Source organism: Streptomyces sp. NPDC051976 (assembly GCF_040680795.1).
Lineage (GTDB): Bacteria > Actinomycetota > Actinomycetes > Streptomycetales > Streptomycetaceae > Actinacidiphila.
In genome coordinates this window covers 1-57,671 of sequence record NZ_JBFAXL010000014.1, presented here as the reverse complement: position 1 = coordinate 57,671, position 57,671 = coordinate 1, and the positions used below count along the sequence as shown (strand labels likewise).

Genomic DNA, 57,671 nt, shown 5'->3' with positions numbered 1-57,671 from the left:
GTGACCAGCTCCAGCAGCTCCACCGTGCCCAGGCCCTGCCGGGCGCCCTCGGCGGCGGGCGCGGCCGCCAGCACCGGGTGGAAGGAGCCCCTGGCCACCGCCCGCTCCAGATCCTCGATCAGCGTCTTGACGTCGAGCTCCTCGCCCCCGAGGTAGCGGTCCATCAAGGTCTCGTCCTCGCTCTCGGCGATGATCCCCTCGATCAGCCGGTTGCGGGCGTCCTCGACCAGCGGCCGCAGATCGCCGTCCGGGGCGCCGTCGACCCGCTCGCCCGACCCGTAGTCGTACACGCGCTGCGACAGCAGCCCCGCCAGGCCCGTCACCGGCGCGTGGCCGTCGGGACCGGTGGGGCCGTGCACCGGCAGATAGAGCGGCAGCACGCTGTCGGGGGAGTCCCCGCCCAGCTCCGCCGCGCACTGCGCCGCCATCTCCTCGAAGCCGGCCCGCGCCGACTCCAGATGCGTCACCACCACCGCCCGGGGCATGCCGACCGCCGCGCACTCCTCCCAGACCATGCGGGTCGCGCCACCGATGCCCTCGCCGTCCTGGGCGGCCGAGACGACGAAAAGGGCCGCGTCCGCCGCGCGCAGACCGGCCCTCAGCTCACCGACGAAGTCGGCGTATCCCGGAGTGTCCAGAAGATTGACCTTGATCCCTCCCCACTCCACCGGGACGAGGGACAGCTGTACGGATCGCTGTTGTCGTTGTTCGATCTCGTCGTGGTCGGAGACCGAGCCGCCGTCCTCCACCCGGCCCGCCCGGTTCACCGCTCCGGTGGCCAGCGCGAGCGCCTCCACCAATGTCGTCTTGCCTGCTCCGCAGTGGCCGACCAGCACCACATTGCGCACCTTCTCGGGGCGGCCGGCCGTCGGTGCCCTTCCGGCGGCTCCTGGCTGTGCGTCTTTTCTGTCCGCTGCACCACCCACGTGTTCTCGCCTCCCGGTCCGTAACTTCATGGGGGACCGCGTCCACTGAGGGGACGCGTCTGAGGGGCGCCACGGGAGACCGCACAGGCGGCCTCGACGACGCCCGCGGTCTCTCGACCTTCCCACGACGGTCACGCTGCGTCCATACGTCGTACGTCCGCGGGCCCCGCGCGGGCCCCGCGCGGGCCCCCCGCGGGGCGGCCCGGGCGGTGCCTGCGGCGTCGGGTACGCGGCGGCTGGCTACGATGGGCCATCCGGCTGCCGTACCGGCCGCCGTACCTCCATCCTCCGACCTGTCGGGAAGGCCATGCTGAACAAGTACGCGCGTGCGTTCTTCACGCGTGTTCTCACGCCGTTCGCCTCGTTCCTCCTGCGCAGAGGGGTCAGCCCGGACGCGGTGACGCTGCTCGGAACCGCGGGTGTCATGGCGGGCGCGCTGGTGTTCTACCCCAGGGGCGAGTTCTTCTGGGGCACCGTCGTCATCACCCTGTTCGTCTTCTCGGACCTGGTGGACGGCAACATGGCCCGCCAGGCCGGGGTCTCCAGCCGCTGGGGCGCCTTCCTCGACTCCACCCTCGACCGGGTGGCGGACGCGGGGATCTTCGGCGGCCTCGCCATGTGGTACGCGGGCAAGGGCGACGACCTGGTGCTCTGCGCGGTGACGATCTTCTGCCTGGCCAGCGGCCAGGTGGTGTCCTACACCAAGGCGCGCGGCGAGGCGATCGGCCTGCCGGTCAACGTCAACGGCCTGGTCGAGCGGGCCGAGCGGCTGGTGATCACCCTGACGCTGTGCGGCTTCTCCGGACTCCACAAGTTCGGCGTGCCCGGCATCCAGTACCTGCTGCCGATCGCCCTGTGGGTGGTCGCCGCGGGCAGCCTGGTGACGCTGGTGCAGCGGGTGGTCACGGTGCGCCGCGAGTCCGCCGAGGCCGACGCCGCGGCGGCCGCCACCCCGCCCGCCACGGCCGGCCACGGGAGCGGCGCGTGAAGGAACGCCTCACCGACGGCCTGTACGGGCTCGCCTGGAGCGCGGTCAAGCGGCTCCCGGAACCGGCCGCCCGGGGCCTGGGCCGCACCCTCGCGGACGTGGTGTGGCGGCAGCGCGGCAAGGGCGTACGCCGCCTGGAGGCGAACCTCGCACGGGTGGTGCCGGACGCGGACGAGGCCCGGCTGCGCGAGCTCTCCCGGGCCGGGATGCGCTCCTACCTGCGCTACTGGATGGAGTCCTTCCGGCTGCCCGCCTGGAGCAGGGACCGGGTCCGCGGCGGCTTCGACCCCAAGGACGTGCACTACCTGGTCGACGGGCTGGCCGCCGGGCGCGGGGTGATCCTGGCCCTGCCGCACATGGGCAACTACGACCTGGCGGGCGCCTGGGTCACCACCAAGCTGGAGACGCCGTTCACCACGGTCGCCGAGCGGCTCAAGCCGGAGACCCTCTACGACCGCTTCGTCGCCTACCGCGAGGGCCTGGGCATGGAGGTGCTGCCGCACACCGGCGGCTCCGCCTTCGGCACCCTCGCCCGGCGGCTGCGCGCCGGCGGCCTGGTCTGCCTGGTCGCCGACCGCGACCTGTCCGCCTCCGGCGTCGAGGTCACCTTCTTCGGCGAGCGCACCCGGATGCCCGCGGGCCCGGCGATACTCGCCCAGCAGACCGGCGCCCTGCTGCTGCCGGTCACCCTCTGGTACGACGACTCACCCGTGATGCGCGGCCGGGTGCACCCGCCCGTCGAGGTCCCCGCGACCGGCGACCGCGCGTCGAAGACCGCGACCATGATCCAGGAACTCGCCGACGCGTACGCCTCGGGCATCGCCGAGCACCCCGAGGACTGGCACATGCTCCAGCGGCTGTGGCTGGCCGACCTGGAACCGCGCCCGAACACCGCCGCGCCGGACCCCTCCACACCGGACTCCTCCACACCGGCCGCGGCCGACCCCGTACCACCCGATCGACCGGACAGCTCCGGAACGGAGAACACGTGAGGATCGGGATCGTCTGCCCGTACTCCTGGGACGTCCCCGGCGGCGTCCAGTTCCACATCCGCGACCTCGCCGAGCATCTGATCGCGCTCGGCCACGAGGTCTCCGTGCTCGCCCCCGCCGACGACGAGACCCCGCTGCCGGCGTACGTGGTCTCCGCGGGCCGCGCCGTGCCCGTGCCGTACAACGGCTCGGTGGCCCGGCTCAACTTCGGCTTCCTGTCCGCCGCCCGGGTCCGCCGCTGGCTGCACGACGGCAACTTCGACGTCATCCACATCCACGAGCCCGCCTCGCCGTCGCTCGGCCTGCTCGCCTGCTGGGCGGCGCAGGGGCCGATCGTGGCCACCTTCCACACCTCCAACCCCCGGTCGCGGGCGATGATCGCCGCGTACCCGATCCTGCAGCCCGCGCTGGAGAAGATCCGCGCCCGGATCGCGGTCAGCGAGTACGCCCGCCGCACCCTCGTCGAGCACCTCGGCGGGGACGCGGTCGTCATCCCCAACGGCGTCGACGTCGACTTCTTCGCGCGCGCCGAGCCGAAGAAGGAGTGGCAGGGCGGCACGCTCGGCTTCATCGGGCGGATCGACGAGCCCCGCAAGGGACTTCCGGTGCTGATGCGGGCGCTGCCGAGGATCCTCGAGCAGCGGCCCGACACCCGGCTGCTGGTCGCGGGCCGCGGCGACGAGGAGGAGGCGGTCGCCTCGCTGCCCGCCGCGATGCGCGAGCGGGTGGAGTTCCTCGGCATGGTCACCGACGAGGACAAGGCGCGGCTGCTGCGCAGCGTCGACGTGTACGTGGCGCCCAACACCGGCGGCGAGTCCTTCGGGATCATCCTGGTCGAGGCGATGTCGGCGGGCGCGGCGGTGCTCGCCAGCGACCTCGACGCCTTCGTGCAGGTCCTCGACCAGGGCGCCGCGGGCGAGATCTTCGCCAACGAGGACGCCGACGCGCTCGCCGACGCGGCGCTGCGGCTGCTCGGCGACCCGGAGCGCCGCGCCGAGCTGCGCGCGCGCGGCAGCGCCCATGTCCGCCGCTTCGACTGGTCGGCGGTCGGCGCCGACATCCTGTCCGTCTACGAGACGGTCGCCGACGGCGCCGCGCACGTGGCGACCGACGAACGCACCGGCCTGCGCGCCCGCTTCGGCCTCGCCAGGGAGTAGCACCTGGCGGGCGGCCCCTCCGGGCGCGGGTAGCCTTGCCGACCGTGACCACCACCTTCATCTGGGTCGCGGTGGCTGTCGTCGCCATCGGGCTCTACCTGAGCTGGACCGCCGGGCGTCTCGACCGGCTGCACGCGCGGATCGACGCGGCGCGGGCGGCACTTGACGCGCAGTTGCTGCGACGTGCCTCCGTGGCGCAGGAGTTGGCGACCGCCGGAGTACTCGACCCGGCCGCCTCCATCGTGCTCTACGAGTCGGCGCACGCGGCCCGGCAGGCCGAGCCCGACCAGCGGGAGGTCGCCGAGAGCGAGCTGAGCCAGGCGCTGCGGGTGGTGTTCTCCGAGCCCGGCGCCGTCGCCGAGGTCAAGGAAGCGCCCGGCGGCGAAGAGGCGATCAGGGAGCTGACCCAGGGGGTGCGCCGGGTGCCGATGGCCAGGCGCTTCCACAACGACGCGGTGCGCGCCGCGCGGGCGGTGCGCACCCACCGGGTGGTGCGCTGGTTCCGGCTCGCGGGACACGCGCCGTTCCCGCTCGCCTTCGAGATGGACGACGAGCCCCCGGCGCCGCTGACCGCCGACGGCGCGGGCGGCCACTGACGCGGGACGCGGGGAGCCACCGACGCGGAATTGGCCCTTTCCGGGCCGCCGTACCCGGCCGGATCATGGCAGAAAGCCACCTTTCCGTCATCCGTCTGGAGTGAGGTCTCACCGTGTCCACCACCACCTCCGCCGCAACCCCCGAGACCGGCACCGCGCGCGTCAAGCGCGGTATGGCCGAGCAGCTCAAGGGCGGCGTGATCATGGATGTCGTCACCCCGGAGCAGGCGAAGATCGCCGAGGACGCGGGCGCCGTGGCCGTCATGGCCCTGGAGCGGGTCCCCGCCGACATCCGCAAGGACGGCGGCGTGGCCCGCATGTCCGACCCGGACATGATCGACGGCATCATCAGCGCGGTCTCCATCCCGGTCATGGCCAAGTCCCGGATCGGCCACTTCGTCGAGGCCCAGGTCCTGCAGGCGCTCGGCGTCGACTACATCGACGAGTCCGAGGTCCTCACCCCGGCCGACGAGGCCAACCACTCCGACAAGTGGGCCTTCACCACCCCCTTCGTCTGCGGCGCCACCAACCTCGGCGAGGCCCTGCGCCGGATCGCCGAGGGCGCGGCCATGATCCGCTCCAAGGGCGAGGCCGGCACCGGCAACGTCGTCGAGGCGGTCCGCCACCTGCGCCAGATCAAGGGCGAGATCGGCCGGCTGCGCTCGCTGGACAACAACGAGCTGTACGCCGCCGCCAAGGAGCTGCGCGCCCCGTACGAGCTGGTCAAGGAGGTCGCCGAGCTGGGCAAGCTGCCCGTCGTGCTGTTCTCCGCCGGTGGTGTCGCCACCCCCGCCGACGCCGCGCTGATGCGCCAGCTCGGGGCCGAGGGCGTCTTCGTCGGCTCCGGCATCTTCAAGTCCGGCGACCCGGCCAAGCGCGCCGCGGCCATCGTCCGCGCCACCACCTTCTTCGACGACCCGAAGGTCATCGCGGACGCCTCCCGCAACCTGGGCGAGGCGATGGTCGGCATCAACTGCGACACGCTGCCGGAGTCCGAGCGCTACGCGAACCGTGGCTGGTAGTCACCCATGACCACTCCCACCATCGGCGTCCTGGCACTCCAGGGCGACGTCCGGGAGCACCTGACGGCACTGGCCGCGGCGGGCGCCGCGGCCAGGCCCGTCCGGCGCCCCGAGGAACTGGCCGAGATCGACGGCCTGGTCATACCCGGCGGCGAGTCCACCACCATCTCCAAGCTGGCGGTGCTCTTCGGCCTGATGGAGCCGCTGCGCGAGGCGATCGGCGGCGGCCTGCCGGTCTACGGCACCTGCGCCGGGCTGATCATGGTCGCCGACAAGATCCTCGACCCCCGCTCGGGGCAGGAGACCTTCGGCGGCATCGACATGATCGTCCGCCGTAACGCCTTCGGGCGGCAGAACGAGTCCTTCGAGGCGGCCGTCGAGGTCAGCGGCGTCGAGGGCGGCCCGGTCGAGGGCGTCTTCATCCGCGCCCCGTGGGTGGAGTCGGTCGGCGCCGAGGTCGAGGTGCTGGCCGAGCACGGCGGCCATATCGTCGCGGTGCGGCAGGCAAACGTGCTGGCGACGTCGTTCCATCCCGAGTTGACCGGCGACCACCGGGTGCATGAACTCTTCGTGGCCGCCGTGCGCTCCGCGACCTGAACGGATCCCGGTAGGATCGGCTGCGCGACGAAAGACAGCATTTGGTGACGCGAAGGAGACAGTCGGATGTCCGGCCACTCTAAATGGGCTACGACCAAGCACAAGAAGGCCGTGATCGATGCCAAGCGCGGCAAGCTCTTCGCGAAGCTGATCAAGAACATCGAGGTCGCGGCGCGCACCGGCGGCGCTGACCCGGACGGCAACCCCACCCTCTTCGACGCCATCCAGAAGGCCAAGAAGAGCTCGGTGCCGAACAAGAACATCGACAGCGCGGTGAAGCGCGGCGCCGGCCTCGAGGCCGGCGGTGCCGACTACCAGACGATCATGTACGAGGGCTACGGCCCGAACGGCGTCGCGGTGCTCATCGAGTGCCTCACCGACAACCGCAACCGCGCCGCCTCCGACGTCCGGGTCGCCATGACCCGCAACGGCGGCTCGATGGCCGACCCGGGCTCGGTGTCGTACCTGTTCAACCGCAAGGGCGTGGTGATCGTCCCCAAGGGCGAGCTGGGCGAGGACGACGTCCTGGGCGCGGTCCTGGACGCGGGCGCCGAGGAGGTCAACGACCTCGGTGAGTCCTACGAGGTGATCAGCGAGGCCACCGACCTGGTGCCGGTCCGCAAGGCGCTCCAGGAGGCGGGCATCGACTACGACTCGGCCGACGCCAACTTCCTGCCGACCATGCAGGTCGAACTGGACGAGGACGGCGCCCGCCGGATCTTCAAGCTGATCGACGCGCTGGAGGACAGCGACGACGTCCAGAACGTCTTCGCCAACTTCGACGTCTCGGACGAGGTCATGGAGAAGGTCGACGCCTGACGGCTCGTCACGGAGGGGCCGGCGGGGACACACCCCGTCGGCCCCTCCGTCGTTTGTCAGTGCGAACCGATAGCCTGCGGGAACGTGCCGGACGACGGCGCGGATCCGGCGGAAGGGGGGGGCATGGTGCGAGTGCTGGGCGTGGACCCGGGACTGACCCGGTGCGGCATCGGCGTGGTGGACGGCGTCCCCGGCCGCCCCCTGACGATGGTCGGCGTCGGTGTCGTCCGCACCCCGGCCGACGCGGAGATCGGCGCCCGGCTGGTGCTGATCGAGCGCGGCATCGAGGAGTGGCTGGACGCGCACCGCCCCGAAGCCGTCGCCGTGGAGCGGGTCTTCAGCCAGCACAACGTCCGCACGGTCATGGGCACCGCCCAGGCCAGCGCGGTGGCGATCCTGTGCGCCTCCCGGCGCGGGCTGCCGGTCCATCTGCACACCCCGAGCGAGGTCAAGGCCGCGGTCACCGGCAGCGGCCGGGCCGACAAGGCCCAGGTCGGCGCGATGGTCACCCGGCTGCTGCGGCTCGACGCACCCCCGAAACCGGCCGACGCCGCCGACGCTCTGGCGCTGGCCATCTGTCACATCTGGCGCGGCGCCGCCACCAACCGGCTCCAGCAGGCCATCGCCGCCCACCGACCGTCCCGAGCACAGGAGTCCGCCACGTGATCGCCTTCGTCAGCGGCCCGGTCGCCGCCCTCGCCCCGGACACCGCGGTCATCGAGGTCGGCGGCGTGGGCATGGCCGTGAGCTGCGCGCCCAACACCCTTGCCACGCTGCGGATCGGCCAGCCCGCCAAGCTCGCCACCTCCCTGGTGGTCCGCGAGGACTCGCTGACCCTCTACGGCTTCTGCGACGACGACGAGCGGCAGGTCTTCGAACTGCTCCAGACCGTCAGCGGCGTCGGCCCCCGGCTCGCCCAGACGATGCTCGCCGTCCACACCCCCGACGCGCTGCGGCTCGCGGTGGCCTCGGGCGACGAGAAGGCGCTGACCGCGGTGCCCGGGATCGGGAAGAAGGGCGCGCAGCGGCTGCTGCTCGAACTCAAGGACCGGCTCGGCGAACCGCTGGGACCCGGCGCGGGCCAGGGGATCGGCAGCCCGGTCGGCAATTCCTGGAACGCCCAGCTGCACGCCGCGCTGCTCGGCCTCGGCTACGCCACCCGCGAGGCCGACGAGGCGGTCGCCGCCGTCACCCCGCAGGCGGAGGCCGCCGCCGAGCCGAACGTGGGCGTGCTGCTGCGCGCGGCCCTGCAGACCCTCAACCGCACCCGCTGACCGGGAAGACCTTTCATGAACTGGGACGACGCCACCTCGCAGGCACCCGAGCGGCTGGTCGGCTCCGCCGCCGACAGCGAGGAGCAGGCGATCGAGGCCGCGCTCCGGCCCAAGGACCTCGGCGAGTTCGTCGGGCAGGAGCGGGTGCGCGAGCAGCTCGGCCTGGTCCTGCAGGCCGCCAGGCAGCGCGGCGGGACCGCCGACCATGTACTGCTCTCGGGTGCCCCGGGCCTCGGCAAGACCACTCTTTCGATGATCATCGCCGCCGAGATGGGAGTCCCGATCCGGATCACCTCGGGCCCCGCCATCCAGCACGCCGGCGACCTGGCCGCGATCCTCTCCTCGCTCCAGGAGGGCGAGGTGCTCTTCCTCGACGAGATCCACCGGATGTCGCGGCCCGCCGAGGAGATGCTCTACATGGCGATGGAGGACTACCGGGTCGACGTGATCGTCGGCAAGGGCCCCGGCGCCACCGCCATCCCGCTGGAACTGCCGCCCTTCACCCTGGTCGGCGCCACCACCAGGGCCGGACTGCTGCCGCCGCCGCTGCGCGACCGCTTCGGCTTCACCGGGCACATGGAGTTCTACGCCCCCGCCGAGCTGGAGCGGGTGATCCGCCGCTCGGCCGGACTGCTGGACGTCCAGGTCGACCCGGCGGGGGCCGCCGAGATCGCCGGGCGCTCCCGCGGCACGCCCCGTATCGCCAACCGGCTGCTGCGCAGGGTCCGCGACTACGCCCAGGTCAGGGCGGACGGCGTGGTCACCCAGGAGACCGCCGCGCGGGCGCTGGAGGTCTACGAGGTCGACGCCCGCGGTCTCGACCGGCTCGACCGCGCGGTGCTGCAGGCACTGCTGAAGCTCTTCGGCGGTGGCCCGGTCGGGCTGTCGACGCTCGCGGTGGCCGTCGGCGAGGAGCGGGAGACCGTCGAGGAGGTGGCCGAACCCTTCCTGGTCCGCGAGGGACTGCTGGCCCGTACCCCGCGGGGACGGGTGGCCACCCCGGCGGCCTGGGTGCACCTGGGACTCGTACCACCGCAGAACTCACCGGGACCGGGACAGACCGGTCTGTTCGGCCCCTGACGTCACAGGGGAATCGCCTTTTCAGGAACCTCAGTGCCATGCTTGGCGTTGTTCCAGCGGCGAGCCAGCGCTTAGACTCCGCCGACGCCCTTCCTCCGGAGCGGCACACATATCCCGAAACCCAGGCCAACCCCCCACGGGAAGGCCGTGCGAAGGAACGTCCAGACCGTGAGTATCGTCACTATTCTCCCCCTCATCCTGATTGTCGGCGTCATGTTCATGATGACGCGCTCGGCGAAGAACAAGCAGCGCCAGGCATCGGAGATGCGCAATCAGATGGAGCCCGGCTCCGGCGTCCGCACCATCGGCGGCATGTACGCCGTGGTGAAGGAAGTGAATGAGGAGACGGTCCTCCTGGAACTCACGGACGGTGTGCACGCCCACTTCGCCAAGAACGCCATCGGCGCGGTCCTGGCCGAAGAGGAGTTCAACCGGATCGTGCACGGGATCGAGCCGGAGGAGATCGCCGAGGACTCCGACGACGCGGCTACCGGGGACGCCGTGGCGGCGGAGCACTCCGAGGAGGCGGCCGCGGGCCGTATCGACCTCAGCAAGGACGACGACGCGGACGGGTCCGGCGACGCCGCGACCGCCGACGCGGCGAAGGACAGCACCGAGGACGCTCCGGGGCCTGACAGCTCCAGCTCCAAGTAGCACCGGGTCCGGCTCACACACCACTTCGTGGCCACCCCAGGACCGAGTTGATCCGGGGGGCGCGGTAGGACAGGGAGAAACAAGAAGGTGGCAGCACCCAAGAAGGGCCGCAGGTCCTCGGGGAGTCAGGGTTACCCCGGGCGCGCACTGGCCGTGATCCTCATCGCCCTGGTGGCGCTGACCGGAGGGATCTTCCTCTCCGGCCACAAGACTCCCCGGTTGGGCATCGACCTCGCCGGCGGTGTCAGCATCACCTTGACCGCCAATCCCGACAAGGGGCACCCGGTCACCAAGGCGAACATGAACACCGCCAAGGACATCATCAACCGGCGCGTCAACGGCCTCGGTGTCTCCGAGGCCGAGGTGCAGACCCAGGGCTCGAAGAACATCATCGTCAACATCCCCAAGGGCACCAACGCGGACCAGGCGGAGCGGCAGGTCGGTACGACCGCGCAGCTCGCCTTCCGCCAGGTGCTCTTGGTGACGAGCGGTGAGCCCGCCAAGCCCACGGCCAGCCCGTCGGCGACTCCTTCGGGTACCGCGACGCCGAAGCCGTCCGGCAGCGCCTCGCCGAAGTCCACCTCGAAGTCCACCGGGACCCCCTCGTCCACCCCGAAGGGCCGCGCGGTCAGCTCCGCGCTGACCTCGGGTGTGAACAAGGCGCCCACCCCGGTCCCCACCGCCACCCCGAGCGCGCCCGCCACCGGCTCCACGCCGTCGGGCAGCACCGGTGACGTGTCCGTCCCGGCCGACCTGCAGGCCAAGCTCGCCGCCCTGGACTGCACCGACCCGGTCCAGCGCGCCAGGGCCAGCGAGCACGCCCTGCCCACCGACAAGGTCGTGGCCTGCGGACAGCAGGGCGGGCAGTGGCTCAAGTACGCGCTCGGCCCGACGCTGATCGACGGCAAGAAGGTCTCCGGCGCCAGCTCCCGGTTCGACTCCCAGCAGGGCAACGGCTGGGTCGTCGACCTGAACTTCAACTCCTCGGGCGCCAAGGCCTTCACCTCGGTCACCAGCAACCTGGCGAGCCAGCAGAACCCGAACAACCAGTTCGCGATCGACCTCGACGGCAACGTGGTGTCCGCCCCGTCGGTGTCCTACGCCCTCACCGGCGGCAGCGCCCAGATCTCCGGCAGCTTCACCCAGCAGTCCGCCGACGACCTGGCGAACGTCCTGAAGTACGGCTCGCTGCCGCTGGCCTTCACCATCTCCGACAAGACCACCGTCTCGGCCGCCCTCGGCGGCGAGCAGCTGCGCGGCGGTCTGATCGCCGGCGCCGTCGGCCTGGCGCTGGTCGTGCTCTACCTGGTCGCCTACTACCGCGGCCTGGCCGCGGTGGCGATCCTCAGCCTCCTGGTGTCGGCGGCGCTGACCTACACGATCATGTGCCTGCTCGGTGAGGCCATCGGCTTCGCGCTGAACCTGCCGGCGGTCTGCGGTGCCATCGTGGCCATCGGTATCACCGCCGACTCGTTCATCGTGTTCTTCGAACGCATCAGGGACGAGCTACGGGAAGGCCGGTCCCTTCAGCCGGCCGTGGCCCGTGGCTGGCCCCGCGCCCGGCGCACCATCATGGTGTCCGACTTCGTGTCCTTCCTGGCCGCCGCGGTGCTGTTCGTGGTGACCGTCGGCAAGGTCCAGGGCTTCGCGTTCACCCTCGGTCTGACCACCGTGCTCGACGTGGTGGTGGTCTTCCTGTTCACCAAGCCGCTCATGACGATCCTGGCCCGCAGGCCCTTCTTCGCGCAGGGCCACAAGTGGTCCGGCCTCGACCCGAAGGCACTCGGAGTGAAATCGCCGCTGCGCCGCGTCCGCCGTACGTCCAGCACCGAGACGAAGGAGGCCTGATGTCCAAGTTCAGCAATCTCGGGCACCGGCTGCACCGCGGTGAGATCGCGTACGACTTCGTCGGCAAGCGCAAGCTCTGGTACGGCGTCTCGCTCCTGATCACGGTCGCCGCGATCGTGGGCCTGGCGGTCAACGGCCTCAAGCTCGGCATCGAGTTCTCCGGCGGCGCGGTCTTCACCACGCCCAAGACGTCGATCTCGGTCTCGGCCGCGCACGACAAGATCGCCGGCGACACCGCGGGCCATGACGCGACGATCCAGAAGCTGGGCAACGGCAGCCTGCGCATCCAGGTCAGCGACATCTCCACCGATGTCTCCAAGCAGGTCCAGAAGAACATCGGCAAGGACCTGGGGATCGCCTCCACGAAGATCGACGCCGAGATCGTCGGCCCGAGCTGGGGCAAGGAGATCTCCCAGAAGGCCCTGGAAGGTCTGATCATCTTCCTGGTGCTGGTGGTCGCCTACCTGGCCATCGCCTTCGAGTGGCGCATGGCCGTGGCCGCGCTGGTCGCCCTGCTGCACGACCTCACGATCACCACCGGCGTCTACGCCATCGTCGGCTTCGAGGTCACTCCGGGTACGGTCATCGGTCTGCTGACGATCCTCGGTTACTCGCTCTACGACACCGTCGTGGTCTTCGACGGTCTCAAGGAAGCCAGCAAGGACATCACCAAGAAGAACAGGTTCACCTACAGCGAGGTCGCCAACCGCAGCCTCAACGCCACCCTGGTGCGGTCCATCAACACCACGGTCGTGGCACTGCTGCCGGTCGGCGCCCTGCTCTTCATCGGTGGCGGCATCCTCGGCGCGGGCATGCTCAACGACATCGCGCTCGCGCTGTTCGTCGGCCTCACCGCCGGCGCGTACTCCTCGATCTTCATCGCCACCCCGATCGTGGCGGACCTCAAGGAGCGCGAGCCGCAGATGAAGGCCCTGCGCAGGCGGGTGCTGGCCAAGCGCGCCGCCGACGCCAAGCGGGCCGCGGAGGCCGAAGCGCGCGGCGAGAGCCCCGAGGACGAGGCGGACGACGACTCCGCCGAGCCCGAGGACGCCGAGGCGGCCGCCGCCGTCGTCGGCCCGCGCGGCCAGGGCGCCAGGACCACCGGCGCCCGCCCGCAGTCCGGCAGCCGTGGCAGCCGCGGCCGCAACCGCCCCTCGGGCAAGCGGCGCTGACCACTGATCGCCGCCGCCCGGTCCTCGTGACCGGGCGGCGGCGATTTGCCGTTCCCGGCCGGTCCCTGGCGGGATGATGGGGGACGGCACCCGGCCCGGCCCGAGTCCGGCCCGGAACGCCTGCACGCACCCCACCGACCCAAGGGAAAACCAGCGCGATGACCCCGACGGAATCCTCCTCCGCCGAACTGCGGGACCTGCTGCTCGCCCGGATCCGCGATGTGCCGGACTACCCGAAGCCCGGTGTGGTCTTCAAGGACATCACCCCGCTGCTGGCCGACCCGGTCGCCTTCAACGCCCTCATCGACGCCCTGGCCGGGCTGTGCGCGCGGCACGGCGCCACCAAGGTGGTCGGCCTGGAGGCCCGCGGCTTCATCCTCGCCGCGCCCGCCGCCGCCCGCGCGGGGCTCGGCTTCGTCCCGGTCCGCAAGGCCGGGAAGCTGCCGGGGGAGACCCACGGGCAGGCGTACGAGCTGGAGTACGGCACCGCCGAGATCGAGATCCAGACCGACGCCTTCACCGCTGACGACCGCGTCCTGGTCATCGACGACGTCCTCGCCACCGGCGGCACCGCCGAGGCGGCGCTGGAGCTCATCCGCCGCAGCGGCGCCTCGGTGGCCGGTCTCGCCGTCCTCCTGGAGCTCGGCTTCCTCGGCGGCCGGGCCCGGCTCGCCCCGGCCCTCGGCGACACCCCGCTGGACACCCTCATCGCGCTCTAGGGCCTGTCGGCGGATCACGAACGGCCCCTTCGGCGCCTGGCACGCACGCCCACTGCGTTGCCGAAATGCCCAAATAGCTCCGCTATGAGGACACTCCGGCGCCTTGCGGTCGCACGCACCAGACGCCGCCTGGACCGCCCATGATCCGCCGACAGGCCCTAGCCGTCATGGGCGCTCCCACGGCCCCCAGAGGCCGTCAGAGCGCCCGTGGCGCCCCGCGGGCATCAGCAGACCCACCCGGCACCGTACGGCCGCACACGGGCCTCGTACGGCCGCGCAGCCGGGCGCCCGGCACCTCCGCGCGCCCGGCCGACGCCGCAGGTCGATACCATGGGACTTCTACCCCGCGTGAGGAGTGCTCTTGCCAGACGAGGCCCAGCCGCTCGACGCCGCAGACGGGTCCGAGCCGGCCGCCGGCGGGACGGACTCCGCCGCCGACAGCCAGGCAGTCGCGCCCAAGCCGACGACCCCCGCGGCCGTCCGGCCCGTACGCACGCCGGGAAGCGTCACCCCGACCCGCCCCGGTGCGTCCTCCAGCCGCGTCCGCGCCCGCCTCGCCCGGCTCGGTGTGCAGCGCTCCAGCCCGTACAACCCCGTGCTCGAACCCCTGCTGCGGGTCGTACGGGGCAACGACCCCAAGGGCGACAGCGCGCAGCTGCGCCAGATCGAGCGGGCCTACCAGGTCGCCGAGCGCTGGCACCGCGGCCAGAAGCGCAAGAGCGGCGACCCGTACATCACCCACCCGCTCGCCGTCACGACCATCCTCGCCGAGCTGGGCATGGACCCGGCCACCCTGATGGCGGGGCTGCTGCACGACACCGTCGAGGACACCGAGTACGGCCTGGACACCCTGCGCCGCGACTTCGGCGACCAGGTGGCGCTGCTCGTCGACGGCGTCACCAAGCTCGACAAGGTGAAGTTCGGCGAGGCCGCGCAGGCCGAGACCGTGCGCAAGATGGTCGTCGCGATGGCCAAGGACCCCCGGGTCCTGGTCATCAAGCTCGCCGACCGGCTGCACAACATGCGCACCATGCGCTACCTCAAGCGCGAGAAGCAGGAGAAGAAGGCCCGCGAGACGCTGGAGATCTACGCCCCGCTGGCGCACCGGCTGGGCATGAACACCATCAAGTGGGAGCTGGAGGACCTCGCCTTCGCGATCCTCTACCCCAAGATGTACGACGAGATCGTCCGCCTGGTCGCCGAACGCGCCCCCAAGCGCGACGAGTACCTGGCCGTGGTCACCGACCAGGTCCAGCAGGATCTGCGCGCCGCCCGGATCAAGGCGACCGTCACCGGCAGGCCCAAGCACTACTACAGCGTCTACCAGAAGATGATCGTCCGCGGCCGGGACTTCGCGGAGATCTACGACCTGGTCGGCATCAGGGTGCTGGTCGACACCGTCCGCGACTGCTACGCGGCGCTCGGCACCATCCACGCGCGATGGAACCCGGTCCCCGGCCGGTTCAAGGACTACATCGCGATGCCGAAGTTCAACATGTACCAGTCGCTGCACACCACGGTGATCGGCCCCAGCGGCAAGCCCGTCGAACTGCAGATCCGCACCTTCGACATGCACCGCCGCGCCGAGTACGGCATCGCCGCGCACTGGAAGTACAAGCAGGAGGCGGTGGCGGGCGCGTCCAAGGTGCGCACCGACAGCCCGCGCTCCGACAAGAAGGACGACGCGGTCAACGACATGGCGTGGCTGCGCCAGTTGCTCGACTGGCAGAAGGAGACCGAGGACCCCGGCGAGTTCCTGGAGTCGCTGCGCTTCGACCTCTCGCAGAGCGAGGTCTTCGTCTTCACGCCGAAGGGCGACGTGATAGCGCTGCCTGCCGGTGCCACACCGGTGGACTTCGCGTACGCGGTGCACACCGAGGTCGGCCACCGGACGATAGGCGCCAGGGTCAACGGCCGTCTGGTGCCGCTGGAGTCGACCCTCGACAACGGCGACCTGGTGGAGGTCTTCACCTCCAAGGCGGCGGGCGCGGGCCCGTCGCGCGACTGGCTGGGCTTCGTCAAGTCACCGCGCGCCAGGAACAAGATCCGCGCCTGGTTCTCCAAGGAACGCCGCGAGGAGGCCGTCGAGCAGGGCAAGGAAGCCATCGCCCGGGCGATGCGCAAGCAGAACCTGCCGATCCAGCGGGTGCTCACCGGCGACTCCCTGGTCACCCTCGCGCACGAGATGCGCTACCCCGACATCTCCGCGCTCTACGCGGCGATCGGCGAGGGCCACATCACCGCGCAGTCCGTCGTCCAGAAGCTGGTCGACGCGCTCGGCGGCGAGGAGGGCGCGACCGAGGACATCGCGGAGATCACCACTCCGACGCAGGGCCGCAGCAAGCGCCGCGCCAACGCCGACCCCGGTGTGGTCGTCAAGGGCACCAGCGATGTCTGGGTGAAGCTGTCGCGCTGCTGCACCCCGGTGCCCGGCGATCCGATCATCGGTTTCGTCACCCGCGGCAACGGCGTCTCGGTGCACCGCGCCGACTGCGTCAACGTGGACTCGCTCTCGCAGCAACCCGAGCGGATGATCGAGGTCGAGTGGGCGCCCACCCAGTCCTCGGTCTTCCTGGTCGCCATCCAGGTCGAGGCGCTCGACCGCTCCCGGCTGCTGTCCGACGTCACCAGGGTGCTGTCCGACCAGCACGTGAACATCCTGTCCGCGGCCGTCCAGACCTCCCGCGACCGGGTCGCCACCTCCCGGTTCACCTTCGAGATGGGCGACCCCAAGCATCTGGGTCACGTCCTGAAGGCGGTCCGCGGCGTGGAGGGCGTCTACGACGTGTACCGGGTGACCTCGGGCCGCCAGCGGTAGCGCCCGCAACCGTGCAAGAGCGGCGGGCGGGCCTGGATCTCTCCGGGCCCGCCCGCCGCTCCGTTGCCTGCTGCTTGTCTGCGGCTAGCCGCCGAACTCCTGCAGCCCCTTGAGCGCCTGGTCGAGCAGCGCCTGGCGGCCCTCCAGCTCACCGGCGAGCTTGTCGGCCTTCGCGGTGTTGCCCGCGGCCCTGGCGGCGTCGATCTGCGCGCGCAGCTTGTCGACGGCGGCCTGGAGCTGGCCGGTCAGCCCGGCGGCGCGGGCCCGCGTCTCGGGGTTCGTACGGTTCCACTCGGCGTCCTCCTGCGCCTGGAGCGCCCGCTCCACCGTGTGGATTCGCGCCTCGATACGGGGACGGGCGTCGCGCGGCACATGCCCGATCGCCTCCCACCGCTCGTTGATGGACCGGAACGCGGCACGCGCCGCCTTCAGATCCGTCACCGGGAGCAGCTTCTCGGCCTCGACGACCAGCTCCTCCTTGAGCGCGAGGTTGTCGCGCTGCTCGGTGTCCCGCTCGGCGAACACCTCGGAGCGGGCGGCGAAGAAGACGTCCTGGGCGCCGCGGAAGCGGTTCCACAGGTCGTCCTCGGCCTCGCGCTGGGCGCGGCCTGCCGCCTTCCACTCCGTCATCAGCTCGCGGTAGCGGGCCGCCGTCGGCCCCCAGTCCGTCGAACCGGACAGCGACTGCGCCTCGGTGACCAGCTTCTCCTTGGTGCGCCTGGCCTCCTCGCGCTGCGCGTCGAGCGACGCGAAGTGCGCCTTGCGGCGCTTGGAGAACACCGAGCGGGCGTGGCTGAACCGGTGCCACAGCTCGTCGTCCGCCTTGCGGTCGAGCCGGGGCAGGCCCTTCCAGATGTCGACCAGGGCGCGCAGCCGCTCACCCGCGGTACGCCACTGCTCGCTCTCCGCGAGCTGCTCGGCCTCGGCGACCAGCTGCTCCTTGGCCGTCCTGGCCTCTTCGCTCTGCTTGGCCTTCGCCGCCTTGCGCTCCTCGCGGCGGGAGTCCACCAGCTCGACCAGCGCGTCCAGCCGGACGCCCAGCGCCGCCAGGTCGCCCACCGCGTGCGCCTCGGTCACCGCGGTGCGCAGGTGCTCGATCGCCGTCAGGGCGTCCTTGGGCGCGAGATCGGTGGTCCGCACGCGTCGTTCGAGGAGGCCGATCTCCACCACGAGTCCCTCGTACTTGCGCTCGAAGTAGGCCAGCGCCTCCTCCGGAGAACCCGCCTGCCACGAACCGACCTCCTTCTCACCGTCGGCCGTACGCACGTACACGGTCCCCGTCTCATCGACGCGGCCCCACGGGTCGCTGCTCACAGCGCCTCCTCCATGTGATGCCTGGCCGGCTCACGGCCGGCGGGCATCTTCCACAGTATTTCTCCGGCCGGGCTGCGCGCCCGTCACGGTCCAACGCCAACATAGGCGACCAGCGCCCCGGCTGTCCGCATCCGATGCGGCACCAATCAGGATTTGCTGACCGTCGCCTTGTTGATCACCACGGTCGCGTTCGGGGCCCCGTCGCCCTGCCCGCTGGACTCGCCGGCGCCCGCGATCTTGGTGAGCACCTTGAGGCCGTCAGGTGAGATCGTGCCGAACGGCGTGTAACTGGGAGCCAGCGGGCTGTCCTTGTAGACCAGGAAGAACTGGCTGCCGCCGGTGTGCGGCTGGCCGGTGTTGGCCATCGCCACGGTGCCGGCCGGGTAGGTCACCGTGCCCTGCGCGCCGGCCTTGCCGAGCGACGTCAGGTTCTCGTCGGCGATGGTGTAGCCGGGACCGCCGTTGCCCTGGCCGGTCGGGTCGCCGCACTGCAGCACATAGATACCGGCGGTGGTCAGCCGGTGGCACTTGGTGTGGTCGAAGAAGCCCTTGCCCGCCAGGAAGTTGAAGGAGTTCACCGTCTCCGGTGCCTTCGCCGCGTCCAGCGCGATCGGGATCGCGCCGCAGGTCGTCTGCAGGGTGAAGGTGTACTTGGCGCTCTTGTCGATGGTCTGCGCCGGCTCCTTCTTCCACTGCTCGGAGCCCGGGCTGCCCGCGGCGGGCTTCGCGCACGGGTCCGGCCCCTTGGGCTTGGCGCTGGCCGAGGCGGAGGCGGACGGGCTGGCGGGGTTGTTCGACGCGTCGGTCTTCTTCTTGTCGCTGCTGAACGCGCCGGCCGCGGCCGCGATGCCACCGCCGATCACGACGACGGCCAGGACGGCGGCGATCGCCGAGTTGCGGGTGCGCGACTTGCGCCGCTGCTCCACCCGGCGCTCCTGCTGCCGCTCGAACTTCTCCCGGGCGAGCTGCCGCCGCCGCTGATCCTTGGTGACCACTTCGCCGTCTCCCGGTCGTCTGGTGTGTGCCGTAGGTGCTGTGTGTTTACTGTGTTTCCGCTGTACATCCGCGTGCCGCACGCGAATACACGTGCGGCAGATCTTCGCGTCCCCGGGCGCCCGCAGTCCAGTCCGCGACCGGGTCGATGCGGGCACGATACGAGTTCGCGACCGTACGGCCGTCGCCGGTAGGCTCTTGAGCTGCGGACGCCGCCCGATCGGACGCCGGGGCACGTCCCACGCGAGGTCCGAAGAGACTTTCGACGACGACAGAAGGACGAACGTGCTGATTGCCGGGTTCCCGGCCGGGGCCTGGGGGACCAACTGCTACGTGGTCGCCCCCGCCGCCGGCGAGGAGTGCGTGATCATCGACCCGGGCCAGGACGCGACCCGGGGCGTCGAGGAGACGCTCGCCAAGCACCGGCTCAAGCCCGTCGCCGTCATCCTCAGCCACGGCCACCTCGACCACACCGCGTCGGTGATGCCGATCTGCGGCGCGCGGAACGTGCCCGCGTGGATCCACCCCGAGGACCGCTACATGCTCACCGAGCCGGAGAAGGGTCTCGGCTTCTCCGTGGGCGAGCAGATCATGGGAACGCTGACCATCGGGGAACCGGACGACCTCAGGGAGCTGTCCGACGGCTTGCCGCTGGAGATCGCGGGGATGGAGTTCGATGTCGCGCACGCGCCGGGCCATACCAGGGGGTCGGTGACGTTCCGGCTGCCCGAGAAGGCCGACATCCCGTCGGTGCTCTTCTCCGGTGACCTGCTCTTCGCCGGCTCCGTCGGACGTACCGACCTGCCCGGTGGCTCCACCGCCGAGCTGTTCGAGTCGCTGGCCCGCGTATGCCTGCCGCTCGACGACTCGACCGTGGTGCTGTCGGGACACGGCCCCCAGACGACCATCGGCCGCGAGCGCGCCGCCAACCCGTACCTGGTGAAGGCGGCCGGCGGCTCAGGAGCCGCACCACAGGCTCCACGACGAGGAATGTGACGGATTCAGTGAGTTCCGCTGTGACCCCCTTCCAGGCCCCCAAGGGCACCTACGATCTGCTGCCGCCCGACTCCGCGGTGTTCCTCGCCGTGCGCGAGGCGATCGCCGCCCCCGCCCGCCGCGCGGGCTACGGCTATGTCGAGACCCCCGGCTTCGAGAACGTCGAGCTGTTCTCCCGCGGTGTCGGCGAGTCCACGGACATCGTCACCAAAGAGATGTTCACCCTCACCACCAAGGGCGGCAGCCAGCTGGCGCTGCGTCCCGAGGGCACGGCGTCCGTGCTGCGCGCGGCCCTGCAGGCCAATCTGCACAAGACCGGGAATCTGCCGGTCAAGCTCTGGTACTCGGGCTCGTACTACCGCTACGAGCGTCCGCAGGCGGGCCGCTACCGGCACTTCTCGCAGGTCGGGGCCGAGGCGATCGGCGCCGAGGACCCGCTGCTCGACGCCGAGTTGATCATCCTGGCCGTCGACGCCTACCGCTCGCTGGGCCTGACCGGCTTCCGGCTGCTGCTGAACTCGCTCGGCGACAGCGAGTGCCGCCCGGCCTACCGGACCGCGCTGCAGGACTTCCTGCGCGGGCTCGACCTGGACGACGACACCCGCAAGCGGATCGAGATCAACCCGCTGCGGGTGCTGGACGACAAGCGCGAGGCGGTGCAGAAGCAGCTCAGCGGGGCGCCGCTGATCGCCGACCACCTGTGCGAGGCGTGCAAGGCGTACCACGAGCAGGTGCGCGAGCTGCTGACGGCGGCCGGGGTGGCGTACGAGGACGACCCCAAGCTGGTGCGCGGGCTCGACTACTACACGCGCACCACCTTCGAGTTCGTGCACGACGGGCTCGGCTCGCAGTCCGCGATCGGCGGCGGCGGGCGGTACGACGGCCTGTCCGAGATGATCGGCGGCCCGGCGCTCCCGTCCATCGGCTGGGCGCTCGGCGTGGACCGCACGGTGCTGGCGCTGCGCGCGGAGGGCGTCGAGCTGCCGCTGCCGCCGGCCACCGACGTCTACGCGGTGCCGCTCGGCGAGGAGGCGCGGCGGACGCTGTTCACCACCGTCACCGCGCTGCGCAGGGCCGGGCTCGCCGCGGACTTCGCCTTCGGCGGCAAGGGCATGAAGAACGCGATGAAGTCCGCGAACCGCTCCGGCGCCAGGTTCGCGCTGGTCGCGGGGGAGCGGGACCTCGCCGAGGGTGTCGTGCAGATGAAGGACCTGGAGAGCGGCGAGCAGCGGCCGGTCGCCCTCGACGAGATCGTGGCGGTGCTCACCGAACGGCTGGCGTGACCGAGGCCGTGACCACGGCTGTCGCCGACCGCGGTGGCGAGGTGTGAAACGGGGGGCGTACGGAGAGGATCCGTACGCCCCCCGTCCGTGTACGAGGCCCGCAGGGCCGGTCTCGTCCACAGTGCGCTGGTGCACAATGAGGATGCCCGGCAACCCCCACCGACCCAGAGAACGGCCATCATGACGACTTCCGCGCTGGACGAGAGCCGAACCGACAGCGACGACGACGAGCGCCCGACCGCGGTCCTCATCGGAGCGGGACGCGCGTACACCTGGCTCCTGGTGATCTGCGCCGCGCTCGGCACCCTGGCGTCGTTCGTGATCACCGATGACAAGTTCAAGCTGCTGGAGGACCCGGGCTTCAAGCCGGCGTGCAGCCTGAACCCGATCATCTCGTGCAGCAACATCATGCAGAGCGACCAGGCCCACGCGTTCGGCTTCCCGAACCCGATGATCGGCTTGATGGCGTACCCGGTGGTGATGTGCCTGGCGATCGGCATGATCGCCGGCGCCCGCTACCGCCCCTGGTTCTGGCTGGGCCTCCAGGCGGGCACCCTGTTCGGCGTCGGATTCGTCACCTGGCTCCAGTACCAGTCGCTGTACTCGATCGGCTCGCTCTGCCTGTGGTGCAGCCTGGCCTGGGTCGTCACCATCCTGATGTTCTGGTACACCGCCGTGCACAACATGAAGCACGGCGTCATCAAGGTCCCCGCGGGCGCGCGCGCTCTGGTGCTGGAGTTCCACTGGGTGGTGCCGGTGCTGTGGTTCGGCATCCTCGCCACCCTGATCCTGGCCCGCTGGTGGGCCTACTGGAAGACGCTCATCTGAGGCTGCCGCGACCGGTGGCGGACCGGGTTGTCAGCGCCACGGCTTAGGCTGCACGCGTGGAGCCAGACCTGTTCACCGCCGCAGCAGAGGACCGTCAGGAGCGGGACCCGGGCAGCAGCCCGCTCGCCGTACGGATGCGTCCCCGTACTCTCGACGAGGTCGTGGGCCAGCAGCATCTGCTGCGTCCGGGCGCGCCGCTGCGGCGGCTGGTGGGGGAGGGCGGCGGCGGGCCGGCCGGACCGTCGTCGGTGATCCTGTGGGGGCCGCCCGGCACCGGCAAGACCACGTTGGCGTATGTGGTGAGCAAGGCGACCAACAAGCGGTTCGTGGAGCTGTCGGCGATCACCGCGGGCGTCAAGGAGGTCCGCGCGGTCATCGAGAGCGCCAAGCGCCAGGCGGGCGGCTACCAGCGCGAGACCGTGCTCTTCCTGGACGAGATCCACCGCTTCAGCAAGGCGCAGCAGGACTCGCTGCTGCCCGCGGTGGAGAACCGCTGGGTCACCCTCATCGCCGCCACCACCGAGAACCCCTACTTCTCGATCATCTCGCCGCTGCTGTCGCGCTCGCTGCTGCTCACCCTGGAGCCGCTCACCGACGACGACCTGCGCGGTGTGCTGCGCCGCGCGGTCGGCGACGAGCGGGGCCTCGCCGGGGCGGTGACGCTGCCGGAGGACTCCGAGGCGCATCTGCTGCGGATCGCCGGGGGCGACGCCCGGCGGGCGCTCACCGCGCTGGAGGCGGGCGCGGGTTCGGCCATCGCCAAGGGCGAGGACGCCCTCACCCTGGCCACCCTGGAGGAGTCCGTCGACCGGGCCGCGGTCAGCTACGACCGCGACGGCGACCAGCACTACGACGTGGCCAGCGCCCTGATCAAGTCCATCCGCGGCTCCGACGTGGACGCCGCGCTGCACTATCTGGCGCGGATGATCGACGCGGGCGAGGACCCGCGCTTCATCGCCCGCCGGCTGATGATCTCCGCCAGCGAGGACATCGGCCTGGCCGACCCCACCGCGCTGCCGACGGCGGTCGCCGCCGCGCAGGCCGTGGCGCTGATCGGCTTCCCCGAGGCCGCCCTCACCCTCAGCCACGCCACCATCGCCCTCGCCCTGGCGCCCAAGTCCAACTCCGCGACCACCGCGATCGGCGCCGCGCTCGCCGACGTCCGCGCGGGCAAGGCCGGACCCGTACCGCCGCACCTGCGGGACGGGCACTACAAGGGCGCCGCCAAGCTGGGCCACGCCCAGGGGTACGTCTATCCGCACGACGTGCCCGGGGGCATCGCCGCCCAGCAGTACGCCCCCGACGAGCTGCGCGGCCGCCGCTACTACGAGCCCACCCGGCACGGCGCGGAGGCGCGCTACGCCGACATCGTCCAGTGGGCCCGGGAGCGGCTGTCCGGCGCGGGGGAGTGAGCGGCGGGCGCCCGGACCGCCAGGACCCCGGGGACTATGACTCCCGGGCCGCCTCGAAGAGGGTCCGCATCGCCCGCCGCGCGCCGTCGAGCTCGGTGACCGGCTCGGGGAAGTCGAAGCGCGCGTCGAAGGTCGTGTCGTCGCCGCTGAAGCGGACCCGCAGGCCGAAGCGGTCGAGCGCGAGCGGGACGGCGGCGACGGCCCGGCGTGCCACGCCACCCTCGCAGGAGGTGCCGTCCGCACCGACCAGCGCGCACAGCAGGCCCACCTCGGCGCCGTGCGCCGCCGCCAGATGCTGCAGCAGCTCCGTCTCGTACCCGGCCAGCGGATCCGCCTCGGCGGCCGCGAACTCGTCGGGCTCCACCAGCGCCGTGCCCCACAGATCGTCCACCGAGACCTCGCCCGGCTCCAGCCGCAGCAGCGCCGTACCCGCCTCGAAGGCGCCGCCGGGCACCAGGGTGAGCCAGCCCGCCACCCAGGCGCGGCCGCGGATCCGGTGCGGCACGGCGACCGGTGCGACATCCGTGATCTCCAGCACAGCGGCGGCTTCGCCGTCCGGCGCGGCCTCGACCGCCCGCACCACGGCGGAGTCCCGCGCGAACAGCAGGAAGACGTCGCCGTGCGGGCCCACCGAGCGGCGCAGCGGCGTCATCGGCTCGCCGGGGGCCGGGCTCAGTCCAGGAATGACGAGCGCGGCCGACGAGTTATTCTCGACGAGAGTTCGCGCGCGTTCTGCTGCCGAGGGCAGCCGGGGCGCTTCTTCCACTTCGGGACGCGGCTGACCATGGGCCGGTACGCCGGACATGGGGTTCCCGGGTCGAATCATGCGATCTCCTCAGCTAAGGTAAGCCTTACCTAATTTACACGGAGGTTCGACGCACGTGAATCAGTCGCGTCCCAAGGTCAAGAAGTCCCGGGCGCTGGGCATCGCGCTCACCCCGAAGGCGGTCAAGTACTTCGAGGCACGCCCCTACCCGCCGGGTGAGCACGGTCGCGGTCGCAAGCAGAACAGCGACTACAAGACCCGGCTGCTGGAGAAGCAGCGGCTGCGCGCGCAGTACGACATCAGCGAGCGGCAGATGCAGCGCGCCTACGACCGCGCCAAGAAGGTGTCCGGCAAGCGGACCGGTGAGGCGCTGATCATCGAGCTCGAGCGCAGGCTCGACGCGCTGGTGCTCCGCTCCGGGCTGGCCCGCACCGTCTACCAGTCGCGCCAGATGGTCGTGCACGGCCACATCGAGGTCAACGGCCGCAAGGTCGACAAGCCGTCGTTCCGGGTCCGGCCCGACGACGTCGTGACCGTCCGCGAGCGGTCCCGCGAGAAGACGCCGTTCCTCGTGGCGCGCGAGGGTGGCTGGGCCGGCGAGGGCGAGACCCCTCGCTACCTCCAGGTCAACCTCCAAGCCCTCGCCTTCCGCCTCGACCGCGAGCCCAACCGCAACGAGATTCCCGTCATCTGTGACGAGCAGCTCGTAGTCGAGTACTACGCCCGCTGACGCGCGCGGAAGACCTGTGCCCCGAAGGGGCGCGGGGAACTGCGCGACCAGCCGTCGCGTGCCTGCACGTCACCACCGGCCCCAGAGGGGCAGATCGGTTGTCTTCGGACCACCGGCCCGGTGGGGGCTAGTCGCGCAGTTCCTCGCGCCCCTGGGGGGCGACGGCGCGGGTGCGCGGGGTCGGGAGGGAGCCCGGGGGAAGGGGGGCCGGGAGGGGCGCCCGGGGGCGGCCGGTGGTGGCGCGGTGGACCGCGGCGTCCAGGCCGAGCCGACTGCCGTCAACCAGCGCGGCGGCGTAGTCGACGTCACCCAGAGCCGCGCGCAAGCGCGCCTCGCAGAGCGTGTGCGGGGCGTTGAAGAAGCGCGAGCCGAAGAGCCGCAGCCCCACCGACTCCCAGAGCCGCCCCGCGGCACCCTGGAGGACCGCCGCCTCCTGCGGGGCGCCCTCGCCCTCGGTGATCAGGGCCAGGAGTTCCAGCGCCAGCACCGCCCCCACCAGGTCGTGGAAGGCGTGGTCGATGGCGAGCGCCTCCTCGGCCATCCGCCGGGCCCGGGCGGCGTCGCCCGACAGCCAGGCCGCGTACCCGAGCACATAGAGCGCGTACGCCAGCGTCCACCGCTCGCCGTGGTCCTGGCAGATCTGCCGCGCCTCCTCGGCCAGCGCCACCGCCTGCGGCAGATCCCCCTGGAACGCCACCGCCATCGCCAGCTCGACCTGCGCCATCAGGACGTTGCTGTTCAGCTCGCCGATCCGCCGGTAGCGGCCCAGCGCCTCGCTGATGAAGGTCTCGGCCCGCGGCATGTCGTCGGACACCAGCGCCAGGCACCCCAGCCGGTGCACCGCGTACGCCGCCGCGACGTCGTTGCCGGTGGCCTCCGCCTCGGCGCGGCACTCCTGGAGCACCCCGAGCGCGGCGACCGAGTCGCCCTGCAGCAGCGACACATAGCCGTACACCCACATCGCCTTGGCGCGCGCCTCCGACGGGCCGGGTGCCACGTCGAGCGCGCGCTCCAGCCAGTGCCGGCCCTCGGCCAGCCGCCCGCAGCCCGCCCAGCAGAACCACAGGGTGCCCGCCAGGTACTGGCCGATGGCCGGGTCCTCCGGCGGTCGGCCCGCGGCGCCGTCCAGGCTGAACTCCAGTGCCCGCCGCAGATTCGGCATGTCCGCCTCCACCCGGGCGGCCACCTCCGCCTGCCGGGCGCTGAACCAGTCCAGCTCGCACCAGGTGGCCAGCCCCAGGTACCAGTCGCGGTGCCGCCGCCGCATCCGCGCGTCGTCGCCCAGCGCGGTCAGCCACCCGGCACCGTACTCGCGCACCGTGTCCAGCATCCGGTAGCGCACCAGGCCGTCGCCGCCCGTCTCGCAGCTGAGCACCGACTGCGACACCAGCGCCTCGACGGTCTCGGTGATCTCGTCCTCGGGCAGATCGGGGCAGGCGCAGACGTACTCCACCGCCTCCAGGTCGAACCGCCCGGCGAAGACGGACAGCCGCGCCCACAGCAGCCGCTCCCGCGGGGTGCACAGCTCGTGGCTCCAGCCGATCGCGGTACGCAGCGCCCGATGCCGGGCGGGCGCGCTGGGATCGCCGCCGGTCAGCAGCCGGAACCGGTCGTCCAGCCGGTCCAGCACCTGCTCGACGGAGAGCGCCCGCAGCCGTACCGCGGCCAGCTCCAGCGCCAGCGGCAGACCGTCGAGGCGGGCGCACAACTCGACCACGGGACCGCTGTTGGCGCCCGTCACGGCGAACCCGGGCAGCACCGCCGCCGCGCGCCGCGCGAACAGCCGTACCGCGTCGCCGTCCGCGTCCGGCGCCGGGAGCGGCTCCACCGGCAGCAGATGCTCGCCGGTGACACCCAGCGAGCGACGGCCCGCCGCCAGCACCCGCACCGCGGGCGCCCGCCGCAGCAGCGCGGCGGTCAGCTCCGCGACCTGCGGGCACAGTTCGTCGTACCCGTCGAGCACCAGCAGCGCCTCGCGGTCCGCGAGATGCTCGGTCAGCGCCACCAGCGGCTCGCGCGCGGTGTTGTCCGGCACCCGCAGCGCCGCGGCCACCGTGTGGCCCAGCAGCGAGGCGTCCCGCAGCCCCGACAGCTCCACCAGCCAGACCCCGTCGGGGAAACGGTCCTGCGCCTGCCGGGCGGCGTGCAGCGCGAGCCGGGACTTCCCCACACCGCCGACCCCGGTCAGCGTGGTGAGCCGCGAGCGCGACAACATCGCCGACAGCTCGGTGAGTTCGGACGTCCTGCCGACGAAGGCGTTCAGCTCCGCCGGGAGGTTACCCACGGTCTCCATGGTGTACGGAGCGTACTTGAGAGTGTGCGGAACGTACAATCCCACCACCCGAGAGCCCCTCCGGCCCCGCGTTTCCGCCCCGCCCGCGCCCCGGCGCCACGCAGCTAATGCGGTACGGACGCCCAGGCCGCTCGCGATAAGGTCGGTACTCAGTCGACAGGTGATTTCGAGGGGGCGCGGCAAGGTGTCCGGTGGAGAAGTGGCGGCCATGATCGTGGCGGTCTTCTGGGCGATCCTGGTGTCGTTCCTGGCCGTCGCGCTGGTCCGGCTGGCCCAGACACTCAGGCGGACCACGCAGTTGGTGGCCGGGATCACCGAGCAGGCCGTACCGCTGCTCGGCGAGGCGTCCGACGCGCTGCGCACCGCGCACACCCAGCTCGACCGGGTCGACACCATCACCGCGGACGTGGCGGAGGTGACGGCCAACGCCTCCGCGCTGTCGTCCACCGTGGCCTCGGCGTTCGGCGGCCCGCTGGTCAAGGTCGCGGCCTTCGGGTACGGGGTGCGGCGCGCGGTCGGCCTGCGGGCCGGCGGCCCCGTCCGCCCCGCGCCCGGCACCGTGACGGCAGGCAAGGTGCTGCCCGCCGCCCGGCGCGGCGGCCGACGCAACCGCTCGAAGGACTGAGGCCCCATGTTCCGCCGTATGTTCTGGTTCCTGACCGGTGCCGCCACCGGAGTCTGGGCGACCACCAAGGTCAACCGCGTGCTGCGCAGGCTGACCCCGGAGAGCCTGGCCGCCACCGCCGCGGACCGCGCGCTGGAGACCGGCGCCCGGCTGCGGGTGTTCGCCCAGGACGTGCGGGCGGGCATGAACGAGCGCGAGACCGAACTGCACGACGCCCTGGGGCTGACGGCCCCGGAACCAGAACTCCCGGCACAGCGCCGGGGCATTGCGTACAACCGGAAGGACGATCACTGATGGAGTCGGCAGAAATCCGCCGCCGCTGGCTGCGCTTCTTCGAGGAGCGCGGGCACACCGTCGTGCCGTCGGCGTCCCTCATCGCCGACGACCCCACCCTGCTGCTGGTCCCCGCGGGCATGGTGCCGTTCAAGCCGTACTTCCTCGGTGAGGTCAAGCCGCCGTTCGCCCGCGCCACCAGCGTCCAGAAGTGCGTCCGCACCCCGGACATCGAAGAGGTCGGCAAGACCACCCGGCACGGCACCTTCTTCCAGATGTGCGGCAACTTCTCCTTCGGCGACTACTTCAAGGAAGGCGCCATCAAGTACGCCTGGGAGCTGCTCACCAGCTCCGTGGCGGACGGCGGCTACGGCCTGGAGCCGGAGAAGCTCTGGATCACCGTCTACGAGCAGGACGACGAGGCCGAGCAGATCTGGCGCGACGTCATCGGCGTGCCCGCCGAGCGCATCCAGCGCCTCGGCATGGGCCCCAACTTCTGGTCGATGGGCGTCCCCGGCCCCTGCGGCCCGTGCTCCGAGATCAACTACGACCGCGGCCCCGACTTCGGCGTCGAGGGCGGCCCCGCCGTCAACGACGAGCGGTACGTGGAGATCTGGAACCTCGTCTTCATGCAGTACGAGCGCGGCGCCGGCGAGGGCAAGGAGAGCTTCCCGATCCTCGGCGACCTGCCGTCGCAGAACATCGACACCGGTCTCGGCCTCGAACGCCTCGCCATGATCCTGCAGGGCGTGCGGAACATGTACGAGACCGACACCCTGCGCGTCATCATGGACCGCGCCACCGAGCTGACCGGCGTCCAGTACGGCGCCGCCCAGCACACCGACGTCTCGCTGCGCGTGGTCGCCGACCACATGCGCACCTCCGTGATGCTCATCGGTGACGGCGTCACCCCCGGCAACGAAGGCCGCGGCTATGTGCTGCGCCGCATCATGCGCCGCGCCATCCGTAACATGAGGCTGATGGGCGCCACCGAGCCGGTGGTCGCCGAGCTGATGGACGTCGTCATCAAGACGATGGGCGAGCAGTACCCGGAGCTGGTCACCGACCGCAAGCGGATCGAGTCCGTGGCGCTCGCCGAGGAGGCCCGCTTCCTCAAGACGCTCAGGGCCGGCACCAACACCCTGGACACCGCCGTCACCGAGACCAAGTCGGCGGGCGGCACCGTCCTCTCCGGCGAGAAGGCGTTCCTGCTCCACGACACCTGGGGCTTCCCGATCGACCTCACCCTGGAGATGGCCTCGGAGCAGGGCCTGACCGTGGACGAGGACGGCTTCCGCCGCCTGATGAAGGAGCAGCGGGACCGGGCCAAGGCCGACGCCAAGGCCAAGAAGACCGGGCACGCCGACCTGTCCGCGTACCGCGAGGTCGCCGACCGCTCCGGCAGCACCGAGTTCACCGGCTACACCCAGAACCACAACGAGGCCACCGTCGTGGGCCTGCTCGTCGACGGCGTCCCCTCGCCCGCCGCCACCGAGGGCGACGAGGTCGAACTGGTCCTGGACCGTACGCCGTTCTACGCCGAGGGCGGCGGCCAGCTCGCCGACACCGGCCGGATCCGGCTGGACTCCGGCGCCGTCGTCGAGGTGCGCGACGTGCAGCAGCCGGTGCCCGGCGTCAGCGTGCACAAGGGCGTCGTCCAGGTCGGCGAGGTCACCGTCGGCTCCGGCGCGCTGGCCCAGATCGACCTGGTGCGCCGCCGGGCCATCGCCCGCGCCCACAGCGCCACCCACCTCACCCACCAGGCGCTGCGCGACGCTCTCGGCCCGACCGCCGCACAGGCCGGTTCCGAGAACTCGCCCGGCCGCTTCCGCTTCGACTTCGGCTCGCCCGCCGCCGTCCCCGGCACGGTGCTCACCGACGTCGAGCAGAAGATCAACGAGGTGCTGGCCCGCGAACTCGACGTCACCGCCGAGGTGCTGCCGATCGCCGAGGCCAAACGCCAGGGCGCCATCGCCGAGTTCGGTGAGAAGTACGGCGAGCACGTACGCGTCGTCACCATCGGCGACTTCTCCAAGGAGCTGTGCGGCGGCACCCATGTGCACAACACCTCGCAGCTCGGCCTGGTGAAGCTGCTCGGCGAGTCCTCGATCGGCTCCGGCGTGCGCCGCGTCGAGGCCCTGGTCGGCGTGGACGCCTACAACTTCCTCGCCCGCGAGCACACGGTCGTCGCCCAGCTCACCGAACTGGTCAAGGGCCGCCCCGAGGAGCTGCCCGACAAGATCTCCGGCATGCTCGCCAAGCTCAAGGACGCCGAGAAGGAGATCGAGCGCTTCCGCGCGGAGAAGGTGCTCCAGGCCGCCGCCGGGCTCGCCGACAGCGCCGCCGACATCAACGGCGTCGCCCTGGTCACCGGCTCGGTCCCGGACGGCACCGGCGCCGACGACCTGCGCAAGCTGGTCCTCGACGTCCGCCAGCGCATCGGCGGCGGACGTGCCGCCGTCGTCGCCCTGTTCACCGTGGCCAACGACCGCCCGCTGACCGTGATCGCCACCAACGAGGCCGCCCGCGAGCGCGGCATCAAGGCCGGCGAACTCGTCCGCACCGCCGCCAAGACCCTCGGCGGCGGAGGCGGCGGCAAGGACGACGTCGCCCAGGGCGGCGGCCAGAACGCCGGCGCCGTCCAGTCCGCGATCGAGTCCGTCCAGCGGCTCGTGGCAGAGAAGGCCTGACGGCGGCATGAGAAGGGGCCGCCGTATCGCGGTGGATGTCGGGGACGCCCGGATCGGGGTCGCCTCGTGCGACCCCGACGGGATCCTCGCCACTCCGGTGGAGACCGTGCCCGGCCGGGATGTGGAGGCGGCGCTGCGGCGACTGGCGGCGATCGTCGGGGAGTACGAGCCGCTCGAGGTCGTCGTCGGGCTGCCCCGGTCCCTCAGCGGGAGCGAGGGGCCGGCGGCGGCCAAGGTCAGGGACTTCGCGCAACGTGTGGCGAAAATCATCTTCCCGGTGCCGGTGCGCCTCGTGGACGAGCGCATGACGACTGTGACAGCCGCTCAGGGGCTGCGCGCGTCCGGCAGGAACGCGAAAAAGGGACGCTCCGTAATCGACCAGGCTGCGGCCGTCATCATTCTGCAGAGCGCTCTGGAGACCGAACGGGTGTCGGGTAAAGCTCCGGGCGAGAGCGTCGAAGTAGTCCCCTGATGGCGATACGGTAACGTTCCGCGCGACACGGCGGCGCCTTCGGGCGCCGCCCGTTTCGCAAGGTCGGCAGGCCCGTTGCCGGCCGCGTACCAAGGGGACCGATGACTGACTATGGCCGGGGCTCCGGCTCCGAACCGTGGCACCCCGAGGACCCGCTCTTCGGTGACCGCTACGACCAGGCGCAGCAGCCGCATCCGCCCCAGCAGCCCCAGCAGCAGTACCAGGGCGGCTGGGATGACCCGTACGCCACCGGTCAGCACCCCCAGCAGCAGTACCCGCAGCACCAGGGCCAGCAGCAGTACCAGCCGCAGTCGCCCCAGCAGCCGCAGTACCAGCAGCAGTACCCCCAGCAGCAGGGCCAGCCCCAGCAGCAGTACCCGCAGCACAACGGGCAGCAGCAGTACCAGCAGGCGCGGTACGACGGCGGCTACGACACCGGCTCTCACCCGGTCGGCGGATACGGCGGGCAGGACCCGTACGGCGGACACCAGCCGCAGGACCCGTACTCCACCGGCCAGCAGCCGGATTTCTACGGGCAGCAGGGCTACCCGCCGCCGCAGCAGCCGCAGTACCGGCAGCAGCCGGGCCAGCCCCAGCAGCCGATGCAGGGACAGCGGATGCGGCAGGGCGCACCGGCGCCGGCGGCCCATCCGCAGGAGCCGGGCGCGCAGCCGCTGCGGACGGCCCCCGACACCACCGGTGACTGGGACGCGGAGGCCGAGGACGACCCCCGCGAGCACGCCTTCTTCGCCGACCGCGACGACGATGACGACGAGGACGACACCTCCGTCGCGAACAGCGGCGGCCGCAGGTCGGGCAAGACCGCGGGCAAGGGCACCTCGAAGGGCGGCAAGAAGCGCCGCAGCGGCTGCGCCTGCCTGGTGGTCGTGATGGTCCTGGCGGGCGGACTCGGCGGCGCCGGGTACTTCGGCTACGAGTTCTACCAGAGCCACTTCGGCCCGGCGCCCGACTACACGGGCAGCGGCTCCGGCGAGGTCCAGGTGCAGATCCCCACCGGATCGACGCTCACCACCATGGGCAACATCCTGAAGAACGCCGGGGTCGTGAAGAGCGTGGACGCCTTCACCTCGGCGGCGCGCAAGAACCCCAAGGGCCAGTTCATCCAGGCCGGGGTCTACGTGCTCAACCGGAACATGTCCGCGGCCGCCGCGGTCACCATGATGCTCGACCCCAAGTCGCAGAACGCGATGATCGTCAGCGAGGGCATGCGCGACGCGCAGATCTACGCCGCGATCGACAAGCGGCTCGGCCTCGCCGACGGCGCGACCCTCAAGGTCGCCCGCGCCCAGGCCAAGAACCTCGGCCTGCCCGACTGGGCCGACACCAACTCCAAGATCAAGGACCCGCTGGAGGGCTTCCTCTTCCCGTCCCGCTACAGCGTCGCCAAGGGCATGAAGCCCGAGACCCTGCTGCGCGAGATGATCGGCGAGGCGAAGAAGCAGTTCGCCGCGTACGACCTGGCCGCGGAGGCGAAGAAGCAGGGCCTCAAGTCGCCGCTGGAACTGCTGACCGTCGCCAGCCTGGTGCAGGCCGAGGGCAAGACGAACGACGACTTCCGCAAGATGGCCAAGGTCGTCTACAACCGCCTGGTGCCGACGAACAAGGAGACCTACGGGATCCTGCAGTTCGACTCGACGTACAACTACATCAAGAACCAGAACGAGACGAAGCTGAACCTGGAACAGATGCGGCAGCTCGACGACCCGTACAACACGTACAAGTACAAGGGCCTGCCGCCCGGTCCGATCGGCAACCCCGGACTGGTGGCGCTGAAGGCGGCGATGAGCCCGGACAGCGGGAACTGGTACTACTTCATCTCCCTCGACGGGAAGACGACGAAGTTCACCGAGACCCAGGCCGAGTTCAACAAGCTGAAGGCCAACTACCACCCCTAGCCCGCAGCCGCGGACAGGAACCGGACGGATCACTCTTTCGTGGGTACCACCGAACCGCACCCGGGCACCCCGGGCACGCGCCGCGCCGCCGTGCTCGGGTCGCCCATCGCCCACTCGCTCTCTCCCGTGCTGCACCGCGCGGCGTACGCCGCGATGGGCCTGAGCGACTGGCGCTACGACCGCTTCGAGGTGGACGAGGCCGCGCTGCCCGGCTTCCTCGACGGGCTCGACCCCGCCGTCTGGGGCGGGCTGTCGCTGACCATGCCGCTGAAGCGGGCCGTGCTGCCGCTGCTGGACGACATGACCGCCACCGCCGCGTCGGTGGAGGCGGTGAACACCGTGGTGATCGGCCCCGGCGGGCGCCGCAGCGGCGACAACACCGACATCCCCGGCATGATCGCCGCACTGCGCGAGCGCGGCATCACCTCGGTGCCGTCCGCCGCGGTCCTCGGCGCCGGCGCCACCGCCTCCTCGGCCCTCGCCGCCCTCGCCCAGATCTGCACCGGCGAGGTCACCGCCTATGTCCGCGGCCCCGAGCGCGCCGCCGAGATGCGGCAGTGGGGCGAGCGGCTGGGCGTCCTCGTCCGCACCGCCGACTGGGCCGACGCCGCCGAGGCGCTGGTCCGCCCGCTGGTCGTGGCCACCACCCCGGCGGGCGCCGCCGACCACCTCGCCGCCGCGGTGCCCGCCACCCCCGGCACGCTCTTCGACGTCCTCTACGACCCCTGGCCGACCCGGCTCGCCGCCGCCTGGGCCGACCGCGGCGGCGCTGTCGTCGGCGGCCTGGACCTGCTGGTCCACCAGGCGGTACTCCAGGTCGAACTGCAGACCGGCCAGGCCCCCGTACCGCTGGCGGCGATGCGCGCGGCGGGCGAGGCGGCACTCGCGGCGCACTGAGGCGCGGCGCCGTCCGCTCCCTGGACGCGGTTCCGGGCGGCCCGGCGAATCGTGGGAGGATCGAGGCGAGAACTCGCACGGGCGCGATACAAGGGAGCACCGTTGAGCAGGTTGCGCTGGCTGACCGCGGGGGAGTCGCACGGCCCCGCACTCGTCGCGACGCTGGAGGGACTGCCCTCCGGGGTGCCCGTCACCACGGAGCTGGTGGCGGACGCGCTGGCGCGGCGGCGGCTCGGCTACGGACGCGGCGCCCGGATGAAGTTCGAGCGTGACGAGGTCACCTTCCTCGGCGGCGTACGCCACGGCCTCACCATGGGCAGCCCGGTGGCCGTCATGGTCGGCAACACCGAGTGGCCGAAGTGGGAGCAGGTCATGTCGGCCGACCCCGTCGACCCCGAGATCCTCGCCGGGCTCGCCCGCAACGCGCCGCTGACCCGGCCGCGGCCCGGCCACGCCGACCTCGCCGGGATGCAGAAGTACGACCTCGACGAGGCCCGGCCGGTCCTGGAGCGCGCCAGCGCCCGTGAGACCGCCGCCCGGGTCGCGCTCGGCGCCGTCGCCCGCTCCTACCTCAAGGAGACCGCGGGCATCGAACTGGTCTCGCACGTGGTGGAGCTGGCCGGAGCGAAGGCGCCGTACGGCATCGTCCCCGTGCCCGGTGACGAGGCGCGGCTGGACGCAGACCCGGTGCGCTGCCTGGACGCCGACGCGAGCAAGGCGATGGTCGCGGAGATCGACCAGGCCCACAAGGACGGCGACACCCTCGGCGGCGTCGTCGAGGTCGTCGCCTACGGAGTACCGGTCGGCCTCGGCTCGCACGTGCACTGGGACCGGCGGCTCGACGCCCGGCTGGCCGCCGCGCTGATGGGCATCCAGGCGATCAAGGGCGTCGAGGTCGGCGACGGCTTCGAGCTCGCCCGGGTGCCCGGATCCAAGGCGCACGACGAGATCGTCCCCACCGCGGACGGCGTCCGCCGCACCTCCGGCCGTTCCGGCGGCACCGAGGGCGGCATGAGCACCGGCGAACTGCTGCGGGTGCGCGCCGCGATGAAGCCCATCGCGACCGTGCCGCGGGCACTGGCCACCATCGACGTCACCACCGGCGAGGTCGCCCAGGCGCACCACCAGCGCTCCGACGTGTGCGCGGTTCCGGCCGCGGGCATCGTCGCCGAGGCCATGGTCGCCCTGGTGCTGGCCGACGCGGTCGCCGAGAAGTTCGGCGGCGACTCGGTCGCCCAGACCCGGCGCAGCGTCCGCGGCTACCTCGACCACCTGGTGGTGAAGTGACCGCGCGGGAGGACGGGCAGCCCGGACCGGGCCCCGTGGTCGTCCTGGTCGGCCCGCCCGGCGCGGGCAAGTCCACCGTCGGCCGAGTGCTGGCCGACCGGCTGGGCATCACGTACCGCGACACCGACGCGGACATCGAGGCCGGCGCGGGCAAGCCGATCCCCGACATCTTCATCGACGAGGGCGAACCGCACTTCCGCGACCTGGAGCGGGCCGCGGTCCGCTCCGCGCTCGCCGGGCACGACGGGGTGCTGTCGCTGGGCGGCGGCGCCGTCATGGACGACGGCACCCGCGCCCTGCTCACCGGGCTGCCGGTGGTCTTCCTCGACGTCGGTCTGCACGACGCCGTACGCCGTGTCGGCCTGGACGCGCCGCGCCCGCTGCTCGCGGTCAACCCGCGCCAGCGCTGGCGCGAGCTGATGGACGTACGCCGTCCGCTCTACACCGAGGTCGCCCGGGCCGTCGTCGGCACCGACGGCCGCACCCCCGAGGACGTGGCCGACGCCGTCCTCGACGCACTCCAACTGAAGGACGCATGAGCGAGAACCCGCCCGCCGGCTCCGGCGCGCAGACCACCGCGCCCCCCACCCGCATCCAGGTCGGCGGCAGCGCGGGCACGGAAGCCTACGAGGTGCTGGTCGGTCACCAGCTGCTCGGCGAGCTGCCCGGACTGATCGGCACCTCGGCCCGGCGGGTGGCCGTACTCCACCCCGAGGCGCTGGCCGGGACCGGCGAGGCGATCCGCGAGGACCTCGCCGAGCAGGGGTACGAAGCGATCGCCATCCAGCTGCCGAACGCCGAGGAGGCCAAGACCGTCGAGGTCGCCGCCTACTGCTGGAAGGCGCTGGGCCAGACCAACTTCACCCGCAGCGACGTGATCGTGGGCGTCGGCGGCGGCGCGACCACCGACATCGCCGGATTCGTGGCCGCGACCTGGCTGCGCGGGGTGCGCTGGATCGCGGTGCCCACCACGGTGCTCGGCATGGTGGACGCGGCGGTCGGCGGCAAGACCGGCATCAACACCGCCGAGGGCAAGAACCTGGTCGGGGCCTTCCACCCGCCCGCCGGGGTGCTCTGCGACCTCGCCGCCCTGGAGTCGCTGCCGGTCAACGACTACGTCAGCGGGCTCGCCGAGATCATCAAGGCCGGGTTCATCGCCGACCCGAAGATCCTCGACCTGGTCGAGGCCGACCCCGCCGCGGCCCGTACGCCCGCGGGACCGCACACCGCCGAGCTGGTCGAGCGCGCCATCCGGGTCAAGGCCGAGGTGGTCTCCGCCGACCTCAAGGAGTCGGGGCTGCGGGAGATCCTCAACTACGGCCACACCCTGGCGCACGCCATCGAGAAGAACGAGCGCTACAACTGGCGGCACGGCGCCGCCGTCTCCGTCGGCATGGTCTTCGCCGCCGAACTCGGGCGGCTGGCCGGGCGGTTGGACGACGCCACCGCCGACCGGCACCGCGCCGTACTGGAGTCCGTCGGCCTGCCGCTGAGCTACCGCGGCGACCAGTGGCCCAAGCTGGTGGAGACCATGAAGGTCGACAAGAAGTCCCGCGGCGACCGGCTGCGCTTCATCGTCCTCGACGGCCTGGCCAAGCCCGTGGTGCTGGAGGCGCCGGACCCGGCCGTCCTGCTCGCCGCCTACGGGGAGGTGTCCGCGTGACCCGCCAGGTCCTGGTCGTCAACGGCCCCAACCTGGGGCGGCTCGGCTCCCGCGAGCCCGACGTGTACGGCGCGACCTCGTACGCGGGCCTCGTCGAGGCGTGCACCAAGCTCGGCGCCGAACTGGGCTTCGACGTCGAGGTCCGCGAGACCAACGACGAGGGCGAGCTGGTCCGCTGGCTGCACGAGGCCGCCGACGGCCGGATCCCGGTGGTGCTCAACCCCGGCGCCTTCACGCACTACTCCTACGCTATGCGGGACGCGGCGGCGCAGCGCACCGCCCCGCTGATCGAGGTGCACATCTCCAACCCGTACGCCCGCGAGGAGTTCCGGCACACCTCGGTGGTCGCGGCCGTCGCCAGCGGTACGGTCGCCGGGTTCGGGATCGGCTCCTACCGGCTGGCGCTGCGGGCGCTCGCCGAGGAGATCGACGGCTGATCAGCCGCGGTACGGCCCGGCGGCGGCGCCGGGCACCACGGACGTTACCCACGCGTTCACACAAGTGAGCCCGGGGGCGGTACCGTTCGGTGTCGTCATGACGCAGAACCTCCGGCACGAGATGGAGTGGGCCGTGATGCAGCACGCTGTGGGGGCACCGCAGCCTGGCCGCCCTGGCCGTCCGACGGCTTCCGCCGGCGGTACCACCGGGCACTTTCCGCTGCCCGCGCCGGCTCCCGTGCAGGTCCCGGGGCCGGGCGCCGGCGGCTCGCTGTCCGGCGCCGCGCACGGGCCGATAGCCGTGCTGCTGATCGGCGCCGCGGGCGCGGGCAAGACCACGATCGCCCGGCACTGGGCGGACAACCGGGGCGCGCCGACCGCGCACATCAGCCTCGACGACGTCCGCGAGTGGGTCAGGGCCGGTTTCGCCGACCCCCAGGCGGGGTGGAACGAGCACTCCGAGGCGCAGTACCGGCTGGCCCGCCGTACCTGCGGCTTCGCCGCCCGGAACTTCCTGGCCAACGGTGTCTCCTGCATCATCGACGACGCCGTCTTCCCCGACCGCCCGGCGGTCGGCCTCGGCGGCTGGAAGCGGCACGTCGGCCCCGGCCTGCTCCCCGTCGTCCTCCTCCCGGGCCTCGACATCGTCCTGACCCGCAACGCGGCCCGCAGCGGCAACCGCCGGCTCTCCGACGAGGAGGTCGCCCGCATCCACGGCCGCATGGCCGGCTGGTACGGCTCCGGCCTCCCCATCATCGACAACTCCCACCTCGACGTCCCCTCCGCCGCCGCCGCCCTCGACCGCGTAGTAGCCCGCAGCCTCCAAGGCCCCCCGACCTGGTAACACCCCACCGCGCCCCCCGGAGGCCCCGCCTTTCTCCGCCGCGACGGCGAGCACCGAATCACCGCATCCCGGCGGTGCCGAACCGGCCTCACCCCCCGTAGACGCCCCGCCCGCAGGGTGAACCGTAGACCCCCCACCCCGGCCCGGAGGGCCACGGTCGGACGCGTACCGGAAGCCCCGGGCGCGAAGCGCCCGTACGCTCGCCACATGTCCGAGGTGCACGCAGCACGCAGAGAACGCCTGCGCGAACGGTGCGCGGCGGCCGGTGCGGCCGCCGCGCTGGTCACCCGGCCCGCCAACGTCCGCTACCTGACGGGCTGCTCCCCGCAGGGCGCCGCACTGCTGGTCGGACCGGGTACGCAGGCCGCCCTGCTGCATCTGCGCCCCCCGCCGGACGACATGGCGGACGGCCAGCCGCCGGACGACCTGCGCGCGGTGCTGCTGCCCTCGCCGGACGGCGACGCCGCCGTCGCGGCCGCCGACCTGGCCAGGGAGTGGCACGCCGACTCCCTCGCCGTCGAGGAGCACCACCTCACCGTCGCCCGCCACCGCGCCATCGGCTCGGTCGCCGCGGGCCTGCCGCTGTCCGACCTGGGCGGCGCCGTCGAACAGCTGCGGCTGGTCAAGGACGAGCACGAGATCGCCGCCCTCCGCATCGCCGCCGAGATCGCCGACCAGGCCCTGGGCGAGCTGCTGGAGTCCATCCTGGTCGGCCGCACCGAGCGGCACCTCGCACTGGAGCTGGAGCGCCGCCTGGTCGACCACGGCGCGGAGGGCCCCGCCTTCCGCACCTCCGTCGGCACCGGCCCGCACTCCGGCACGGCCCGGCACGCCCCGACCGACCGCCGCGTCGAGGAGGGCGACTTCCTCACCGTGCGGCTGGGCGCCTGCTACCGCGGCTACCGCTGCGAGGTCGGCCGTACCTTCGTCATCGGGACGGCTCCCGCCGCCTGGCAGGTCGAGCTGTACGAGCTGGTATTCGCCGCCCAGCGGGCCGGCCGTGAGGCGCTCGCACCGGGTGTGGCCTGCCGCGACGTCGACCGGGCCACCCGCGCGCCGCTGACCGCCGCGGGCCACGCGGAGGGCCTCGCGGCATGGTCGGGACACGGCGTGGGGCTCGAAATCGACGAGGACCCTCAGTTGTCACCTGCGGCCATGGGTAAACTGGACGCTTGCGTGCCGGTCACCGTCGAACCGGGGGTCCACCTTCCGGGCCGCGGCGGTGTCCGCATCGACGACACACTCGTCGTACGCCCCACGGCGGACGGCGGGCCCGAGCTACTCACCATCACGACCAAGGAACTGCTCGCCCTGTGACGGGCGTCCTTCCTCGGTCCCCGAAGCAGCACATTCAGGAGATTCCGCAACCGTGGCCACCACGAACGACCTCAAGAACGGCCTCGTGCTCAAGCTCGACAGCGGTCAGCTCTGGACCGTAGTCGAGTTCCAGCACGTCAAGCCCGGCAAGGGCCCCGCCTTCGTGCGCACCAAGCTGAAGCACGTGCTCTCCGGGAAGGTCGTCGACAAGACCTTCAACGCGGGCGTGAAGGTCGAGACCGCCAACGTCGACAAGCGCGGCATGCAGTTCTCCTACAAGGACGGCAGCGACTTCGTCTTCATGGACACCGAGACGTACGACCAGATCATGGTCAGCCCCGAGGTGGTCGGCGACGCCGCCAACTACCTGCTGGAGGGCTTCGAGGCCGTCGTCGCGATGTACGAGGGCTCCGCGCTCTACGTCGAGCTGCCCGCCTCCGTCGAGCTGGTGATCGAGTACACCGAGCCCGGCGTGCAGGGCGACCGCTCCACCGGCGGCTCCAAGCCCGCCCGCCTGGAGACCGGCTACGAGATCGGTGTCCCGCTCTTCATCACCACCGGTGAAAAGGTGAAGGTCGACACCCGTACGGGCGACTACCTCGGCCGGGTGAACAGCTAACCGTGGCTGCCCGCAACAAGGCCCGTAAGCGCGCCTTCCAGATCCTCTTCGAGGCGGAGCAGCGGGACGCCGACCCGAAGACCGTCATGGCGGACTGGATCCGGCTCGCGCGGACCGACGACCGGCAGCCGCCGGTCACCGAGTACACGATGCAGCTCGTCGAGGGCTGTGCGGCGCACGCGGACCGGATCGACGAGCTGCTGTCCAGCTACTCGGTCGGCTGGACCCTCGACCGGATGCCCGTCGTCGACCGCAACGTGCTCAGGCTCGGCACCTACGAGCTGCTCTGGGAGGACGACGTCCCGGACGCGGTGGTGCTGGACGAGGCGGTGCAGCTCGCCAAGGAGTTCTCCACCGACGAGTCGCCCTCCTTCGTCAACGGGCTGCTGGCCCGGCTGATGGAGCTGAAGCCGACCCTCAAGCGCTAGGGCCTGTCCGCAGGACAGGCCCTAGACCCAGGTTCCGCTCCCACCAGGCTCGCGGCAGAAGGTGAACGATATTCTGCTTCGGGCCTGGTGTGCGTCCGGCCCCCTGGCCTAGATTCCCGCGCATGGACGCTGACGGGGACGACGACCTGATCCTGGCGGACCTCGCGAAGATGCGGGGCGCCGACCTGCCGGTGCACGGCGGCCGCACGATGGCGTACGTCTACGACGCCGGGCTGGCCGGACTCGACGACCTGGCGGCGCGGGCCCAGCGCGCGGTCGCGGGCGTCAACGGCCTGGACATGACCGCCTTCCCGAGCGTGATCGCGTTGGAGAACGACCTCGTCGGCCGGACCGCGGCGCTGCTCGGCGGCGGCCCCGAGACGGTCGGCACCTTCACCAGCGGCGGCACCGAGAGCTGCCTGCTGGCCGTCCTCACCGCCCGTGAGTACGCCCGCCGGGTGCGCGGCGTCACCGCGCCGGAGATCGTCCTGCCGGTCACCGCGCACGCCGCCTTCCACAAGGCGGCAGCGCTCTTCGGCCTGACCGTGGTGAGCGTCCCGGTGGACCCGGGGACCTTCCGGGTGCGCGCGGCCGACGTCGCCGCGGCGATCAGCGACCGCACCGCCCTGGTGGTGGTCTCGGCGCCGTCCTACGCCCACGGGGTGATCGACCCGGTCGAGGCGGTGGCGCGGGAGGCGGCGGCGCGCGGGGTGCTGTGCCACGTGGACGCGTGCATCGGCGGCTGGTACCTGGCCCACCGGCGGCTCGCCGCCGCCATCCCGCCGCCGCCCGCCTTCGACATGGCGGTGCCCGGCGTCAGCTCGCTCTCCGTCGACCTGCACAAGTACGGCTACACCCCCAAGGGCGCCTCGGTGCTGCTGCTGCGGGACGCGGAGCTGCGGCGGCACGGATGGTTCGCGCACGCCTCCTGGCCCGGCTATCCGGTCGTCAACGCCACGCTGCAGGGCACCAAGTCCGCGGGGCCGCTGGCCGCCGCCTGGGCGGTCACCAGGGAGATCGGGACCGCCGGGTACACCGAGCTGTCCCGGCGCGTCCACGCCGCCACGGAACGGCTGGTGGAGGGCATCGGCACCATCGCCTGCCTGCGGGTGCTGGGCACCCCGCAGGCGTCGCTGGTCGCGGTGGCCGCCGCGACGCAGGCCGGGCTCGACCCGTTCGTGGTCGCGGACGAGATGCGGCTGCGCGGCTGGTACCTCCAGCCGCAGCCCGCCTTCGGCGGCTCCCCGGCCAATGTGCATCTGACGGTGACCGCCGCGGTCGCCGACCCCGAGGTGATCGACGAACTGCTGGACGAGCTGGCGGCGGCGGTACGGCGGGCCCGGCTGATCGGCCCGATGGAGGTCGACGAGGGGCTTGTCGCGCTGGCGGCCGGGCTCGACCCGGACGCGCTGGGCCCCGAGGAGGTCGCGCTGGCCCTCCAGCTCGCGGGCGTCGGCGCCGACGGCGCGCTGCCCGAGCGGATGGCGCCCGTACTGGCCGTGCTGCAGGCCCTGCCGCCCCGGCTGACCGAACGGCTGCTCCCCGAGGTCATCTCCCGCCTCTACCCGCCGTCCGCGGCGGTGCGCTGAGCCGGGGGCGCGGCGGGGGACCGGCGGAGAACACAGCGCCGCCCGGGGCGGGCCATGGCGGCCTGCCCCGGGCGGCGGGACGTTTCTGCAGTGTGCGGGCGAGCTGTCGGCTCAGGCTTCTTCGTGCTGGACGGCACGGCGCGCGTCCGCGTCGAGGACGCCCCAGCCGATGAGCTGCTCGGTGAGCACCGACGGCGACTGGTCGTAGATCACGGCCAGGGTGCGCAGGTCGTCCTGGCGGATCGACAGCACCTTGCCGTTGTAGTCGCCGCGCTGGCTCTGGATGGTGGCCGCGTACCGCTGGAGCGGGCCTGCCTTCTCCGGCGGGACCTGGGACAGCCGCTCCAGGTCGAGCACCAGCTTCGGCGGCGGCTCGGCGGCGCCGCCGGGGGTCGTGCCCGGCAGCAACTCCTGCACCGGCACCCCGTAGAAGTCCGCCAGCTCGGCGAGCCGCTGCACGGTCACGGCGCGGTCGCCGCGCTCGTACGAGCCCACGACCACTGCCTTCCAGCGGCCCTGGGACTTCTCCTCGACGCCGTGCAGAGAAAGGCCCTGCTGCGTACGGATGGCACGGAGCTTTGCTCCGAGCTGCTTGGCGTAATCGCTGGACATATGGCTCCCCGGACGGAAACTCGGTGACTCACTGTGAGGTTACGCAGCGTAATCCGTGCCCGTCAAGCTGAAATAGTCCGACCGGTCTCTGACCTGGGCGGTCTGCGCCACCTGATACCGTTGCCGCGTACCCCAGACGTCCTTTAAGACCCGTCCCGTGAGGCGGGGAAGGAGGTCCCCGACCCATGGTCGAAGACCGCAGCACAGAATCCGCGCGGCCGGTGCTCGAAGCCCCGGACATCGCGCGGGTGCTCACCCGCATCGCCCACGAGATCGTCGAGCGCGCCAAGGGCGCCGACGACGTGGTGCTGCTCGGCATCCCCACCCGCGGCGTCCACCTCGCCGGACGGCTGGCGGACAAGCTCGCCGAGATCACCGGCCGTACCACGGCGGTGGGTTCGCTCGACATCACCATGTACCGCGACGACCTGCGGCTGCACCCGGCGCGCGCGCTGGCCCGTACCGAGATCCCCGGCGACGGCATCGACGGCCGGCTGGTCGTCCTCGTCGACGACGTGCTCTTCTCCGGCCGCACCATCCGCGCCGCGCTCGACGCCCTGAACGACATCGGCCGCCCGCGCGCCGTCCAGCTCGCCGTGCTCGTCGACCGCGGCCACCGCGAACTGCCCATCAGGGCCGACTACGTGGGCAAGAACCTGCCCACCTCGCTCCGCGAGACCGTCAAGGTGCTGCTCACCGAGGAGGACGGTCGCGACACCGTCCTGCTCGGTCAGCGGGACCACCAGGAACCCGCCACCACCGCGCCGCGCCAGGGACTCCCGGCGGACGAATAGCGCACCCGCGCCAGGACCCGTGACGGGTCCGGCGCTTCCGCGTGCCCTGACCCGCCCCAGCACCCCCTGGAGTGACCCGATGAAGCGCCACCTGATCTCGGCCGCCGACCTCAGCCGCGACGACGCCCTCCTCGTCCTCGACACCGCCGAGGAGATGGCCCGCCTGGCCGACCGGCCGATCAAGAAACTGCCCACCCTGCGCGGCCGTACCGTCGTCAACCTCTTCTTCGAGGACTCGACCCGGACCCGTATCTCCTTCGAGGCGGCGGCCAAGCGGCTGTCCGCCGACGTCATCAACTTCTCCGCCAAGGGCTCGTCGGTCTCCAAGGGCGAGTCCCTGAAGGACACCGCGCTGACCCTGGAGGCGATGGGCGCCGACGCCGTCGTCATCCGGCACCACTCCTCCGGAGCGCCGCACCGGCTGGCGACCTCCGGCTGGATCGGCGGCTCGGTGGTCAACGCCGGCGACGGCACCCACGAGCACCCCACCCAGGCGCTGCTCGACGCCTTCACCATGCGCCGCCACCTGTCCGGCGTCGGCCGGGACCTGTCGGGCCGCCGCGTCACCGTGGTCGGCGACATCCTGCACAGCCGGGTGGCCCGCTCCAACGTGCTGCTGCTCAACACCCTCGGCGCCCAGGTCACCCTGGTCGCGCCGCCCACCCTGCTGCCGATCGGCGTCGAGGAGTGGCCCTGCGAGGTCAGCTACGACCTCGACGCGGTGCTCGCCAAGACCGACGCCCTGATGATGCTCCGGGTGCAGAGCGAGCGGATGAACGCCGCCTTCTTCCCCACCGAGCGCGAGTACTCCCGGCGCTACGGCCTCGACGGCCTGCGGATGGCGGCGCTCCCCGAGCACGCCATCGTGATGCACCCCGGCCCGATGAACCGCGGCATGGAGATCACCGCCGAGGTAGCCGACTCCCCGCGCTGCACCGTCGTCGAGCAGGTCGCCAACGGCGTCAGCACCCGGATGGCCGTCCTCTACCTGCTGCTCGGCGGCTCGGAACCCGCCATCGCCACCGCAGCCACCGCCCGTACCGAGGAGAGCAAGTGACCATGAGCAAGACCCTGATCCGCGGTGCGAAGGTCCTGGGCGGCGAGCCGCAGGACGTGCTGATCGACGGCGAGACCGTCGCGGCCGTCGGCGGCGGCCTGTCCGGCGAGGGCGCGACCGTCGTCGAGGGCGAGGGGCTGGTCCTGCTGCCCGGCCTCGTCGACCTGCACACCCATCTGCGCGAGCCGGGCCGTGAGGACTCCGAGACCGTGCTCACCGGCACCAGGGCCGCCGCGGTCGGCGGCTACACCGCCGTCCACGCCATGGCCAACACCTTCCCCGTCGCCGACACCGCCGGCGTCGTCGAGCAGGTCTGGCGGCTGGGCCGCGAGTCCGGCTACTGCGACGTGCAGCCGGTCGGCGCCGTCACCGTGGGCCTGGCGGGCAAGCAGCTCGCCGAGCTGGGCGCCATGGCGGACTCCGCCGCCCAGGTACGGGTCTTCTCCGACGACGGCAAGTGCGTGGACGACGCGGTGATCATGCGCCGCGCGCTGGAGTACGTGAAGGCGTTCGACGGCGTCGTCGCCCAGCACGCCCAGGAGCCGCGGCTGACCGAGGGCGCCCAGATGAACGAGGGCGTCGTCTCCGGCGAGCTGGGGCTGCGCGGCTGGCCCGCCGTCGCCGAGGAGTCGATCATCGCCCGCGACGTGCTGCTCGCCGCCCACGTCGGCTCCCGGGTGCACATCTGCCATCTGTCGACCGCCGGGTCCGTGGAGCTGGTCCGCTGGGCCAAGTCCAAGGGCTGGGACGTCACCGCCGAGGTCACCCCGCACCACCTGCTGCTCACCGACGAGCTGGTCAGGTCGTACAACCCGGTCTACAAGGTCAACCCGCCGCTGCGCACCGAGGCCGACGTGCTGGCGCTGCGCGAGGCGCTGGCCGACGGCACCATCGACTGCGTCGCCACCGACCACGCCCCGCACCCGCACGAGGACAAGGACTGCGAGTGGGCCGCGGCGGCGATGGGCATGGTGGGCCTGGAGACGGCGCTGTCCGTCGTGCAGCACACCATGGTCGACACCGGACTGCTGGACTGGGCGGGCGTCGCCGACCGCATGTCGGCCCGGCCCGCCGTCATCGGGCGGCTGTCCGGGCACGGCCGTCCGATCGCCGCGGGCGAGCCCGCCAACCTCGTCCTGGTCGATCCCGCATACCGTGGAGTCGTCAACCCCGCGGGCTTCGCCTCCCGCAGCCGCAACACCCCCTACGAGGGCCGCGAGCTGCCGGGCCGGGTCCTCGCCACCTTCCTGCGGGGCCGGGCGACGGTCATGGACGGGAAACTCCAGTGACAGCTCTGAACCTGCTCGCAGCGGCCACAGTGCAGGCGGCCGGCAAGCACTCCGCGAAGGTCACCGACTGGACCGACCGGGTCGGCTGGATCGTCGGCCTCGCCCTGTTCGTGGGCCTGGTCTACTGGCTGATGCGGCAGGGCTGGCAGTGGCGCCGCACCCTGCAGGGCGGGCTGCCCGAGCTGCCGCCGCTGCCGGAGACGGCAGGCGAGCCGCTGCTGGAGCTGCACGGCCGCTACCACGGCAGCACCACCGCCGGTCAGTGGCTGGACCGCATCGTGGCGCACGGCCTCGGGGTGCGCAGCATGGCCGACCTCACCCTCACCGACGAGGGAATCGACGTCGTCCGCACCGGCGCCCCCGACTTCCACATCCCCGCCACCGCGCTGCGCGGCGCCCGCCTCGACAAGGGCATCGCGGGCAAGGTGCTCACCGAGGGCGGCCTGCTCGTGGTGACCTGGGAGCACGGCGGCACCCTCATCGACTCCGGATTCCGCGCCGACCACGCGGCGGACCACCCGGCCTGGGTCACCGAGGTCAACCGCCTCAGCGGCGACCGGGCGGTGGCGTTCACCGACGGCAAGCAGGACGACACCAAGGACGACACGCACGACGACGTGCACCACGTCACCCAGCACGACAAGGAAGGCGCACAATGACGACCTCCACCCGGGCGGCCAGCACACCCGCCGTACTCGTCCTGGAGGACGGCCGCACCTTCCGCGGCCGGTCCTACGGGGCCGTGGGGGAGACCTTCGGCGAGGCCGTCTTCTCCACCGGCATGACCGGCTACCAGGAGACGCTCACCGACCCCTCGTACCACCGCCAGGTGGTCGTCATGACCGCCCCGCACGTCGGCAACACCGGCGTCAACGACGAGGACGCGGAGTCGTCGCGCATCTGGGTGGCGGGCTATGTCGTCCGCGACCCCGCCCGCACCCCGTCCAACTGGCGCTCGCGCCGCTCCCTCGACGAGGAACTCGTCACCCAGGGGATCGTCGGCATCAGCGGCATCGACACCCGCGCCCTCACCCGCCACCTGCGCGAGCGCGGCGCGATGCGGGTCGGCATCTTCTCCGGCAACGCCGTCGCCGACGACGGGATACTGCTCGCCAAGGTGCGCCAGGCCCCCGAGATGACCGGCGCCGACCTGTCCGCCGAGGTCGCCACCAAGGAGGCGTACGTCGTCCCCGCCATCGGCGCCAAGCGGTTCACCGTCGCCGCGCTCGACCTCGGCATCAAGGGCATGACCCCGCACCGGATGGCCCAGCGCGGCATCGAGGTGCACGTGCTGCCCGCCGCCGCCACCGTTGAGGACGTCTACGCGGTCGCCCCGGACGGCGTGTTCCTGTCCAACGGCCCCGGCGACCCCGCCACCGCGGACCTCACGGTCATCAAGGAGGTGCTGGAGCGGAAGACGCCGCTGTTCGGCATCTGCTTCGGCAACCAACTGCTCGGCCGGGCCCTCGGCTTCGGCACCTACAAGCTCAAGTACGGGCACCGCGGCATCAACCAGCCGGTGCAGGACCGGAGCACCGGCAAGGTCGAGGTCACCGCGCACAACCACGGCTTCGCCGTCGACGCGCCGACCGACCGGGTCAGCCAGACCCCGTACGGCCGCGCCGAGGTCAGCCATGTCTGCCTGAACGACGACGTGGTCGAAGGGCTGCGGCTGCTCGACCAGCCCGCCTTCAGCGTCCAGTACCACCCAGAGGCGGCCGCGGGTCCACACGACGCCGCGTACCTGTTCGACCGCTTCGTCTCCCTGATGGAGGGCCAGCGTGCCTAAGCGCACCGACATCCAGTCCGTCCTGGTCATCGGTTCAGGACCGATCGTCATCGGCCAGGCCGCCGAGTTCGACTACTCCGGCACCCAGGCGTGCCGGGTGCTCAAGTCCGAGGGCCTGCGGGTCATCCTGGTCAACTCCAACCCGGCCACGATCATGACCGACCCGGAGATCGCCGACGCCACCTACGTCGAGCCGATCACCCCGGAGTTCGTCGAGAAGATCATCGCCAAGGAGCGCCCCGACGCGCTGCTGCCCACCCTCGGCGGCCAGACCGCGCTCAACACCGCGATCTCGCTGCACGAGAACGGCACGCTCACCAAGTACGGCGTCGAGCTGATCGGCGCCAACGTGGAGGCGATCAACAAGGGCGAGGACCGCGAGCTCTTCAAGGGCGTCGTCGAGGCCGTCAACGCCAAGATCGGCCACGGCGAGTCCGCCCGCTCGGTCATCTGCCACTCCATGGACGACGTCCTGGCCGGTGTCACCGCCCTCGGCGGCTACCCCGTCGTCGTCCGCCCCTCCTTCACCATGGGCGGCGCCGGCTCCGGCTTCGCGCACGACGAGGAGGAGCTGCGCCGGATCGCCGGACAGGGCCTCACCCTCTCGCCGACCACCGAGGTGCTCCTGGAGGAGTCCATCCTCGGCTGGAAGGAGTACGAGCTGGAGCTGATGCGCGACAAGCACGACAACGTGGTGGTCGTCTGCTCCATCGAGAACTTCGACCCGATGGGCGTGCACACCGGCGACTCCATCACCGTCGCCCCGGCGATGACGCTGACCGACCGCGAGTACCAGATCCTGCGCGACATCGGCATCGCGGTGATCCGCGAGGTGGGTGTCGACACCGGCGGCTGCAACATCCAGTTCGCCGTCAACCCCGAGGACGGCCGGGTCATCGTCATCGAGATGAACCCGCGCGTCTCCCGCTCCTCGGCGCTCGCCTCGAAGGCCACCGGCTTCCCGATCGCCAAGATCGCCGCCCGGCTCGCGGTGGGCTACACGCTCGACGAGATCCCCAACGACATCACCGAGAAGACCCCGGCGTCCTTCGAGCCGACGCTCGACTACGTCGTGGTCAAGGTGCCGCGCTTCGCCTTCGAGAAGTTCCCGGCCGCCGACGCCACCCTCACCACCACCATGAAGTCGGTCGGCGAGGCGATGGCCATCGGCCGCAACTTCACCGAGGCGCTGAACAAGGCGCTGCGCTCGCTGGAGAAGAAGGGCTCGCAGTTCGACTTCGTCTCCGACCCGGGCGCCTCCAAGGAAGAGCTGCTGGCCAAGGCCGCGGTGCCCACCGACGGCCGGATCAACACCGTGATGCTGGCGATCCGCGCCGGCGCCAGCCAGGAGGAGGTCTTCGACGCCACCAGGATCGACCCCTGGTTCGTCGACCAGCTCTTCCTGATCAAGGAGTACGCCGACGACCTGGCCGCCGCCGACCGGCTCGACCCCGAGCTGCTCGCCGATGCCAAGCGGCACGGCTTCTCCGACGCCCAGATCGCCGCCATCCGGGGCCTGCGCGAGGACGTGGTGCGCGAGGTCCGCCACGCGCTGGGCATCCGCCCGGTCTACAAGACGGTCGACACCTGCGCCGCCGAGTTCGCCGCCAGCACCCCGTACTTCTACTCGTCCTACGACGAGGAGAGCGAGGTCGCGCCCCGCGAGAAGCCCGCGGTGATCATCCTGGGCTCCGGACCCAACCGCATCGGCCAGGGCATCGAGTTCGACTACTCCTGCGTCCATGCCTCCTTCGCGCTGCACGACGCCGGGTACGAGACGGTGATGGTCAACTGCAACCCGGAGACCGTCTCCACCGACTACGACACCTCCGACCGGCTGTACTTCGAGCCGCTCACCCTGGAGGACGTCCTGGAGATCGTGCACGCCGAATCGCAGGCGGGACCGGTCGCGGGCGTCATCGTGCAGCTCGGCGGCCAGACCCCGCTGGGCCTGGCCCAGGCGCTCAAGGACAACGGGGTGCCGGTCGTCGGCACCTCGCCCGAGGCGATCCACCTCGCCGAGGACCGGGGCGCCTTCGGCCGGGTGCTCGCCGACGCCGGACTGCCCGCGCCCAAGCACGGCACCGCGACCTCCTTCCCCGGCGCCAAGGCCATCGCCGACGAGATCGGCTACCCGGTGCTGGTCCGCCCTTCGTACGTGCTCGGCGGCCGCGGCATGGAGATCGTCTACGACGAGACCCGGCTGGCCTCGTACATCGCCGAGTCCACCGAGATCAGCTCCGACCGCCCGGTGCTGGTCGACCGCTTCCTCGACGACGCCATCGAGATCGACGTGGACGCCCTCTTCGACGGCCACGAGCTGTACCTCGGCGGCGTCATGGAGCACATCGAGGAGGCCGGTATCCACTCCGGCGACTCGGCGTGCGCGCTGCCGCCCATCACCCTGGGCGGCCACGACATCAAGCGGCTGCGGACCTCCACCGAGGCCATCGCGCGCGGCGTCGGGGTGCGCGGCCTGATCAACATCCAGTTCGCGCTGGCCGGGGACATCCTCTACGTGCTGGAGGCCAACCCGCGCGCCTCCCGTACCGTGCCCTTCACCTCCAAGGCCACCGCGGTGCCGCTGGCCAAGGCCGCCGCGCGGATCTCGCTGGGCGCCACCGTCGCCGAGCTGCGCGTCGAGGGCCTGCTGCCGTCCAGCGGTGACGGCGGCGAACTGCCGCTGGACGCGCCGATCTCCGTCAAGGAGGCCGTGCTGCCCTGGTCCCGCTTCCGCGACGTGCAGGGCCGCGGCGTCGACACCATCCTCGGCCCGGAGATGCGCTCCACCGGCGAGGTCATGGGCATCGACGCGGTCTTCGGCACCGCCTACGCCAAGTCGCAGGCGGGCGCGTACGGCGCGCTGCCCACCAAGGGCCGCGCGTTCGTCTCGGTCGCCAACCGCGACAAGCGCGCGCTGATCTTCCCGGCCCGCGCGCTGATCGAGCACGGCTTCGAGCTGCTGGCCACCTCCGGCACGGCCGAGGTGCTGCGGCGCAACGGCATCGAGGCACGCGTGGTGCGCAAGCAGAGCGAGGGCGTCGGGCCCGAGGGCGAGCCGACCGTGGTGACCCTGATCCACGAGGGGGAGGTCGACCTCATCGTCAACACCCCCTTCGGCACCGGCGGCCGCCTCGACGGCTACGACATCCGCACCGCCGCCGTGGCCCGCGGCATCCCGTGCCTGACGACGGTCCAGGCGCTGGCCGCCGCCGTCCAGGGCATCGACGCCCTCAACCGCGGCGACATCACCGTGCGGTCCCTGCAGGAGCACGCGGAGCACCTGATCGCGGCGCGCGAGGCGTGAGACGGCGGCCCCGCCGGGGGCGTGGGCGCACACGGCGCCGCACGCCCCCGGCGGGGCACGACCCGGGACCTCCGCAGACGACAACCGACGGGAACGCCATGTACCACCTCCTCTTCCGGCTGGTCTTCCGCCGGATGGACCCCGAGAACGCCCACCACCTGGCCTTCCGCTGGATCCGGCTCGCCGCCCGGGTGCCCGTCCTGCGCACCTTCGCCGCCGCCGTGCTCGCGCCGCGCCACCCGGAGCTGCGGACCGAGGCGTTCGGGCTGCGGATGCACGGGCCGTTCGGGCTGGCCGCCGGGTTCGACAAGAACGCGACGGCGATCGACGGGATGGCCATGCTCGGCTTCGACCACGTCGAGATCGGCACGGTCACCGGGCAGGGCCAGCCGGGCAACCCCAGGCAGCGGCTCTTCCGGCTGGTCGCGGACCGCGCGCTGATCAACCGGATGGGCTTCAACAACGACGGCTCGGCGGCCGTCGCGGCCCGGCTGGCCGCCCGGCGGCCGGTGTTCAGGACCACGCTGGGCGTCAACATCGGCAAGACCAAGGCGGTGCCCGAGGACGAGGCGGCCGCCGACTACGTGCTCTCCACCGAGCGGCTCGCGGCGCACGCCGACTACCTGGTGGTCAACGTGTCCTCGCCCAACACCCCGGGGCTGCGCAATCTGCAGGCCACCGCCGCGCTGCGCCCGCTGCTCACCGCGGTACGCGAGGCCGCCGACCGCAGCGTGCCCGAGCGCCGGGTGCCGCTGCTGGTGAAGATCGCCCCCGACCTCGCCGACGAGGACGTGGACGCGGTCGCCGACCTGGCCGTCGAGCTGGGCCTCGACGGCATCATCGCCACCAACACCACCATCGCCCGTGAGGGCCTGGGCCTGCGGTCGGACCCCGCGCTGCTGGCCGAGACCGGCGGGCTGTCGGGCGCGCCGCTGAAGGACCGCTCCCTGGAGGTCCTGCGGCGGCTCTACGCCCGGGTCGGCGACCGCATCACGCTGGTCGGCGTCGGCGGGATCGAGGACGCCGAGGACGCCTGGCAGCGCATCCTGGCCGGCGCCACCCTCGTCCAGGGCTACAGCGCCTTCATCTACCAGGGCCCGTTCTGGATGCGGTCGGTCCACAAGGGCCTGGCCGCCCGCCTGGCGGTCAGCCCGTACGCCACCCTCGCCGACGCGGTCGGCGCCGACACCAGAAAGGTCCCCGCATGACCACCCCGGAGCTCGAACCCTTCGGCGCCCGGCTGCGCCGCGCGATGGACACCCGCGGCCCGCTGTGCGTGGGCATCGACCCGCACGCCTCGCTGCTCGCGGACTGGGGCCTGAACGACGACGTCGCCGGTCTGGAGCGCTTCACCATGACCGTGGTGGAGGCGCTGGGTGGTGAGACCGCGGTGTTCAAGCCGCAGTCGGCGTTCTTCGAGCGGTTCGGCTCGCGCGGGCTGGCCGTGCTGGAGCGCGCGGTGGCCCAGGCGCGGGCCGCGGGCGCGCTGGTGCTGATGGACGCCAAGCGCGGCGACATCGGCTCGACGATGGGCGCGTACGCCGCCACGTACCTGGAGAAGGACTCCCCGCTCTTCAGCGACGCCGTCACCGTCAGCCCGTACCTCGGCTTCGGGTCGCTGCGGCCGGCGCTGGACGCGGCGCGGATCTCCGGGGCGGGGGTGTTCGTGCTCGCGCTGACCTCCAACCCGGAGGGCGCCGAGGTGCAGCGGGCCACCGTCGCGGACGGCAGGTCGGTCGCGCAGGTCATGCTCGACCACATCGCCACCGAGAACGCGGGCGCGACCCCGCTCGGCTCGGTCGGCGCGGTGGTCGGGGCGACCCTCGGCGACGCCCACGCCGATCTGGACGTGAACGGTCCGCTGCTGGCTCCCGGAATCGGCGCGCAGGGTGCCACTCCGGCGGATCTGCCCCGGGTGTTCGGTGCCGCGCTGCGCAATGTGCTGCCGAGTGTGAGTCGTGGAGTGCTGAAATTCGGACCGGATTCCGTGGGTCTGCGGGCCGCCGCGGCACGATTCGCCGACGAGACTCGGGCGGCGGTCGCGGAAGCGTGACAGGAGCAGCGCAAGAGTGCCCCGAAAACGGCCGTTGAAACGTCCGAAAAAAGGGCCGGATTCAACCACCGGGCACATTGCCCCCGATTCCTGTTCCGGTTTGCCCCAAATATCCCGCCGGATCGAGTCTGACCAGGACTTTTCGACTGTTCTCGCTGACTTGGACCGTTCGGACCGCTAGTCTCCGACAGGAGCGCGCAGTTCACACGCGCCGCTCGTCGCCCCGCAGGTCGGGGCGTCGTTCCACACGGTCCATATCCGATTGCTCTACATCCGAGGTGACGTAGGCGTGGCTCTTCCGCCCCTTACCCCTGAACAGCGCGCTGCCGCGCTCGAAAAGGCCGCCGCGGCTCGCCGGGAGCGCGCCGAGGTCAAGAACCGGCTCAAGCACTCCGGCGCTTCTCTGCACGAGGTCATCAAGCAGGGCCAGGAGAACGATGTCATCGGCAAGATGAAGGTCTCCGCCCTTCTCGAGTCGCTCCCCGGCGTGGGCAAGGTCCGCGCCAAGCAGATCATGGAGCGCCTCGGCATCTCCGAGAGCCGCCGAGTGCGTGGTCTGGGCTCGAACCAGATCGCATCCCTGGAGCGCGAGTTCGGCGGCACCGCCGCCTGACGGTCCCAGGACCTCCGGGAACCAGGGATAATCGCTCCATGAGTTCTGCAGTCTCCCAGCGATTGACCGTGCTCTCCGGCCCCTCAGGGGTCGGCAAGAGCACGGTCGTCGCCCACCTGCGCACGGTGTACCCCGAGGTCTGGCTCTCGGTCTCGGCCACCACCCGCAAGCCTCGTCCCGGCGAGCAGCACGGTGTCCAGTACTACTTCGTCGACGACGACGAGTTCGACAAGCTCGTCGCCAACGGCGAACTGCTGGAGTGGGCCGAGTTCGCGGGCAACCGCTACGGCACCCCGCGCAGGGCGGTGCTCGACAAGCTGGCCGCGGGCGAGCCGGTGCTCCTGGAGATCGATCTCCAGGGAGCCCGGCTGGTCCGCCAGTCGATGCCCGAGGCGCACCTGGTCTTCCTGGCTCCGCCGAGCTGGGAGGAACTGGTGCGCCGGCTCACCGGGCGCGGCACCGAGTCACCCGAGGTGATCGAGGAGCGGCTGAGCGCCGCACGCGTCGAGCTGGCGGCCGAGGCCGAGTTCGACGAGACCCTTGTCAACACCTCCGTCGAGGATGTAGCGCGTGAGCTGCTAGCCTTGATGAAGATTGCATGACGAAGATTTTCTGAACTGCACTCGCGGCGTCTGCCGCGATCTGTCTTCCAACAGTAGGGGTAGGTAGAGCGTGTCCTCTTCCATCACCACGCCCGAGGGCATCATCAACCCGCCGATCGACGAGCTGCTCGAGGCCACCGACTCGAAGTACAGCCTGGTGATCTACGCGGCCAAGCGTGCGCGTCAGATCAACGCGTACTACTCCCAGCTCGGTGAGGGCCTGCTGGAGTACGTCGGCCCCCTCGTGGACACCCACGTCCACGAGAAGCCGCTCTCCATCGCGCTCCGCGAGATCAACGCGGGTCTGCTGACCTCCGAGGCCGTCGAGGCGCCCGCCCACTGAGGCGCCCGATCGCAGTACCTCGCACTTCACCACGGGCCCGGCGGCGCGACCGCCGGGCCCGTGGTGTGTCATGGGGAGCAGGGTCACGACGGAACTCGGGTCGGGAGAGACGATGGCGTCGCAAGAGACGATGACCAAGCCGCGGGTCGTACTGGGCGTCAGCGGGGGGATCGCCGCCTACAAGGCGTGCGAGCTGCTGCGGCGGCTCACCGAGTCCGGCCACGACGTACGGGTGGTGCCCACCGCGTCGGCCCTGCACTTCGTCGGCGAGGCGACCTGGTCGGCGCTGTCCGGCAACCCCGTCTCCACCCGGGTCTGGGACCACGTCGACGAGGTGCCTCACGTCCGCATCGGGCAGCACGCCGACCTGGTGGTGGTCGCCCCGGCCACCGCCGACATGCTCGCCAAGGCCGCGCACGGCCTCGCCGACGACCTGCTGACCAACACCCTGCTGACCGCCCGCTGCCCGGTGGTCTTCGCGCCCGCGATGCACACCGAGATGTGGGAGCACCCCGCCACCCAGGAGAACGTGGCCACCCTGCGCCGCCGCGGGAACGTGGTCATCGAGCCCGCCGTCGGCCGGCTGACCGGCGTCGACACCGGCAAGGGACGGCTGCCCGACCCGGCCGAGATCTACGAGATCTGCCGCCGCGTCCTGGCCCGCGGCCCGGTGGAACGCGACCTCACCGGCCGCCATGTGGTGATCAGCGCCGGCGGCACCCGCGAGCCGCTCGACCCGGTCCGCTACCTGGGCAACCGCTCGTCCGGCAAGCAGGGCTACGCGCTGGCCCGTACCGCGGTGGCCCGCGGCGCCCGGGTCACCCTGGTGGCGGCCAACACCGGGCTGCCCGACCCCGCCGGCGCCGACGTCGTGGCCGTGGGGACCGCGGCCCAGCTCCGGGAGGCGGTGCTCAAGGCCGCCACCGACGCCGACGTGGTGGTGATGGCCGCGGCCGTGGCCGACTTCCGGCCCGCCGAGTACGCGGCCGGGAAGATCAAGAAGAAGGACGGCGAGGAGCCCCCGCCGCTGGTCCTGGTGCGGAACCCCGACATCCTCGCCGAGCTGTCCACGCACCGTTCACGTGACGGCCAGCTGGTCGTCGGCTTCGCGGCCGAGACTGACGACGTTCTGGCGAATGGGCGTACCAAACTCACCCGCAAGGGTTGCGATCTGCTGGTCGTCAACGAGGTGGGGGAGGGCAAGGCGTTCGGCACGGAGGAGAACGAAGCCGTGGTGCTGGGCGCCGACGGCAGCGAAACAGCCGTGCCACGCGGCCCGAAAGAGGCCCTCGCCGAACAGGTGTGGGATCTCGTCGCGGCCAGGCTGGCGTGAAGTGATGCCGGTCATGACCTATCCAAAGAACGAGATGCCGCGCCCGCCGGAGCGGTACGAACGATAAACTAACGAAGAAGTGTCGGGGGCAGCCCCCAGCACTTCGCCAAATCTCAGCCAGCAGCCGCTGCAACCCCAGGGAGCGATGTGTCCCGCCGCCTGTTCACCTCGGAATCTGTCACCGAGGGCCACCCAGACAAGATCGCTGACCAGATCAGCGACACGATCCTCGACGCGCTCCTGACGGCGGACCCGACCTCCCGGGTCGCCGTGGAGACGCTGATCACCACCGGTCAGGTGCACATCGCAGGAGAGGTGACGACCACCGCGTACGCGGACATCGCCACTCTGGTGCGCAACAAGATCCTCGACATCGGCTACGACTCGTCGAAGAAGGGATTCGACGGCGCCTCGTGCGGCGTCTCGGTGTCCATCGGCGCGCAGTCTCCCGACATCGCGCAGGGTGTCGACACCGCCTACGAGAAGCGGGTCGAGGGCGCCGCGCAGACCGCCGACGACGAGCTGAACAAGCAGGGCGCCGGTGACCAGGGCCTGATGTTCGGCTACGCCTCGGACGAGACGCCCGAGCTGATGCCGCTGCCGATCACGCTGGCCCACCGGCTGTCGAAGCGCCTCACCGAGGTCCGCAAGAACGGCACCATCCCGTACCTGCGCCCCGACGGCAAGACCCAGGTCACCATCGAGTACGACGGCGACAAGGCGGTCCGCCTCGACACCGTCGTGGTCTCCTCGCAGCACGCCTCGGACATCGACCTGGAGTCGCTGCTCGCGCCCGACATCCGCGAGTTCGTGGTCGAGGTCGAGCTGAAGGCGCTGCTGGACGACGGCATCAAGCTCGACACCGACGGTTACAAGCTGCTGGTCAACCCCACCGGACGGTTCGAGATCGGCGGCCCGATGGGTGACGCCGGGCTCACCGGCCGCAAGATCATCATCGACACCTACGGCGGTATGGCCCGCCACGGTGGCGGCGCCTTCTCCGGCAAGGACCCGTCCAAGGTCGACCGCTCCGCCGCCTACGCGATGCGCTGGGTCGCCAAGAACGTCGTCGCCGCCGGGCTCGCCGCCCGCTGCGAGGTCCAGGTCGCCTACGCCATCGGCAAGGCCGAGCCCGTCGGTCTCTTCGTCGAGACCTTCGGCACCGAGAACGTGGACGTCGAGAAGATCGAGCAGGCCATCTCGCAGGTCTTCGACCTGCGGCCCGCCGCGATCATCCGCGACCTCGACCTCCTCCGCCCCATCTACGCCCAGACGGCCGCTTACGGGCACTTCGGGCGCGAGCTCCCCGACTTCACCTGGGAGCGGACCGACCGCGTCGACGCCCTTCGCTCCGCCGCGGGCGTCTAAGTCCTCCCTCGGCGCCCCCGCCCCCGGGTTTCCCCCCGGCCGGCGGGGGCGCCGTATTTCCCCCGGCGAGGGGACGCGCCCCGTAGGGGCGCGGGGAACTGCGCGACCAGCCGTCGCGTGGCTGTAGGTCACCACCGGCCCCAATGGGGCAGACGCGTGGTCTTCGGACCACCGGCC

54 protein-coding genes (1 of these 54 running past the window's edge) are annotated in these 57,671 nt (G+C 71.8%); 48 read left to right on the top strand and 6 right to left on the bottom strand.

Features of this window, described 5'->3' with window-relative positions; all coding sequences use genetic code 11:
• Nucleotides 1–926: the start of an elongation factor G-like protein EF-G2 gene (locus AB0M29_RS16900; RefSeq protein WP_365383201.1), read on the bottom strand. It extends 1,294 nt beyond the left edge of the window; only the first 926 of its 2,220 coding nucleotides appear in the window; it begins with the start codon at nt 924–926; its stop codon lies beyond the left edge, outside the window.
• A gap of 307 nt (nt 927–1,233) precedes the next feature.
• Between AB0M29_RS16900 and pgsA the strand changes: the two genes are divergently transcribed.
• From pgsA to AB0M29_RS16825, 15 genes are all read left to right on the top strand, one after another.
• A complete protein-coding gene (gene pgsA / locus AB0M29_RS16895; protein WP_365383199.1) occupies nt 1,234–1,914 on the top strand; it encodes a phosphatidylinositol phosphate synthase in 681 nt (226 codons plus the stop codon).
• Nucleotides 1,911–2,906 carry a phosphatidylinositol mannoside acyltransferase gene (locus AB0M29_RS16890; protein ID WP_365383197.1) on the top strand — a complete coding sequence of 332 codons (996 nt, stop codon included), beginning with the start codon at nt 1,911–1,913 and terminating at the stop codon, nt 2,904–2,906. Before pgsA ends, AB0M29_RS16890 begins: the two co-directional genes overlap by 4 nt.
• Complete coding sequence (locus AB0M29_RS16885) at nt 2,903–4,063, top strand: glycosyltransferase family 4 protein (protein WP_365383196.1); 1,161 nt, start codon at nt 2,903–2,905, stop codon at nt 4,061–4,063. The genes AB0M29_RS16890 and AB0M29_RS16885 overlap by 4 nt, the downstream gene beginning before the upstream one ends.
• Before the next feature lie 44 nt (nt 4,064–4,107).
• Nucleotides 4,108–4,659 (top strand): hypothetical protein, encoded by a 552-nt coding sequence (locus AB0M29_RS16880; protein WP_365383194.1) that lies wholly within the window; start codon nt 4,108–4,110, stop codon nt 4,657–4,659.
• A 113-nt stretch (nt 4,660–4,772) separates the two neighbouring features.
• Nucleotides 4,773–5,681: a pyridoxal 5'-phosphate synthase lyase subunit PdxS gene (gene pdxS / locus AB0M29_RS16875; protein WP_365383192.1), complete on the top strand. Its 909-nt coding sequence runs from the start codon at nt 4,773–4,775 to the stop codon at nt 5,679–5,681.
• Nucleotides 5,682–5,687: 6 nt separating this feature from the next.
• Nucleotides 5,688–6,278, top strand: a complete 591-nt coding sequence (pdxT, locus tag AB0M29_RS16870; RefSeq protein WP_365383191.1) for a pyridoxal 5'-phosphate synthase glutaminase subunit PdxT — start codon at nt 5,688–5,690, stop codon at nt 6,276–6,278.
• Nucleotides 6,279–6,344: 66 nt separating this feature from the next.
• Nucleotides 6,345–7,097 carry a YebC/PmpR family DNA-binding transcriptional regulator gene (locus tag AB0M29_RS16865; protein ID WP_328461563.1) on the top strand — a complete coding sequence of 251 codons (753 nt, stop codon included), beginning with the start codon at nt 6,345–6,347 and terminating at the stop codon, nt 7,095–7,097.
• Nucleotides 7,098–7,223: 126 nt separating this feature from the next.
• A complete protein-coding gene (gene ruvC / locus AB0M29_RS16860) occupies nt 7,224–7,763 on the top strand; it encodes a crossover junction endodeoxyribonuclease RuvC (RefSeq protein ID WP_365383384.1) in 540 nt (179 codons plus the stop codon).
• Nucleotides 7,760–8,371: a Holliday junction branch migration protein RuvA gene (gene ruvA, locus AB0M29_RS16855; RefSeq protein ID WP_365383188.1), complete on the top strand. Its 612-nt coding sequence runs from the start codon at nt 7,760–7,762 to the stop codon at nt 8,369–8,371. Before ruvC ends, ruvA begins: the two co-directional genes overlap by 4 nt.
• Nucleotides 8,372–8,386: 15 nt before the next feature.
• On the top strand, nt 8,387–9,451 hold the full coding sequence (ruvB, locus tag AB0M29_RS16850) for a Holliday junction branch migration DNA helicase RuvB (protein WP_365383186.1): 1,065 nt from the start codon (nt 8,387–8,389) through the stop codon (nt 9,449–9,451).
• 168 nt (nt 9,452–9,619) lie between these two features.
• Nucleotides 9,620–10,105, top strand: coding sequence for a preprotein translocase subunit YajC (yajC, locus tag AB0M29_RS16845; RefSeq protein WP_365383184.1), 486 nt, complete (start codon nt 9,620–9,622; stop codon nt 10,103–10,105).
• A gap of 87 nt (nt 10,106–10,192) precedes the next feature.
• The gene (gene secD / locus AB0M29_RS16840) at nt 10,193–11,953 is read left to right on the top strand and encodes a protein translocase subunit SecD (RefSeq protein WP_365383182.1); all 1,761 of its coding nucleotides are present in this window, start codon (nt 10,193–10,195) and stop codon (nt 11,951–11,953) included.
• Nucleotides 11,953–13,125 (top strand): protein translocase subunit SecF, encoded by a 1,173-nt coding sequence (secF, locus tag AB0M29_RS16835; RefSeq protein WP_365383180.1) that lies wholly within the window; start codon nt 11,953–11,955, stop codon nt 13,123–13,125. The genes secD and secF overlap by 1 nt, the downstream gene beginning before the upstream one ends.
• A 158-nt stretch (nt 13,126–13,283) precedes the next feature.
• Nucleotides 13,284–13,844, top strand: coding sequence for an adenine phosphoribosyltransferase (locus AB0M29_RS16830; protein ID WP_365383178.1), 561 nt, complete (start codon nt 13,284–13,286; stop codon nt 13,842–13,844).
• A 361-nt stretch (nt 13,845–14,205) separates the two neighbouring features.
• A complete protein-coding gene (locus tag AB0M29_RS16825) occupies nt 14,206–16,662 on the top strand; it encodes a bifunctional (p)ppGpp synthetase/guanosine-3',5'-bis(diphosphate) 3'-pyrophosphohydrolase (protein ID WP_365383176.1) in 2,457 nt (818 codons plus the stop codon).
• 84 nt (nt 16,663–16,746) lie between these two features.
• Here the strand turns inward: AB0M29_RS16825 and AB0M29_RS16820 are convergent, their stop codons facing one another.
• Together AB0M29_RS16820 and AB0M29_RS16815 are read right to left on the bottom strand one after the other, a co-directional pair.
• Nucleotides 16,747–17,976 carry a DUF349 domain-containing protein gene (locus tag AB0M29_RS16820; RefSeq protein ID WP_365383175.1) on the bottom strand — a complete coding sequence of 410 codons (1,230 nt, stop codon included), beginning with the start codon at nt 17,974–17,976 and terminating at the stop codon, nt 16,747–16,749.
• Nucleotides 17,977–18,122: 146 nt separating this feature from the next.
• On the bottom strand, nt 18,123–18,971 hold the full coding sequence (locus AB0M29_RS16815; protein ID WP_365383174.1) for a peptidylprolyl isomerase: 849 nt from the start codon (nt 18,969–18,971) through the stop codon (nt 18,123–18,125).
• Nucleotides 18,972–19,254: 283 nt separating this feature from the next.
• On the opposite strand from AB0M29_RS16815, the gene AB0M29_RS16810 reads away from it, so the two are divergent.
• The 4 genes from AB0M29_RS16810 (at nt 19,255) to AB0M29_RS16795 (ending at nt 23,488) form a co-directional block, all read left to right on the top strand.
• Entirely contained in the window at nt 19,255–19,965 is a 711-nt protein-coding gene (locus AB0M29_RS16810) for an MBL fold metallo-hydrolase (protein WP_365383172.1), read from the top strand.
• Between the two features lie 20 nt (nt 19,966–19,985).
• On the top strand, nt 19,986–21,248 hold the full coding sequence (gene hisS, locus AB0M29_RS16805; RefSeq protein WP_365383170.1) for a histidine--tRNA ligase: 1,263 nt from the start codon (nt 19,986–19,988) through the stop codon (nt 21,246–21,248).
• A 180-nt stretch (nt 21,249–21,428) separates the two neighbouring features.
• Entirely contained in the window at nt 21,429–22,076 is a 648-nt protein-coding gene (locus tag AB0M29_RS16800) for a vitamin K epoxide reductase family protein (RefSeq protein ID WP_365383168.1), read from the top strand.
• A 56-nt stretch (nt 22,077–22,132) separates the two neighbouring features.
• On the top strand, nt 22,133–23,488 hold the full coding sequence (locus tag AB0M29_RS16795; RefSeq protein ID WP_365383166.1) for a replication-associated recombination protein A: 1,356 nt from the start codon (nt 22,133–22,135) through the stop codon (nt 23,486–23,488).
• Between the two features lie 34 nt (nt 23,489–23,522).
• Here AB0M29_RS16795 and AB0M29_RS16790 read toward each other — a convergent pair whose 3' ends face one another.
• Entirely contained in the window at nt 23,523–24,236 is a 714-nt protein-coding gene (locus AB0M29_RS16790) for a DUF2470 domain-containing protein (protein ID WP_365383382.1), read from the bottom strand.
• 133 nt (nt 24,237–24,369) lie between these two features.
• On the opposite strand from AB0M29_RS16790, the gene rpsD reads away from it, so the two are divergent.
• The gene (gene rpsD, locus AB0M29_RS16785; RefSeq protein ID WP_365383164.1) at nt 24,370–24,984 is read left to right on the top strand and encodes a 30S ribosomal protein S4; all 615 of its coding nucleotides are present in this window, start codon (nt 24,370–24,372) and stop codon (nt 24,982–24,984) included.
• A gap of 127 nt (nt 24,985–25,111) precedes the next feature.
• On the opposite strand, the gene AB0M29_RS16780 is transcribed toward rpsD, so the two are convergent.
• Entirely contained in the window at nt 25,112–27,277 is a 2,166-nt protein-coding gene (locus tag AB0M29_RS16780; protein ID WP_365383163.1) for a tetratricopeptide repeat protein, read from the bottom strand.
• A 184-nt stretch (nt 27,278–27,461) separates the two neighbouring features.
• Between AB0M29_RS16780 and AB0M29_RS16775 the strand changes: the two genes are divergently transcribed.
• From AB0M29_RS16775 to AB0M29_RS16705, 15 genes are all read left to right on the top strand, one after another.
• Nucleotides 27,462–27,902: a DUF948 domain-containing protein gene (locus AB0M29_RS16775; RefSeq protein ID WP_365383162.1), complete on the top strand. Its 441-nt coding sequence runs from the start codon at nt 27,462–27,464 to the stop codon at nt 27,900–27,902.
• 6 nt (nt 27,903–27,908) lie between these two features.
• Nucleotides 27,909–28,196, top strand: coding sequence for a DUF6167 family protein (locus AB0M29_RS16770; RefSeq protein WP_365383160.1), 288 nt, complete (start codon nt 27,909–27,911; stop codon nt 28,194–28,196).
• Nucleotides 28,196–30,865: an alanine--tRNA ligase gene (alaS, locus tag AB0M29_RS16765; protein WP_365383159.1), complete on the top strand. Its 2,670-nt coding sequence runs from the start codon at nt 28,196–28,198 to the stop codon at nt 30,863–30,865. The genes AB0M29_RS16770 and alaS overlap by 1 nt, the downstream gene beginning before the upstream one ends.
• 7 nt (nt 30,866–30,872) lie before the next feature.
• On the top strand, nt 30,873–31,337 hold the full coding sequence (gene ruvX / locus AB0M29_RS16760) for a Holliday junction resolvase RuvX (RefSeq protein WP_365383157.1): 465 nt from the start codon (nt 30,873–30,875) through the stop codon (nt 31,335–31,337).
• Between the two features lie 101 nt (nt 31,338–31,438).
• Complete coding sequence (gene mltG / locus AB0M29_RS16755) at nt 31,439–33,253, top strand: endolytic transglycosylase MltG (protein WP_365383155.1); 1,815 nt, start codon at nt 31,439–31,441, stop codon at nt 33,251–33,253.
• Nucleotides 33,254–33,292: 39 nt separating this feature from the next.
• Nucleotides 33,293–34,150, top strand: a complete 858-nt coding sequence (locus AB0M29_RS16750) for a shikimate dehydrogenase (protein ID WP_365383154.1) — start codon at nt 33,293–33,295, stop codon at nt 34,148–34,150.
• Between the two features lie 102 nt (nt 34,151–34,252).
• Entirely contained in the window at nt 34,253–35,437 is a 1,185-nt protein-coding gene (gene aroC, locus AB0M29_RS16745; protein WP_365383152.1) for a chorismate synthase, read from the top strand.
• On the top strand, nt 35,434–35,976 hold the full coding sequence (locus tag AB0M29_RS16740) for a shikimate kinase (protein ID WP_365383151.1): 543 nt from the start codon (nt 35,434–35,436) through the stop codon (nt 35,974–35,976). Before aroC ends, AB0M29_RS16740 begins: the two co-directional genes overlap by 4 nt.
• On the top strand, nt 35,973–37,100 hold the full coding sequence (gene aroB / locus AB0M29_RS16735; RefSeq protein ID WP_365383149.1) for a 3-dehydroquinate synthase: 1,128 nt from the start codon (nt 35,973–35,975) through the stop codon (nt 37,098–37,100). Before AB0M29_RS16740 ends, aroB begins: the two co-directional genes overlap by 4 nt.
• On the top strand, nt 37,097–37,537 hold the full coding sequence (gene aroQ, locus AB0M29_RS16730; protein ID WP_365383147.1) for a type II 3-dehydroquinate dehydratase: 441 nt from the start codon (nt 37,097–37,099) through the stop codon (nt 37,535–37,537). The genes aroB and aroQ overlap by 4 nt, the downstream gene beginning before the upstream one ends.
• 97 nt (nt 37,538–37,634) lie before the next feature.
• On the top strand, nt 37,635–38,381 hold the full coding sequence (locus tag AB0M29_RS16725) for an AAA family ATPase (RefSeq protein WP_365383145.1): 747 nt from the start codon (nt 37,635–37,637) through the stop codon (nt 38,379–38,381).
• Between the two features lie 207 nt (nt 38,382–38,588).
• The gene (locus AB0M29_RS16720; protein ID WP_365383144.1) at nt 38,589–39,698 is read left to right on the top strand and encodes a M24 family metallopeptidase; all 1,110 of its coding nucleotides are present in this window, start codon (nt 38,589–38,591) and stop codon (nt 39,696–39,698) included.
• A 52-nt stretch (nt 39,699–39,750) separates the two neighbouring features.
• Complete coding sequence (gene efp, locus AB0M29_RS16715; protein ID WP_365383142.1) at nt 39,751–40,317, top strand: elongation factor P; 567 nt, start codon at nt 39,751–39,753, stop codon at nt 40,315–40,317.
• 2 nt (nt 40,318–40,319) lie between these two features.
• Complete coding sequence (gene nusB / locus AB0M29_RS16710) at nt 40,320–40,745, top strand: transcription antitermination factor NusB (protein ID WP_365383140.1); 426 nt, start codon at nt 40,320–40,322, stop codon at nt 40,743–40,745.
• 122 nt (nt 40,746–40,867) lie between these two features.
• The gene (locus AB0M29_RS16705; RefSeq protein ID WP_365383138.1) at nt 40,868–42,334 is read left to right on the top strand and encodes an aminotransferase class V-fold PLP-dependent enzyme; all 1,467 of its coding nucleotides are present in this window, start codon (nt 40,868–40,870) and stop codon (nt 42,332–42,334) included.
• 111 nt (nt 42,335–42,445) lie between these two features.
• Here the strand turns inward: AB0M29_RS16705 and bldD are convergent, their stop codons facing one another.
• On the bottom strand, nt 42,446–42,946 hold the full coding sequence (bldD, locus tag AB0M29_RS16700) for a transcriptional regulator BldD (protein ID WP_365383137.1): 501 nt from the start codon (nt 42,944–42,946) through the stop codon (nt 42,446–42,448).
• Between the two features lie 185 nt (nt 42,947–43,131).
• Here bldD and pyrR point away from each other — a divergent pair, with 185 nt between their 5' ends.
• The 13 genes from pyrR (at nt 43,132) to metK (ending at nt 57,494) form a co-directional block, all read left to right on the top strand.
• Nucleotides 43,132–43,740, top strand: coding sequence for a bifunctional pyr operon transcriptional regulator/uracil phosphoribosyltransferase PyrR (pyrR, locus tag AB0M29_RS16695; protein ID WP_365383136.1), 609 nt, complete (start codon nt 43,132–43,134; stop codon nt 43,738–43,740).
• A 79-nt stretch (nt 43,741–43,819) separates the two neighbouring features.
• Nucleotides 43,820–44,797 (top strand): aspartate carbamoyltransferase catalytic subunit, encoded by a 978-nt coding sequence (locus AB0M29_RS16690; protein ID WP_365383135.1) that lies wholly within the window; start codon nt 43,820–43,822, stop codon nt 44,795–44,797.
• Between the two features lie 2 nt (nt 44,798–44,799).
• Entirely contained in the window at nt 44,800–46,086 is a 1,287-nt protein-coding gene (locus tag AB0M29_RS16685) for a dihydroorotase (RefSeq protein WP_365383133.1), read from the top strand.
• The gene (locus AB0M29_RS16680) at nt 46,083–46,745 is read left to right on the top strand and encodes a hypothetical protein (protein ID WP_365383131.1); all 663 of its coding nucleotides are present in this window, start codon (nt 46,083–46,085) and stop codon (nt 46,743–46,745) included. Before AB0M29_RS16685 ends, AB0M29_RS16680 begins: the two co-directional genes overlap by 4 nt.
• Nucleotides 46,742–47,875: a glutamine-hydrolyzing carbamoyl-phosphate synthase small subunit gene (carA, locus tag AB0M29_RS16675; RefSeq protein ID WP_365383129.1), complete on the top strand. Its 1,134-nt coding sequence runs from the start codon at nt 46,742–46,744 to the stop codon at nt 47,873–47,875. The genes AB0M29_RS16680 and carA overlap by 4 nt, the downstream gene beginning before the upstream one ends.
• Entirely contained in the window at nt 47,868–51,182 is a 3,315-nt protein-coding gene (carB, locus tag AB0M29_RS16670; protein WP_365383127.1) for a carbamoyl-phosphate synthase large subunit, read from the top strand. The genes carA and carB overlap by 8 nt, the downstream gene beginning before the upstream one ends.
• A gap of 98 nt (nt 51,183–51,280) precedes the next feature.
• A complete protein-coding gene (locus tag AB0M29_RS16665) occupies nt 51,281–52,390 on the top strand; it encodes a quinone-dependent dihydroorotate dehydrogenase (RefSeq protein ID WP_365383125.1) in 1,110 nt (369 codons plus the stop codon).
• Nucleotides 52,387–53,235 carry an orotidine-5'-phosphate decarboxylase gene (gene pyrF, locus AB0M29_RS16660; protein ID WP_365383123.1) on the top strand — a complete coding sequence of 283 codons (849 nt, stop codon included), beginning with the start codon at nt 52,387–52,389 and terminating at the stop codon, nt 53,233–53,235. The genes AB0M29_RS16665 and pyrF overlap by 4 nt, the downstream gene beginning before the upstream one ends.
• Nucleotides 53,236–53,524: 289 nt before the next feature.
• Nucleotides 53,525–53,848, top strand: coding sequence for an integration host factor (locus tag AB0M29_RS16655; RefSeq protein WP_031515413.1), 324 nt, complete (start codon nt 53,525–53,527; stop codon nt 53,846–53,848).
• A gap of 38 nt (nt 53,849–53,886) precedes the next feature.
• Entirely contained in the window at nt 53,887–54,450 is a 564-nt protein-coding gene (gene gmk, locus AB0M29_RS16650; RefSeq protein WP_365383121.1) for a guanylate kinase, read from the top strand.
• A gap of 70 nt (nt 54,451–54,520) precedes the next feature.
• Entirely contained in the window at nt 54,521–54,793 is a 273-nt protein-coding gene (gene rpoZ / locus AB0M29_RS16645) for a DNA-directed RNA polymerase subunit omega (protein WP_033174507.1), read from the top strand.
• Nucleotides 54,794–54,923: 130 nt separating this feature from the next.
• On the top strand, nt 54,924–56,126 hold the full coding sequence (gene coaBC / locus AB0M29_RS16640) for a bifunctional phosphopantothenoylcysteine decarboxylase/phosphopantothenate--cysteine ligase CoaBC (protein WP_365383380.1): 1,203 nt from the start codon (nt 54,924–54,926) through the stop codon (nt 56,124–56,126).
• Nucleotides 56,127–56,273: 147 nt separating this feature from the next.
• Nucleotides 56,274–57,494 carry a methionine adenosyltransferase gene (gene metK, locus AB0M29_RS16635; RefSeq protein WP_365383118.1) on the top strand — a complete coding sequence of 407 codons (1,221 nt, stop codon included), beginning with the start codon at nt 56,274–56,276 and terminating at the stop codon, nt 57,492–57,494.
• The last annotated feature ends 177 nt before the right edge of the window (nt 57,495–57,671 follow it).

Coding starts and splice junctions, on each gene's coding strand:
- AB0M29_RS16830 (WP_365383178.1), top strand. CDS start 13,284: ATGACCCCGACGGAATCCTCCTCCGCCGAACTGCGGGACCTGCTGCTC.
- AB0M29_RS16720 (WP_365383144.1), top strand. CDS start 38,589: ATGTCCGAGGTGCACGCAGCACGCAGAGAACGCCTGCGCGAACGGTGC.
- pgsA (WP_365383199.1), top strand. CDS start 1,234: ATGCTGAACAAGTACGCGCGTGCGTTCTTCACGCGTGTTCTCACGCCG.
- AB0M29_RS16705 (WP_365383138.1), top strand. CDS start 40,868: ATGGACGCTGACGGGGACGACGACCTGATCCTGGCGGACCTCGCGAAG.
- aroB (WP_365383149.1), top strand. CDS start 35,973: ATGAGCGAGAACCCGCCCGCCGGCTCCGGCGCGCAGACCACCGCGCCC.
- secF (WP_365383180.1), top strand. CDS start 11,953: ATGTCCAAGTTCAGCAATCTCGGGCACCGGCTGCACCGCGGTGAGATC.
- pdxT (WP_365383191.1), top strand. CDS start 5,688: ATGACCACTCCCACCATCGGCGTCCTGGCACTCCAGGGCGACGTCCGG.
- ruvB (WP_365383186.1), top strand. CDS start 8,387: ATGAACTGGGACGACGCCACCTCGCAGGCACCCGAGCGGCTGGTCGGC.
- ruvX (WP_365383157.1), top strand. CDS start 30,873: ATGAGAAGGGGCCGCCGTATCGCGGTGGATGTCGGGGACGCCCGGATC.
- AB0M29_RS16725 (WP_365383145.1), top strand. CDS start 37,635: ATGACGCAGAACCTCCGGCACGAGATGGAGTGGGCCGTGATGCAGCAC.
- AB0M29_RS16800 (WP_365383168.1), top strand. CDS start 21,429: ATGACGACTTCCGCGCTGGACGAGAGCCGAACCGACAGCGACGACGAC.
- pyrF (WP_365383123.1), top strand. CDS start 52,387: ATGACCACCCCGGAGCTCGAACCCTTCGGCGCCCGGCTGCGCCGCGCG.
- alaS (WP_365383159.1), top strand. CDS start 28,196: ATGGAGTCGGCAGAAATCCGCCGCCGCTGGCTGCGCTTCTTCGAGGAG.
- AB0M29_RS16865 (WP_328461563.1), top strand. CDS start 6,345: ATGTCCGGCCACTCTAAATGGGCTACGACCAAGCACAAGAAGGCCGTG.
- gmk (WP_365383121.1), top strand. CDS start 53,887: ATGAGTTCTGCAGTCTCCCAGCGATTGACCGTGCTCTCCGGCCCCTCA.
- AB0M29_RS16685 (WP_365383133.1), top strand. CDS start 44,800: ATGAGCAAGACCCTGATCCGCGGTGCGAAGGTCCTGGGCGGCGAGCCG.
- AB0M29_RS16780 (WP_365383163.1), bottom strand. CDS start 27,277: ATGGAGACCGTGGGTAACCTCCCGGCGGAGCTGAACGCCTTCGTCGGC.
- mltG (WP_365383155.1), top strand. CDS start 31,439: ATGACTGACTATGGCCGGGGCTCCGGCTCCGAACCGTGGCACCCCGAG.
- coaBC (WP_365383380.1), top strand. CDS start 54,924: ATGACCAAGCCGCGGGTCGTACTGGGCGTCAGCGGGGGGATCGCCGCC.
- AB0M29_RS16770 (WP_365383160.1), top strand. CDS start 27,909: ATGTTCCGCCGTATGTTCTGGTTCCTGACCGGTGCCGCCACCGGAGTC.
- carA (WP_365383129.1), top strand. CDS start 46,742: ATGACGACCTCCACCCGGGCGGCCAGCACACCCGCCGTACTCGTCCTG.
- AB0M29_RS16690 (WP_365383135.1), top strand. CDS start 43,820: ATGAAGCGCCACCTGATCTCGGCCGCCGACCTCAGCCGCGACGACGCC.
- AB0M29_RS16665 (WP_365383125.1), top strand. CDS start 51,281: ATGTACCACCTCCTCTTCCGGCTGGTCTTCCGCCGGATGGACCCCGAG.
- bldD (WP_365383137.1), bottom strand. CDS start 42,946: ATGTCCAGCGATTACGCCAAGCAGCTCGGAGCAAAGCTCCGTGCCATC.
- pyrR (WP_365383136.1), top strand. CDS start 43,132: ATGGTCGAAGACCGCAGCACAGAATCCGCGCGGCCGGTGCTCGAAGCC.